The sequence below is a fragment of the Streptomyces sp. NPDC054842 genome, from assembly GCF_053611025.1.
The window spans coordinates 1-43,373 of record NZ_JBSGZN010000060.1 but is presented as its reverse complement, the minus strand read 5'-3'; the positions used below and the strand labels follow the sequence as shown (position 1 = coordinate 43,373).

Annotated in this window: 39 protein-coding genes; 8 read left to right on the top strand and 31 right to left on the bottom strand. The window is 73.0% G+C overall.

Features of this window, described 5'->3' with window-relative positions:
• Positions 1–29 precede the first annotated feature (29 nt).
• The 5 genes from der to aroH all read right to left on the bottom strand — a co-directional run bounded on the left by der (position 30) and on the right by aroH (position 4,559).
• Positions 30–1,505 (bottom strand): ribosome biogenesis GTPase Der, encoded by a 1,476-nt coding sequence (der, locus tag ACWGIS_RS32415; protein WP_453366066.1) that lies wholly within the window; start codon positions 1,503–1,505, stop codon positions 30–32.
• Between the two features lie 103 nt (positions 1,506–1,608).
• Positions 1,609–2,319, bottom strand: a complete 711-nt coding sequence (locus ACWGIS_RS32410) for a lysophospholipid acyltransferase family protein (RefSeq protein ID WP_453366065.1) — start codon at positions 2,317–2,319, stop codon at positions 1,609–1,611.
• Positions 2,277–2,972 carry a (d)CMP kinase gene (cmk, locus tag ACWGIS_RS32405; RefSeq protein WP_453366064.1) on the bottom strand — a complete coding sequence of 232 codons (696 nt, stop codon included), beginning with the start codon at positions 2,970–2,972 and terminating at the stop codon, positions 2,277–2,279. The genes ACWGIS_RS32410 and cmk overlap by 43 nt, the downstream gene beginning before the upstream one ends.
• Before the next feature lie 142 nt (positions 2,973–3,114).
• The gene (locus tag ACWGIS_RS32400) at positions 3,115–4,200 is read right to left on the bottom strand and encodes a prephenate dehydrogenase (RefSeq protein ID WP_453366063.1); all 1,086 of its coding nucleotides are present in this window, start codon (positions 4,198–4,200) and stop codon (positions 3,115–3,117) included.
• A complete protein-coding gene (gene aroH / locus ACWGIS_RS32395; protein ID WP_453366062.1) occupies positions 4,197–4,559 on the bottom strand; it encodes a chorismate mutase in 363 nt (120 codons plus the stop codon). Before aroH ends, ACWGIS_RS32400 begins: the two co-directional genes overlap by 4 nt.
• A 241-nt stretch (positions 4,560–4,800) precedes the next feature.
• Here aroH and ACWGIS_RS32390 point away from each other — a divergent pair, with 241 nt between their 5' ends.
• The 4 genes from ACWGIS_RS32390 to ACWGIS_RS32375 are packed head-to-tail and all read left to right on the top strand — an operon-like array spanning position 4,801 to position 7,288.
• The gene (locus tag ACWGIS_RS32390) at positions 4,801–5,460 is read left to right on the top strand and encodes a hypothetical protein (protein WP_453366061.1); all 660 of its coding nucleotides are present in this window, start codon (positions 4,801–4,803) and stop codon (positions 5,458–5,460) included.
• Positions 5,461–5,485: 25 nt separating this feature from the next.
• Positions 5,486–6,070: a DUF6529 family protein gene (locus tag ACWGIS_RS32385; RefSeq protein WP_453366060.1), complete on the top strand. Its 585-nt coding sequence runs from the start codon at positions 5,486–5,488 to the stop codon at positions 6,068–6,070.
• On the top strand, positions 6,067–6,501 hold the full coding sequence (locus tag ACWGIS_RS32380; RefSeq protein WP_453366059.1) for a Rieske (2Fe-2S) protein: 435 nt from the start codon (positions 6,067–6,069) through the stop codon (positions 6,499–6,501). Before ACWGIS_RS32385 ends, ACWGIS_RS32380 begins: the two co-directional genes overlap by 4 nt.
• A gap of 22 nt (positions 6,502–6,523) precedes the next feature.
• Positions 6,524–7,288 (top strand): nucleotidyltransferase domain-containing protein, encoded by a 765-nt coding sequence (locus tag ACWGIS_RS32375; RefSeq protein WP_453366058.1) that lies wholly within the window; start codon positions 6,524–6,526, stop codon positions 7,286–7,288.
• On the opposite strand, the gene ACWGIS_RS32370 is transcribed toward ACWGIS_RS32375, so the two are convergent.
• The 14 genes from ACWGIS_RS32370 to ACWGIS_RS32305 form a co-directional block, all read right to left on the bottom strand.
• Entirely contained in the window at positions 7,193–7,963 is a 771-nt protein-coding gene (locus tag ACWGIS_RS32370) for a nucleotidyltransferase domain-containing protein (protein ID WP_453366057.1), read from the bottom strand. The two genes, ACWGIS_RS32375 and ACWGIS_RS32370, sit on opposite strands and share 96 nt — an antisense overlap.
• A gap of 3 nt (positions 7,964–7,966) precedes the next feature.
• A complete protein-coding gene (locus tag ACWGIS_RS32365) occupies positions 7,967–8,989 on the bottom strand; it encodes an ADP-ribosylglycohydrolase family protein (protein ID WP_453366056.1) in 1,023 nt (340 codons plus the stop codon).
• Complete coding sequence (locus ACWGIS_RS32360) at positions 8,986–9,744, bottom strand: NUDIX hydrolase (protein ID WP_453366055.1); 759 nt, start codon at positions 9,742–9,744, stop codon at positions 8,986–8,988. The genes ACWGIS_RS32365 and ACWGIS_RS32360 overlap by 4 nt, the downstream gene beginning before the upstream one ends.
• A gap of 204 nt (positions 9,745–9,948) precedes the next feature.
• The gene (locus ACWGIS_RS32355) at positions 9,949–10,968 is read right to left on the bottom strand and encodes a maleylpyruvate isomerase family mycothiol-dependent enzyme (RefSeq protein WP_453366054.1); all 1,020 of its coding nucleotides are present in this window, start codon (positions 10,966–10,968) and stop codon (positions 9,949–9,951) included.
• The gene (locus ACWGIS_RS32350) at positions 10,965–11,096 is read right to left on the bottom strand and encodes a hypothetical protein (protein ID WP_453366053.1); all 132 of its coding nucleotides are present in this window, start codon (positions 11,094–11,096) and stop codon (positions 10,965–10,967) included. Before ACWGIS_RS32350 ends, ACWGIS_RS32355 begins: the two co-directional genes overlap by 4 nt.
• A 474-nt stretch (positions 11,097–11,570) precedes the next feature.
• Complete coding sequence (locus ACWGIS_RS32345; RefSeq protein WP_453366052.1) at positions 11,571–12,716, bottom strand: pseudouridine synthase; 1,146 nt, start codon at positions 12,714–12,716, stop codon at positions 11,571–11,573.
• Positions 12,716–13,372: an SMC-Scp complex subunit ScpB gene (gene scpB / locus ACWGIS_RS32340; RefSeq protein WP_453366051.1), complete on the bottom strand. Its 657-nt coding sequence runs from the start codon at positions 13,370–13,372 to the stop codon at positions 12,716–12,718. The genes ACWGIS_RS32345 and scpB overlap by 1 nt, the downstream gene beginning before the upstream one ends.
• Complete coding sequence (locus ACWGIS_RS32335) at positions 13,369–14,682, bottom strand: segregation/condensation protein A (RefSeq protein WP_453366050.1); 1,314 nt, start codon at positions 14,680–14,682, stop codon at positions 13,369–13,371. Before ACWGIS_RS32335 ends, scpB begins: the two co-directional genes overlap by 4 nt.
• Positions 14,683–14,700: 18 nt before the next feature.
• Positions 14,701–15,273, bottom strand: coding sequence for a hypothetical protein (locus ACWGIS_RS32330; protein WP_453366049.1), 573 nt, complete (start codon positions 15,271–15,273; stop codon positions 14,701–14,703).
• Complete coding sequence (locus ACWGIS_RS32325; protein ID WP_453366048.1) at positions 15,258–16,394, bottom strand: ParA family protein; 1,137 nt, start codon at positions 16,392–16,394, stop codon at positions 15,258–15,260. The genes ACWGIS_RS32330 and ACWGIS_RS32325 overlap by 16 nt, the downstream gene beginning before the upstream one ends.
• 434 nt (positions 16,395–16,828) lie before the next feature.
• A complete protein-coding gene (gene ald, locus ACWGIS_RS32320) occupies positions 16,829–17,944 on the bottom strand; it encodes an alanine dehydrogenase (RefSeq protein WP_453366070.1) in 1,116 nt (371 codons plus the stop codon).
• A gap of 173 nt (positions 17,945–18,117) precedes the next feature.
• On the bottom strand, positions 18,118–20,199 hold the full coding sequence (locus ACWGIS_RS32315; protein WP_453366047.1) for a tetratricopeptide repeat protein: 2,082 nt from the start codon (positions 20,197–20,199) through the stop codon (positions 18,118–18,120).
• Between the two features lie 247 nt (positions 20,200–20,446).
• A complete protein-coding gene (locus ACWGIS_RS32310) occupies positions 20,447–21,073 on the bottom strand; it encodes an NUDIX domain-containing protein (protein WP_453366046.1) in 627 nt (208 codons plus the stop codon).
• Between the two features lie 132 nt (positions 21,074–21,205).
• Entirely contained in the window at positions 21,206–22,873 is a 1,668-nt protein-coding gene (locus ACWGIS_RS32305) for a CTP synthase (RefSeq protein ID WP_453366069.1), read from the bottom strand.
• 500 nt (positions 22,874–23,373) lie between these two features.
• Here ACWGIS_RS32305 and ACWGIS_RS32300 point away from each other — a divergent pair, with 500 nt between their 5' ends.
• On the top strand, positions 23,374–25,176 hold the full coding sequence (locus ACWGIS_RS32300) for a glycoside hydrolase family 15 protein (protein ID WP_453366068.1): 1,803 nt from the start codon (positions 23,374–23,376) through the stop codon (positions 25,174–25,176).
• A 75-nt stretch (positions 25,177–25,251) separates the two neighbouring features.
• Here the strand turns inward: ACWGIS_RS32300 and ACWGIS_RS32295 are convergent, their stop codons facing one another.
• The gene (locus tag ACWGIS_RS32295) at positions 25,252–26,871 is read right to left on the bottom strand and encodes a flavin monoamine oxidase family protein (protein ID WP_453366045.1); all 1,620 of its coding nucleotides are present in this window, start codon (positions 26,869–26,871) and stop codon (positions 25,252–25,254) included.
• Between the two features lie 11 nt (positions 26,872–26,882).
• The gene (locus ACWGIS_RS32290; RefSeq protein ID WP_453366044.1) at positions 26,883–28,388 is read right to left on the bottom strand and encodes an APC family permease; all 1,506 of its coding nucleotides are present in this window, start codon (positions 28,386–28,388) and stop codon (positions 26,883–26,885) included.
• Between the two features lie 223 nt (positions 28,389–28,611).
• On the opposite strand from ACWGIS_RS32290, the gene ACWGIS_RS32285 reads away from it, so the two are divergent.
• On the top strand, positions 28,612–30,240 hold the full coding sequence (locus ACWGIS_RS32285; RefSeq protein ID WP_453366043.1) for a PucR family transcriptional regulator: 1,629 nt from the start codon (positions 28,612–28,614) through the stop codon (positions 30,238–30,240).
• Positions 30,241–30,274: 34 nt separating this feature from the next.
• Here the strand turns inward: ACWGIS_RS32285 and ACWGIS_RS32280 are convergent, their stop codons facing one another.
• The 6 genes from ACWGIS_RS32280 to ACWGIS_RS32255 form a co-directional block, all read right to left on the bottom strand.
• Positions 30,275–31,411: a glycosyltransferase family 4 protein gene (locus ACWGIS_RS32280; RefSeq protein ID WP_453366042.1), complete on the bottom strand. Its 1,137-nt coding sequence runs from the start codon at positions 31,409–31,411 to the stop codon at positions 30,275–30,277.
• A gap of 362 nt (positions 31,412–31,773) precedes the next feature.
• Positions 31,774–32,544 (bottom strand): hypothetical protein, encoded by a 771-nt coding sequence (locus ACWGIS_RS32275; protein ID WP_453366041.1) that lies wholly within the window; start codon positions 32,542–32,544, stop codon positions 31,774–31,776.
• Between the two features lie 584 nt (positions 32,545–33,128).
• Positions 33,129–34,847, bottom strand: coding sequence for a DNA repair protein RecN (recN, locus tag ACWGIS_RS32270; protein ID WP_453366067.1), 1,719 nt, complete (start codon positions 34,845–34,847; stop codon positions 33,129–33,131).
• Positions 34,848–35,226: 379 nt separating this feature from the next.
• Complete coding sequence (locus tag ACWGIS_RS32265; RefSeq protein ID WP_121403893.1) at positions 35,227–36,132, bottom strand: NAD kinase; 906 nt, start codon at positions 36,130–36,132, stop codon at positions 35,227–35,229.
• Positions 36,129–36,944, bottom strand: a complete 816-nt coding sequence (locus ACWGIS_RS32260; protein ID WP_453366040.1) for a TlyA family RNA methyltransferase — start codon at positions 36,942–36,944, stop codon at positions 36,129–36,131. The genes ACWGIS_RS32265 and ACWGIS_RS32260 overlap by 4 nt, the downstream gene beginning before the upstream one ends.
• Positions 36,945–36,951: 7 nt before the next feature.
• Positions 36,952–37,362 carry a hypothetical protein gene (locus ACWGIS_RS32255; protein WP_453366039.1) on the bottom strand — a complete coding sequence of 137 codons (411 nt, stop codon included), beginning with the start codon at positions 37,360–37,362 and terminating at the stop codon, positions 36,952–36,954.
• Positions 37,363–37,404: 42 nt separating this feature from the next.
• Here ACWGIS_RS32255 and ACWGIS_RS32250 point away from each other — a divergent pair, with 42 nt between their 5' ends.
• A complete protein-coding gene (locus ACWGIS_RS32250; RefSeq protein ID WP_453366038.1) occupies positions 37,405–37,752 on the top strand; it encodes an alkyl sulfatase C-terminal domain-containing protein in 348 nt (115 codons plus the stop codon).
• A 29-nt stretch (positions 37,753–37,781) separates the two neighbouring features.
• Here ACWGIS_RS32250 and ACWGIS_RS32245 read toward each other — a convergent pair whose 3' ends face one another.
• The 4 genes from ACWGIS_RS32245 to ACWGIS_RS32230 all read right to left on the bottom strand — a co-directional run bounded on the left by ACWGIS_RS32245 (position 37,782) and on the right by ACWGIS_RS32230 (position 41,979).
• A complete protein-coding gene (locus ACWGIS_RS32245; protein WP_453366037.1) occupies positions 37,782–38,672 on the bottom strand; it encodes an ABC transporter ATP-binding protein in 891 nt (296 codons plus the stop codon).
• The gene (locus ACWGIS_RS32240) at positions 38,669–39,712 is read right to left on the bottom strand and encodes a FecCD family ABC transporter permease (protein WP_453366036.1); all 1,044 of its coding nucleotides are present in this window, start codon (positions 39,710–39,712) and stop codon (positions 38,669–38,671) included. The genes ACWGIS_RS32245 and ACWGIS_RS32240 overlap by 4 nt, the downstream gene beginning before the upstream one ends.
• Positions 39,709–40,752, bottom strand: a complete 1,044-nt coding sequence (locus tag ACWGIS_RS32235) for a FecCD family ABC transporter permease (protein ID WP_453366035.1) — start codon at positions 40,750–40,752, stop codon at positions 39,709–39,711. Before ACWGIS_RS32235 ends, ACWGIS_RS32240 begins: the two co-directional genes overlap by 4 nt.
• Positions 40,753–40,950: 198 nt before the next feature.
• On the bottom strand, positions 40,951–41,979 hold the full coding sequence (locus ACWGIS_RS32230; RefSeq protein ID WP_453366034.1) for an HAD hydrolase-like protein: 1,029 nt from the start codon (positions 41,977–41,979) through the stop codon (positions 40,951–40,953).
• Positions 41,980–42,051: 72 nt separating this feature from the next.
• On the opposite strand from ACWGIS_RS32230, the gene ACWGIS_RS32225 reads away from it, so the two are divergent.
• Positions 42,052–43,344 (top strand): DUF1015 domain-containing protein, encoded by a 1,293-nt coding sequence (locus tag ACWGIS_RS32225; protein ID WP_453366033.1) that lies wholly within the window; start codon positions 42,052–42,054, stop codon positions 43,342–43,344.
• Positions 43,345–43,373: the final 29 nt, after the last annotated feature.

The following is a 43,373-nucleotide window of genomic DNA, read 5'->3' as shown; positions in this document are numbered from 1 at the left end:
CCTTCGCGGAGCCGCCCCTTTCCCGTGTGTCACTTCTTCTTGTTGCCGCGCTTCTCGCGCACGCGCACCGAGATGTGGATCGGCGTGCCGTCGAAGCCGAACTCCTCGCGCAGGCGGCGCTCGATGAAGCGCCGGTAGCCGTGCTCGATGAAGCCGGAGGCGAAGAGCACGAAGCGCGGCGGCTTGGTGCCCGCCTGGGTGCCGAAGAGGATGCGCGGCTGCTTGCCGCCCCGGATCGGGTGCGGGTGGGCGGCGACCAGTTCACCGAGGAAGGCGTTCAGCCGGCCCGTGGGGACGCGGGTCTCCCAGCCGGCCAGCGCCGTCTCGATCGCCGGGACCAGCTTCTCCATGTGGCGTCCGGTGCGCGCCGAGACGTTCACCCGGGGCGCCCAGGCCACCTGGAGCAGCTCGGTCTCGATCTCCCGCTCCAGGTAGTACCGGCGCTCCTCGTCGAGGGTGTCCCACTTGTTGAACGCCAGGACGATCGCGCGGCCCGCCTCGACGGCCATCGTGACGATGCGCTGGTCCTGCACGGAGATGGTCTCGGACGCGTCGATCAGGATGACGGCGACCTCGGCCTTCTCGACGGCGGCGGCCGTGCGCAGCGAGGCGTAGTAGTCGGCGCCCTGCTGGAGGTGGACGCGCTTGCGGATGCCCGCGGTGTCGACGAACTTCCATACGACGCCGCCGAGTTCGATGAGCTCGTCGACCGGGTCGCGGGTGGTGCCCGCGATCTCGTTGACGACCACGCGGTCCTCGTTCGCCACCTTGTTCAGCAGGGACGACTTGCCGACGTTCGGGCGGCCGATGAGGGCGATGCGGCGGGGGCCGCCGACGGCGGTGCCGAAGGTCTGGGCCGGCGCCTCGGGCAGCGCCTCCAGGACGGCGTCCAGCATGTCGCCGGTGCCGCGGCCGTGCAGCGCGGAGACGGGGTGCGGCTCGCCGAGGCCGAGGGCCCACAGGTAGGAGGCGTCGGCCTCGCCGCTCTGGCCGTCGACCTTGTTGGCGCACAGCACGACGGGCTTGCCGGCCTTGCGCAGCAGACGGACGACGGCCTCGTCGGTGTCGGTGGCGCCCACCTTGGCGTCGACGACGAAGACGACCGCGTCGGCCGCCTCGATCGCGTACTCGGCCTGCGCGGCCACGGAGGCGTCGATGCCGAGGACGTCCTGCTCCCAGCCGCCGGTGTCGACGACCTTGAAGCGGCGGCCCGCCCACTCGGCCTCGTAGGTGACGCGGTCGCGGGTGACGCCGGGCTTGTCCTCGACGACGGCCTCGCGGCGGCCGATGATGCGGTTCACCAGGGTCGACTTGCCGACATTGGGGCGGCCGACGACGGCGAGGACGGGCAGCGGGCCGTGGCCCGCCGCCTCCAGGGCGCCCTCGACGTCCTCGACGTCGAAGCCCTCTTCCGCGGCGAGCTCCATGAACTCCGCGTACTCGGCATCGCCAAGCGCCCCGTGCTCGTGCTCGGCCGAGCCCTCGGGCTGGATGTGGTCGTTCATGAAGTCCGTACCTCGTCGTTCATCGTGGTGATCGGTGGAAGCTCCCGGTGCCGGGTGATCCACTACTCAAGTGTCGCCCAGCGCTCACCGGGGCGCCCGGCGTTCATTCCGTCGGGCGTCCGGTGAGACGTCTGGCGTGGTCCAGGTGTGCGCTGAGCTGCTTCTGTATGAGCAGAGTCGCCTCGTCCAGCGCCCTGCGCGTACGTCGTCCGCTGCCGTCGCCCGCCGCGAAGGGGTCGCCGAAGACGACGTCCACGCGGCTGCGCAGCGGCGGCAGCGCCTTCGTCAACCGGCTGCTGCGGCCGGAACTTCCCAGCACCGCCACCGGGACGATCGGGGCGCCGCTGCGGAGGGCGAAGTAGGCGAGCCCGGCCCGCAGCGAGGCGAAGTCGCCCTCGCCGCGGGTGCCCTCCGGGAAGATGCCGAGGACGCCGCCGTCGCCGAGGACGCCCAGGGCCTGCGTGATGGCCGTGCGGTCGGTGGTGGTGCGGTCCACCTTCACCTGCCCGATGGCGAGCAGGAAGGGGTCGAGCGGGCCGATGAACGCTTCCTTCTTGATCAGGAAGTGCGTGGGCCGGGGCGCCACGCCCATGACCATCGGTCCGTCGATGTTGTGCGAGTGGTTCACGGCCAGGATGGCGGGCCCGGTCGCGGGCACCCTCCAGGCGCCGAGGACGCGCGGCTTCCACAGGCCGTACATCAGGCCGACGCCGATGCGGCGCCCGACCTCGGCACCGCGGACGGACGGCGCCTGCGCCGAAGGGGCTCCGCTCACTTCGCGGCCCGCTTCTCCTCGACGAGGGTGACGACGCACTCGATGACCTGCTGGAGCGTGAGGTCGGAGGTGTCCACCTCGACCGCGTCGTCCGCCTTGGCGAGCGGAGAGGTCTTGCGGCTGGAGTCGGCCGCGTCCCGCTTGATCAGGGCCTCGCGGGTGGCGTCGACGTCGGCGCCCTTGAGCTCGCCGCTGCGGCGGGCGGCACGCGCCTCCGGGGAGGCGGTGAGGAAGATCTTCAGGTCGGCGTCGGGCAGCACCGTGGTGCCGATGTCACGCCCCTCGACGACGATGCCGGTGTGCGCGGCGCCCGCGATGGAGCGCTGCAGCTCGGTGATCCGGGTGCGGACCTCGGGCACCGCGCTGACCGCGCTGACCTTGGAGGTGACCTCCTGGGTGCGGATCGGGCCCGCGACGTCGGTCCCGTCGACGGTGATGGTCGGCGCGGACGGGTCGGTCCCGGAGACGATCTCGGGCTTCCCGGCCACCGCGGCGATCGCCGTCGGGTCGGTGATGTCGATGCCGTTGTTCACCATCCACCAGGTGATCGCCCGGTACTGGGCACCGGTGTCCAGGTAGCTGAGCCCCAGCTGCGCGGCGACGGCCTTGGAGGTGCTCGACTTGCCCGTGCCGGAGGGGCCGTCGATGGCGACAATCACTGCCGGGGCGGTCCGGGCGGCGCCGTTTTCCACGGTGGAGACACCTTCCTGGTGCGTGGTGGAGGTCTGTGCGGGGCACGAGCGCGCCCCGCACAAGGTTACTGGCTCCGCGGACCCCGTATTACTGGCCCGTCCCCGCGCCCGTCACCGGCCGTCCCCGCACCCCGTGCCTGCGCTACTGCCGAAGGGCCCAGCCGCGCTCGCGCAGGGCCGCGCTCAGCACCGGCGCCGCCTTGGGCTCCACCATGAGCTGGACCAGGCCGGCCTGCTGCCCGGTGGCGTGCTCGATGCGTACGTCCTCGATGTTGACCCCGGCCATCCCCGCGTCGGCGAAGATGCGGGCCAGCTGGCCGGGCTGGTCGTCGATCAGGACGGCGACGACCTCGTACGCCCGCGGGGCGGAGCCGTGCTTGCCGGGCACCCGGACCTGGCCCGCGTTGCCGCGCCGCAGGACGTTCTCGACGCCGGAGGCGCCCTCGCGGCGCTTGGACTCGTCGGAGGACTGGAGGGCTCGCAGCGCCCGGACCGTCTCGTCCAGGTCGGTGGAGACCTCGGCGAGGAGGTCGGCCACCGGACCGGGGTTCGCGGACAGGATGTCGATCCACATCCGGGGGTCGGAGGCCGCGATGCGGGTCACGTCGCGGATGCCCTGGCCGCACAGCCGTACCGCCGCCTCCTCCGCGTGCTCCAGGCGCGCGGCGACCATGCTGGAGACGAGGTGGGGCATGTGGGAGACGAGCGCCACGGCGCGGTCGTGCGCGTCGGCGTCCATGACGACCGGTACGGCGCGGCAGTGCGACACCAGCTCCAGGGCCAGGTTCAGCACCTCGGTGTCCGTGTCCCGGGTGGGCGTCAGGACCCAGGGGCGGCCCTCGAAGAGGTCACCCGTGGCGGCCAGCGGGCCCGACTTCTCGCGGCCCGACATGGGGTGCGTCCCGATGTACGGGGAGAGGTCGAGGCCCAGCGCCTCCAGCTCGCGCCGGGGGCCGCCCTTGACGCTGGCCACGTCGAGGTAGCCGCGCGCCAGGCCGCGCCGCAGGGCGTCCGCGAGGGTGGCCGCCACATGCGCGGGCGGGGCCGCGACGATCGCGAGGTCGACGGGTCCGTCCGGCGCCTCGTCCGTGCCGGCGCCGAGCGCGGCGGCCGTACGCGCCTGCTCCGGGTCGGGGTCGACGAGGTGGACGAGGACGCCGCGGGCGGTCAGCGCGAGCGCGGCCGAGGTGCCGATGAGGCCCGTTCCGACGACGAGTGCGGTCCTCACTGGGCGATGTCCTTGCGCAGCGCGCCCGCGGCACCCAGGTACACGTGGACGATGTCGGCCCGGGGCCTGTCGGACTCGATGTGCGCGAGGAGCCGTACGACCCGGGGCATCGCGCCCTCGATGTCCAGTTCCTGCGCGCAGATCAGCGGCACGTCGACGATGCCGAGCTTGCGGGCCGCGGCCGCCGGGAAGTCGCTGTGCAGGTCGGGCGTCGCGGTGAACCAGATGCTGATCAGGTCGTCCGTGGTGAGGCCGTTCCGTTCGAGGACGGCGGTGAGCAGCTCGCTGACCTGCTCGTCCATGTGGCCGGCCTCGTCCCGTTCCAGTTGGACGGCGCCCCGGACCGCTCGTACCGCCACGGTGATGCTCCTCGCTGACTTGCCTGCACGTCTTGTCGCACCAGCGTAGTCAGCCCGCGACCGGCAGGAGTGCCGCGCCCGCCTGCCGAGACGCCCGCGGCACTCCCGGGACGGCCCGCCGCGGCGCCCGGAACACCCCCGTGCGCCTCTGGACGCCGGGGCGCGTGTCCGCTCTGATGGCAGGAGGCCGGTGGCCGCGGTCCACGATCCGCGGCGAAGGCCCGACTCGGGGGAGACACACATGAGGCGCTCCGGACCCCTCCTGACCCTGCTCGCCGGACTGCTGCTCGGTGTCTTCATGCTGTCGCTGAACGCGACGACCGGCACGCAGGGCTCCTCGTACGACAGCCGCGCCACGCCCAGCGCGTCCCCCGGGGCCTCGTCCCCCGCCGCTTCCGAGACGCCCCCGCCGCCCGCCCCTTCGAGGACCGCCCCGACCAACGCCGACTACGCGGGCCGCACCGACGACGACTCCTCGGCGATCGCGGTCTCCCTGCGCGACGGCCGGGCGATCGCGTACTTCTGCGACGGCCGCGACCAGGAGTCGTGGCTGAAGGGCGACGTCGAGGACGACGGCACGATGCGCCTCACCGGCAAGCACGGCGCGAAGCTCGACGGCAGGCTGGAGGACGGCCGGCGGATCCGCGGCACCGTCGACCTGGAGGGCGGGCGGCACGGCTTCACCGCGGACAGGGCGGTCAAGCCGTCGGGGCTGTACCGCGCGACGGCGACCGTGCGCGACGCGAAGATCGACGGCGGCTGGATCGTGCTGCCCGGCGGCAAGCAGGTCGGCGTCCTCACGCGCGACGGCGAGCCCGGGGCCGCTCCCCGGATCGACCCCGCGACCGGCGCCGTGACCGTCGACGGCGAGCGGCTCACCGCCCGGCCCGTCACCCCCTGACCGCCTCTTCCGCAGGGAGCAGCCGATGACCGTCGACCCGAACGCCGCCACCCGGAGCTTCCCCCCGGCCGGCCCGGCCCGCCACGGCCCGCGTCCGGCCGCCTACCTCGTCCCGTCCCTCGTCGCCGCCGCGGTCGCGGTGGGGCTCGGGGTGTACGGCAAGGTGCACGACCCCGCGGGAACCGCCTTCAACTTGGCCGGCTTCAGCAGCACGGGAGCGGTCAAGAGCTGGCTCGCGACGGCGGCCTTCGGGTTCGCGGTCGTCCAAGTCGCCTCGGCGCTCATGGTGTACGGCAGGCTGCCCGGCCCCCGCTGGTCACCGGCGCTGCACCGGTGGTCGGGCCGGATCGCGTTCCTGCTGGCCGTGCCGGTCGCCGTGCACTGCCTCTACGCCTTCGGCTACCAGTCGTACGAGCCGCGCGTGCTGTGGCACTCGCTCCTGGGTTGCTTCTTCTTCGGGGCATTCAGTGCCAAAATGCTCCTGCTCCGCTCGGAGCGACTGCCCGGCTGGCTGCTGCCGATCGTGGGAGGACTCGTCTTCACGGTCCTCACGGTCGTCTGGCTGACGTCGGCTCTCTGGTTCTTCCGCACCTTCGGAGTGACGACATGACGAACCCCTCGGCGCGGCGCACCGTTCTCGTGACGGGCGCGGCGGCGCTGCTCGCCGGCTGCACCAAGTACGGCGACGAGGGCGGCGACAGCACGCCGGAGTCGTCCTCCGCGGAGTCCTCGAAGGGCGGGGACGCGCCCGGGGGCGAGGAGTTGGCCAGGACGACCGACATCCCGGTCGGCGGCGGCAAGATCTTCAAGGAGCAGAAGATCGTGGTCACCCAGCCGGAGGAGGGTGACTTCAAGGCGTTCTCGGCGATCTGCACCCACTCCGGCTGCACGGTCGGCAGCGTCTCCGACGGCACCATCAACTGCCCGTGCCACGGAAGCAAGTTCCGCGTGGAGGACGCCTCGGTGGCCGACGGTCCGGCCCCGCGTCCGCTGCCCGCGGAGAAGATCACGGTGACCGGAGACTCGATTCGCCGCGGCTGAGACGGCACGTACGCTCCGGGGCATGCATCCCGAGGCCCTGGTACGCGACCACACGATCTACGCCTGCGTGATGGGCTCACGCGCCTTCGGACTGGCCACGGAGGGCAGCGACACCGACCGGCGGGGCGTGTTCCTCGCGCCGACTCCGCTGTTCTGGCGGTTCGACAAGCCGCCGACCCACGTCGAGGGCCCGGCCGAGGAGCAGTTCAGCTGGGAGCTGGAGCGCTTCTGCTCCCTCGCCCTGCGCGCCAACCCGAACGTCCTGGAGTGCCTCCACTCGCCGCTGGTGGAGCACGCCGACGACACCGGCCGCGAACTGCTCGCGCTGCGCGGGGCGTTCCTCTCCCGGCAGGTCCACGAGACGTTCGCCCGGTACGCCCTCGGCCAGCACCGCAAGCTGGAGGCCGACGTCCGCCGGCACGGCGCGCCCCGCTGGAAGCACGCCATGCACCTGCTGCGGCTGCTCATGTCCTCCCGCGACCTGCTGCGCACGGGGGCACTGACGATCGACGTCGGCGACCAGCGGGAGCCGCTGCTCGCCGTGAAGCGCGGCGAGATCTCCTGGTCGCGCTTCGAGACGTGGATGTCCCGCCTGTCCGGGGAGGCCGACGAGGCGGCCGGCCGCAGCCCGCTGCCCGCCGAGCCCGACCGGGCGCGCGTCGAGGACTTCCTCGTCCGCGCCCGCCGCGCCTCAGCCCTGAGCGCCCCCGCCGGGCCCCGTCAGCCGGACGCGGACCACGAATTCGTGCAGGGCGTCGCGCGCGGCCGGGGCGTCGGGCAGCGCTGAGGACCGCTGCGCCTCGTCCAGCACCGCGTGCAGCCGCTCCACGTCCGCACGGACCCTCGCCCCGTCGACTTCCGCGGGCCCGTGCTCGCGCTCCTCCTTCGCCGCGACCAGGTCCGGCAGGTACGCGGGGGCCTCCACCTGCCCGAGGAGCGAGGGCAGATGAGCCTGCACCTCCCCACTGCGCATCAGGTGGATGCCGGTGAGCAGCACCCGGAACGTGTAGAGCAGCGGCTTGAGTTCACCGGTCCGCTCGAAGAGCCGCCACTGCGTCGTCGCGAACCCCCGGTAGTGATGGGCGTGATGAGCGGTCAGGACGCCGGGCGCGAGCGCGGCCAGTTCGCGGTGCGCGTCGGTGGTGTGCACGACCAGCGGGGAGAGCAGCTGCTCCAGCACATAGCCGTTGCGCCGCAGCATCAGCCTGACGAACTTGCGCAGGTCGTGCGTGACCAGGTCCATCTCGACGCCGTCCCGGTCCCACATCCGGGACCGGGTCTCGTCCGGCTCGCGCAGCCCCACCAGGGCCTCCACCGGCAGCAGGTGGACACCCCGGAGATCGACGTCCGAGTCGCGCGAGGGGAAGCCGTAGAGGTGCGCTCCGGAGACGGTGGCGAAGAGCACCGGGTCGGGCTGCTCGCTCACCACGGGGCCGAGATCGAATTCCAGGACGTCGGTCATCCGTCAATCGTCCCAGAGCGCTCCCAGCGACATGAGGTCGCTCTGGTACTCGATCCGGTCGGCCCATTCGCGCGGCCAGGCGTCCGAGCCGTGGTGGGCGCCCGCGAAGGCGCCCGTCAGGCAGGCGATCGAGTCGGAGTCGCCCGAGGTGCAGGCGGCCCGGCGGAGCGCGGTGACCGGCTCGTCCACGAACAGCAGGAAGCACAACAGGCCGGTGGCCAGAGCCTCTTCGGCGATCCAGCCCTCTCCGGTGGCCAGGCACGGGTCGGTCTCCGGGGAGACGGTGTGCACGGCGTACCTGACGCGGTCCAGGGCGTCCAGGCACTCGTCCCAGCCGCGCGCCATGAAGTGCTGCGGCGAGGGGTCGTGGCCGCGGGTCCACAGGTCACCGAGCCACCTCTCGTGGTAGCGGCCCCGGTTCTCGTAGGCGTAGGAGCGCAGCAGCCCGATCAGCCCGGTCGGCTCGGCTCCCTGCGCGAGCAGCCGGATCGCGTGCGCGGTGAGGTCCGAGGCGGCGAGCGCCGTCGGGTGCCCGTGCGTGAGCGCGGCCTGCAACTGGGCGGCCCCGGCGCGCTGTTCGTCGCTCAGTCCCCGGATGAGCCCGAGCGGGGCGACGCGCATGTTGGCCCCGCAGCCCTTGGAGTGGATCTGGCTGGCGTCCTGCCAGAGGCGGCGCTCCTGCTTGAGCAGGTTGCAGGCGACGAGGCAGGTCCGCCCGGGTGCGCGATTGTTGTCGGGTGACTGGTACCAGCCCACGAACTCCTCGCGCACCGGCCGCTCCAGCCGCTTGGGCCCGAGCAGCCCGCGGTCCATCGCCGTCCGCAGTCCGCGCCCCAGGGCCAGTGTCATCTGGGTGTCGTCCGTGACGATGGCGGGCCGGGGCAGGTCCATCTCGCGCCACGGGCCGCACTTGGCGAGGATCGCGGGCACGTCGTTGAACTCCGTCGGGAAGCCCATCGCGTCGCCGAGGGCGAGACCGATCAGGGATCCGGTGGCAGCGCGTTTCGCGAGTGTCGTGGTGGTCATGGGGTCCGTCCTTCCGAGGCGGGGCGCAGCAGGGGCGGGTGCAGGGCGGTGGCGCCGCCCGCGCGGTAGAGCGCGGCCGGCTTGCCCCGGCCGCCGGTCAGGCGTGCGGCGCCGGGGACCGGTTCGACGAAACCCGGCGTGGCGAGCACCTTGCGCCGGAAGTTGGGCCGGTCGAGGGCGGTGCCCCACACGGTCTCGTAGACCTGCTGCAGCTCACCGAGGGTGAACTCGGGCGGGCAGAAGGACGTGGCGAGACAGGTGTACTCGAGCTTGGCGCCGACGCGTTCGTGGGCGTCGGCGAGGATCCGGTCGTGGTCGAAGGCGAGCGGGCCGAGCGCGTTGAACCGCAGCCACTGGGCCTGGGCCGCGTCGCCGCCGCCGCGTGGCCGGGGAGGGTCGGGGAGCAGCGCGGCGAAGGCGATGGAGACGACCCGCATCCTCGGGTCGCGCCCGGGTTCGCTGTAGGTCCGCAACTGCTCCAGGTGGAGGCCCGAGATGTCCGACAGGCCGGTCTCCTCGGCGAGTTCACGCCGGGCGGCGGTCTCCGCGGACTCGTCCGGGAGCACGAACCCCCCGGGCAGGGCCCAGCAGCCCTCGTACGGCTCCTGTCCCCGTTCGACCAGCAGTACCTGGAGCGCGCCCGCGCGGACGGTGAGGACGGCCAGGTCGACGGTGACGGCGAAGGGCTCGAAGGCGTACTTGTCGTAGCCCTCGGGCGCCTTGCCGCCGGGTGCCCGGCCCTCATGCGTGCGCACGTCCGCCCCTTTATGGTCAGGATGACTAATAGTCACTCAGACTATAAAGAAGGCGGGCGGCCCCCACAAGCCCTGGGGGTGTGGGGATTTGGGCCCGCGGTGCGCCTGACGGCACCGACACCGGTGCGGGCGGGCGATCCCGGTGCGGGCGGGTGACCCGGGGCCGGCCGACGGCCCGGCGGCGGGCTCACCCGCCGCCCGTCCTCACGCGCGGGACGGCGCGAACGCCGCCGCCACACTCCGGCCGCCGCCCCCGCCGACACCCTCAGCGCCGACCCGTACCCGTCCACGAACGTGGGACAGGCTCGCCCCGAAGCCGGCCCGCAGAGCGGGCAGCGCGGTCGCGACGACCACGACGTCGAGCGAGCACAGCAGTGCGCCGAGCCCGGCCGGCGCGACGGTATAGCCACGCCGTGGGGGCGAGGTGGCGTCCCGGTCCGGACGGACGCCGGCACGGCAGCGTGGCAGCCATGACGGTTCCCTTCGTGAGATCACGGGATCACTCACGGAAGGCAGACCGGCCCGGAGTCCGGAAAGGAGTCGCCTCGACCCCCGCCGTACGGTGTTCCGCCGCGACCCCCGCCGTATGGGTGTTCCGCCGCGATCCCCGCCGTACGGTGATCCGCCGCGCGCCGTCCGCGCGGGGCCGCCGGGCAGGCCGCCGCGCCGGGCGTCCCGGCCGAGAAAGGCCAGCAGCCGCTCGTCCGGCCCCGCCCCCGCCGCGACCCCGACCGGCGCGGCGAAGCGCGGCCCCCGGTCCGCGTCCCCGACGACGCACCGCGCGAGGGGCAGCAGCGCGGCCGCCGGCGCCGCCGGAACCGGCCGCCGCCGTCCGCAGGCCCGCCCCACGTCCCAGCCGTGCGCCGTGCCCTCCACCGCGCCCACGACGGCCACCACGCCCAGCTCCAGCGCGGCGTCGGCCACCGCCACCGGGCGCGCCGACGGCACCTCCCCGGACGCGACCGCCCAGGCCCCCAGCACCGCGCACGCCCGCTCCCGGAACGCGCACACCGGGTCGGCGGCGGCCGGGGCGGGACACAGGCCCACCCGTCCTCCGCTCACCGCCTCGTGCAGGGCGTCCACCGAGTCGTCGAGGTGCCGGAGCAGCTCGCCCAGGTCCCATCCGGCACAGGGCGTCGGCCCGCCCAGGCTTCCCGGCGTCACCAGCGCGACACTGCCCAGCGCGTACGCCAGGGACCGCTCCAGCAGCTCCCCCGGGTTCACGACAGCACCCGCGGCATCCCGAAGCGCGCGAACAGGACGTCCCGCAGGATGAGCACGGCCCGCTGCCGGGCGGGCAGGTGCTGCTGCGCGGCCACCGGCGCGAGCCGCAGGGTCCCGCGCGCCGCCACGACAGCCGCCGGGTCCACGAGCGCGTCGGGCGGCGGCCGGAGCCAGTGGGCGTCCGTGGCAGGGGCCCTCAGGGGCTCCTGGGGCGTCTCTCCCGGCCCGCCGGGCCCGGAGGGCCGGGGACGGCGTACCAGCCCCTCCAGAGCCGTCAGGCACGTGAGAACGGCGATCCGGTGCGGCCGGGTGCGCAGCGACGCCCGGCCCTCGTGGCCGCCGTAGGCCCGCCAGGACCGCGGATACGTCTCAGGGACGAGGCCCTCGGCGTCGTCGGCCCGGCATCCGGTGGCAGTGCGCGAGCAGCTCCCGGCGGTACGGATCGGTCAGCCGGACGAACTCGTCGCGGTCGGACGTCGGCGCTCCCATGGCGGCACTTTCGCTCGCTCTCGGGAGTACGGACCGCCCGCGGGGCGAAAACGCGTCGGCCGGCCCCGGAGAAACTCCCGGAACCGGCCGACGCGTGCGGAGAACGGCGGACCCTAGAGGTCGACCTCCTGCATCAGCATGCCGACCTCGGTGTTCGACAGGCGGCGCAGCCAGCCGGACTTCTGGTCCCCGAGGGTGATCGGGCCGAAGGCGACGCGGACCAGCTTGTCGACCGGGAAGCCGGCCTCGGCGAGCATGCGGCGCACGATGTGCTTGCGGCCCTCGTGCAGGGTCACCTCGACCAGGTAGTTCTTGCCGGTCTGCTCCACGACCCGGAAGTGGTCCGCCTTGGCGTACCCGTCCTCCAGCTGGATGCCGTCCTTGAGCTGCTTGCCGAGGTCCCGCGGGATCGGGCCCACGATGTGCGCCAGGTAGACCTTCTTCACGCCGTACTTGGGGTGCGTGAGGCGGTGCGCCAGCTCACCGTGGTTGGTGAGCAGGATGACGCCCTCGGTCTCGGTGTCGAGACGCCCGACGTGGAACAGGCGGGTCTCCCGGTTGGTGACGTAGTCACCGAGGCACTGCCGGCCCTCCGGGTCCTCCATGCTCGACACGACGCCCGCGGGCTTGTTCAGCGCGAAGAACTGGTACGACTGCGTGGCGACCGTCAGACCGTCGACCTTGATCTCGTCGTGCTCGGGGTCCACGCGCAGCCCCTGCTCGACGACGATCTCGCCGTTGACCTCGACGCGCGACTGCTCGATGAGCTCCTCGCAGGAACGCCGGGAACCGTAGCCCGCGCGCGCGAGCACCTTCTGCAGGCGCTCGCCCTCCTGCTCGGCGCCGGGGAACGTCTTCGGCGGCTTCACGTCCGGCTTGCCGGCGTACCGCTCGCGGTTGCGCTCCTCGGCCCGCGCCTCGTACTCGCGCGAGCGCGCCGGAGCCGTACGGCCGCCGCGCTGCTGGCTCTGCTTGGGGCCGCCCTTGGCGCCGCCGCGCGCGCCGTTGCCGCGCCCGGACTTCGGGCCCTCGTGGGTGGCGCCGGGGCCTACGTCGTAGCGGCGCTCCTCGGGACGGGGCTTGCCCGCGCGCTTCGGCTTGTCGTCGCGCCCTCCCCCGCTCCTGGGCTGGGAACCGCCCCCGCCGGCCCCGCGGGGCTTGCCGCCTCCGCCGGTGCCCCGGGGGTTGCCGCCGCCACCGGTCCCCCGGGGGTTGCCGCGCCCGCTGTTCCTGCCACTGCCGCTGCCACTGCTTCGCATCAAAGTTCCGTCGTCGTCGTGTCGTCTGCGTCTGCGTCCGGTGCATCCGGATCGAACGACGGAACCCCTTCCAGCGTCTCTGCCTCGATCGCGTCCGCCTCCGGAAGGAAGGGCGCGAGCTCCGGGAGCTCGTCCAGACCGCGCAGGCCCATTCGCTCCAGGAAGTAGTTCGTCGTCCTGTACAGGATCGCACCTGTTTCGGGTTCCGCGCCCGCCTCCTCCACCAGACCGCGCTGGAGGAGGGTGCGCATCACGCCGTCGCAGTTGACTCCGCGGACCGCCGAGACCCGGGAACGGCTGACGGGCTGGCGGTACGCGACGACCGCCAGCGTCTCCAGAGCCGCCTGGGTGAGCCGCGCCTGCTGCCCGTCCAGGACGAAGCGCTCGACGGCCGCCGCGTACGCGGGCCGGGTGTAGAACCGCCAGCCGCCCGCGATGAGCCGCAGCTCGAAACCGCGGCCCTGGACGGTGTACTCGTCGGCCAGCGCCCGCAGCGCGTCCGCGATCTGCCGCCGGGGCCGCTCCAGGATCTTCGCGAGGTGCTCCTCGGTCGCGGGCTCGTCCACGACCATGAGGACGGCCTCCAGGGCGGGCCTGAGGTCGAGGTCGGAGACGGCGCCCGGCGCCGCCGGTGTCTCGCTGGTCTGCTCGCTCACGCCTTCTTCTCCTCCTTGGCGTCCTCGGGGGGCCGGTCGAACTCGTCCGTGACCCTCGGCTGCTCCTCGCCGTCCCCGCCGGTCCAGCGCACGAGCAGTTCCCCGAGCGCCTCCTCCTGGTCGAGCGCCACGGCCTTCTCGCGGTACAGCTCCAGCAGGGCGAGGAAGCGGGCGACGACGGTCAGGGTGTCGTCGGTGTCCTCGACGAGGACGCGGAAACTGACCTCGCCGCGCTCCCGCAGCCGCGCCACCACGATCCCGGCCTGCTCACGCACGCTGACCAGCGGCGCGTGGATGTGGTCGACGTACACCTGCGGCTTGGGCTTCGGCTGCATCGCCTTCACGGCGAGCCTGGCGAATCCTTCCGCCCCGATGCTGATGACCACCTCGGGGAGCAGCTCGGCGTGGTGCGCTTCCAGGCCGACGGTACGGGGGTAGCGGCGGCCCTCCTCCAGGAGGCGGGCGTTGAAGATGTCGGCGATCTGCTTGTAGGCGCGGTACTGGAGCAGCCGCGCGAACAGCAGGTCCCGCGCCTCCAGGAGCGCCAGGTCCGCCTCGTCCTCGACCTCGGCGGTGGGCAGCAGCCGGGCGGCCTTGAGGTCGAGCAGGGTGGCGGCGACGACGAGGAACTCGGTCGTCTGGTCGAGGTCCCAGTCCGGGCCCATCGCCCGGATGTGCGCCATGAACTCGTCGGTCACACGGGACAGCGCCACTTCCGTGACGTCCATCTTGTGCCGGGAGATCAGCTGGAGCAGCAGGTCGAAGGGGCCCTCGAAGTTCGCGAGCCGCACCGTGAAGACCCCGTCACCGGCCTCGGCTCCGGCCGCGGGCCCTGGCTCGGCTCCGGCGACGGACCCGGACTCCGGGAGGATCTCGGGTGCGGGCTCAGGGAGGGTTTCGGGCTGGGATTTTGGGAGTGACTCGGACCCGGATTCCGTGAATTCCGCTGGCCCGGACTCCGTGAGGATTCCGGGCCTGGACTCCGCGAGCGCTTCGGGTGCCCGCTCCGGAGGGGCTTCGGGTGCGACCGGGGCCTCGGCGTCCGCGCGGGCGGCCGGGGCCCGTTCCGCTGCGGGCGGAGGTCCGGGCTGCTCCGGGGCGGGGGGCGCGGCCTCGACCGGAGGCTCAGGTGCCGCCGTGGAGGGCGCCGGCCCGACGGGCGGTGCGGGTTCCACGACCGGCGACCCGGACCCGTTCCCGGGCTCCGCCCCCGTCCGGGGCGGCGCCGGCACGGCCCCGGGACCGCGTCCGAGCGCGCGCCGTCGTCCGGCGGGGCCGCCGGCGGAGGCGGGGGCGTCGTTCGAGGTCATAGCCCTCGCAGGCTACCGCTACCGCCCGCGAAGTCGTCGTACGAGGATGCTCGCGTCCCCGCGGGACTCGAGATCGGCCAGCACCACCGCGACCGCCTCACGGACGATCCGGCCGCGGTCGACCGCGAGCCCGTGCTCACCCCGGAGCACCAGGCGGGCGTGTTCGAGGTCCATGAGTTCCTCGGCGGACACGTACACCGTGATCTTCTCGTCGTGCCGCTCACGGCCGCTGGGCCGCCGGTTCGCGGCGCGGCCGCGCTTGCGGGACGACTGGCTCCCGGCAGAACCTTCCTGCGCCGTCTGGCGCCGCCCGGAGCCGGGGCGCTCGCCACCAGAGCCCCGGCTGCGGGACTCCCCGGAGTCGGACTCGGCGTCGGCCGCCACATGCTCGTCGCCCTCGCCGTCGCCGCCCTGCGCGGGCACCGACTGCGGCGCGTCGTCCGCGGCGGCCGCCGCGTCGCTCTCGCCCGCCGGGGCCGGAACCCTGGCCTCGCCGTTGGTCCGGCGCGAGGGCGAGGACGCCTGGAGCGCCATTCCCCCGGTCGTACGGAACAGTTCGTCGGCCCCCGGCAGACTCACTCGGCGTGACACCGGGCGAGCACCTCCCTGGCGAGCTGGCGGTAGGCGGCGGCGCCGACGGAGTTGGAGGCGTACGTGGTGATCGGCTCACCGGCGACCGTGGTCTCCGGGAAGCGGACCGTGCGCCCGATGACCGTGTGGTACACGTGGTCGTCGAAGGCCTCGACGACCCGGGCGAGCACCTCGCGGCTGTGCACCGTGCGCGAGTCGTACATCGTGGCGAGGATGCCGTCGAGCTCCAGCTCGGGGTTGAGCCGCTCCTGGACCTTCTCGATGGTCTCGGTGAGCAGCGCGACCCCGCGCAGCGCGAAGAACTCGCACTCGAGCGGCACGATCACCTTGTGGGCCGCCGTCAGGGCGTTCACGGTGAGCAGGCCGAGCGAGGGCTGGCAGTCGATCACGATGTAGTCGTAGTCGGCCATCAGCGGCTTGAGCGCGCGCTGGAGCGTGGACTCGCGCGCGACCTCGGACACCAGCTGCACCTCGGCGGCGGACAGGTCGATGTTGCTGGGCAGCAGGTCCATGTTCGGGACCGCCGTCTTCAGGAGCACCTCGTCGGCCGCCATGCCCCGCTCCATGAGCAGGTTGTAGACGGTGAGGTCGAGCTCCATCGGGTTGACGCCGAGGCCGACCGAGAGCGCGCCCTGCGGGTCGAAGTCGACGAGCAGGACCCGGCGTCCGTACTCCGCGAGCGCGGCACCCAGGTTGATGGTCGACGTCGTCTTGCCGACGCCGCCCTTCTGGTTGCACATCGCGATGATCTTCGCGGGCCCGTGGTCGGTCAGCGGCCCCGGGATCGGGAAGTACGGGAGCGGGCGCCCGGTCGGGCCGATGCGCTCACGGCGCTGGCGGGCCGCGTCGGGCGCGAGCGTGGCCGCGTACTCGGGATCCGGCTCGTACTCGGCGTCGGGGTCGTAGAAGTGCCCCTCGGGCAGTTCGTCGTAGTCGGCGAAGTGGGTGTGGTTCTCGCCACTTCCGTTGCCGGCCATGGCGTTCACGTGATGGCCATCCATGCTCTGGTGTGCTGGCTGGGTCAGCCCTGTTCTGGAGGGACTCTGGTGGGCTGCGAAGGTGCGGACAGCGACGGAGCCGACAGCCTCGAGCCCCGTAGGGCCCTGGCCCCGCGTCGGCATTCCTGGTTGACCACCCCCGGGAGTAAATGTCGACTCATTCACAAGTCGTCTTACCTCCTTGGTGACCAGGAAACTTCTAGATAGGTCAGCGTGACACCATGCCGACGATTGGCGACTCTATGGCGTGTCACCGCTCCGCAGCAACACAATCCGCCGGACCCGACCCGATGTGTCGGCGACCGAACATCCCTCTGTCAAGGGCGTAAGGCCGTCGCACAGCAGGTTTCACCGGTGTACGAATCGGTTGAAGGGTTACGTTCGCGGCGAGTTGAACGAGTGTCGCAAAGTGACCCGACACACATCCGGCCGGACCTTGTCTCGCAAGGTCCGGCCGGGTGTGCGGTGTTGACGACCTCTGTTGACGTATCGCCTTTTGCCGACGGGCAATCGGTCGGTGATCAGCCGAAAAGTCGACTAGTGGAGCCGGCGACCTGTCAGCCGAGCAGCGCGTCCAGCTCGACGTGCTCCAGGCCGTGCGCTTCGGCGACCTCGCGGTAAACGACCTTGCCGTCATGGGTGTTGAGACCCTTGGCGAGCGCGGCGTCGCGGCGCAGCGCCTCCACCCAGCCGCGGTTCGCCAGCTCGACGATGTACGGCAGCGTGGCGTTGGTCAGCGCGTAGGTCGACGTGTTGGGCACCGCGCCGGGCATGTTGGCGACGCAGTAGAAGACCGAGTTGTGCACCGGGAAGGTCGGCTCGGCGTGCGTGGTCGGACGCGAGTCCTCGAAGCAGCCGCCCTGGTCGATCGCGATGTCGACAAGGACACTTCCGGGCTTCATCCGGGAGACCAGCTCGTTGGTGACCAGCTTCGGGGCCTTGGCGCCCGGGATGAGCACCGCGCCGATGACGAGGTCGGCCTCCAGGACGGCCTTCTCCAGCTCGAAGGAGTTGGACATGATCGCCCGCACCTTGGTGCCGAAGACCTTGTCGGCCTCGCGGAGCTTGTTGATGTCGCGGTCGAGCAGCGTGACGTGGAAGCCCATGCCGACGGCGATCTGGGTGGCGTTCCAGCCGGAGACCCCGCCGCCGATGACGACGGCCTTCGCGGGCTGGGTGCCGGGGACGCCGCCCGGGAGCACGCCGCGGCCGCCGGCCGAGCGCATCAGGTGGTAGGCGCCGACCTGCGGGGCCAGACGGCCCGCGACCTCGGACATCGGGGCGAGCAGCGGCAGGGCGCGGCTCGGGAGCTCGACGGTCTCGTAGGCGATCGCGGTGGTGCCGGACTCGATGAGCGCGTCCGTGCACTCCTTGGAGGCGGCCAGGTGCAGGTAGGTGAAGAGCGTCTGGTCCTTGCGGAGGCGGTGGTACTCCTCGGCGATGGGCTCCTTGACCTTCAGCAGCAGGTCGGCGGTGGCCCACACCTCGTCGGCGGTGGGGAGGATGGCGGCGCCCGCGGCGACGTACTCCTCGTCCGGGATCGACGAGCCGACACCGGCGCCCTGCTCGATGACGACCTGGTGGCCGTTGCGCACCAGCTCGTGCACGCCGGCGGGGGTGATGGCCACCCGGAACTCGTTGTTCTTGACCTCGCGGGGGATGCCGACCTTCACGTCGATCACGGTCCTTGGCTCAGAGGGTTCTGGGGCTGCGCATGCCAGGGCGATGCACATGAGGGCAATGCCCGTCATACCCGGCGTAACGGGGGCACACCGGGAGACACCACGAAACAACGCGGCGGAGCCAGTCTAATGAAGGGATTCTCTCTGTCTAGCCTTTCAAAGCATCAATCTTCGCTGGATGCACTACGGATTTCGCAGGTGTCAGAGCCTTGTTTCATGCCGGAGGCCTCCTCCGGCAGCTCATCTCCCAGCATGCGCTCGGCCTGACTGCGGTGCAGCCCGGCGGCGACGGGGTCGCCGAGCCGGTCGAGGGTGTCCGCCAGCCGCAGCTGGAGAGCGGCCTGCAACCGCACGTCCTCGGCCCGGCGGGCCCACTCCACCGCCTCGTGGCAGGTGTACAGCGACTCCTCCGGCCGCCCGGCGTACTCCTGGACCCGGGCCAGCTCGCTCAACGCCCTTGCCTGCGCGGCGACATCACCGTTCCTGCGGTGACCGGTGACGGCCGAGCGCCAGTTGCGCAGCGCCTCCCCGTAGCGGCCCGCGTAGGTGTGCACGGTGGCGATGCGGCCGTGGAGCCGGGCGGCGTCCACCCGCTCGTCGCGGGCCAGTCGCTGCGCCAGCGCCCTGCCGTACCAGTCGGCGGCCCGCTCGTAGTCCCCGAGCTCCTGGTGGGCACCGCCTACGGATTCCATCGCGCGCCCGGTCGCATACGGGTCGTCCGCCTCGCGTCCGGCGTCCAGCGCGGCCCGGTAACGGACGAGCGCCTCCGCCGTGCGGCCGGTCTGCGCGTCGAGGTCGGCCAGGTTCAGCAGGGCCGCGGCCTTCTCCCGGGGCAGGTCACGCCGCTCGGCGACGTCCAGCACGAGCCGGTGGATGCCGTACAGGTCGGGTGCCGCCGCCTGCGTACCGATGTGGGCGACCATGGCCCGGACCAGGGCCGCCATCAGCCGGCGGGCCAGCGTGTCCAGCTCGCCGTCGGCCACCGCGGCGCGGGCGGAGGCGAGCAGGGCGGGCCGCCGGATGCGCAGCCAGTCGGCGGCGGCCCGGGGGTGCGGGAAGCGCAGCGAGCGGGGCATGCCGGCGAGCTTCTCGCGGGCCGGCGAGCTGTCCGTCTCGGTGATCGCGCGGCAGGAAACCAGCAGCCGGACGGTCCGCTCAAGCATCCGGGCGCGGGCCAGCTGGAGCTCGGAGGGCCGGTCCTGGGTCTCGGTGAGGGCGCGCAGCAGGGGCAGCAGGCAGCCGGGCACCTCGAACTGCGGCAGGGGCGAGTCCACCGGCCGCAGCAGGCCGAGCCCGGCGAAGTCGTCCAGGGTGGTGCGGGCCGCGTGGATCGAGCAGCCCGCCAATGCGGACGCGGTGTGCGGGTCGACCATGCCGGCGGGAGCCAGGGAGAGCAGTCGCAGTATCCGGGCGGCGGCACTGGGCAGTGAGGCGTACACGAGCCGGAAGACGCGGGTCAGCGGCGGGCCCTCCTCCCCCTCGGTGCGCAGGTGCTTGGCAAGGTCCGCGACGGCGGCCTGCGGCCGGGCGGCGAGCCAGCCGCCCGCCAGCACCAGGGCGGCGGGCTGGCCCGCGCACTCCTCGACCAGCTCCTCCGCGGCGCGCGGGTCGACGGTGATGCGCACCGAGCCGGTGTGCCGGGCGAGCAGGTCCAGGGCGGACTTGGTGTCCAGGCCGCCCAGCGTGCAGGGGCGGACGTCGGCGATGCCGGTCAGGGGGCCCTGGGAGACGGCGACGACCAGGCAGTCGGGGCTGTCCGGGAGCAGCGAGTCGACCTGTCCGGCGGTCGCCGCGTCGTCCAGCAGGAGTACGGCGCGGCGGTCGGCGAGGGCGCCGCGCAGCGCCTCGGTGAGGTCGTCCTCGGCGGCGCCGGGCGGGGTGGCCACGTCCAGGGCCGTGAGCAGTTCCCGCGCCGTGCGCTCGGTGGGGACGGCGGTGCCGTCGGGCTCGGTGAGCCGGGCGCGCAGCACGCCGTCGGGGTAGTCCCCCGCCACCTGTCCGACGAGTTCCTCGGCGAGCGCCGTACGGCCGAATCCGGGCCGGCCGGCGATGAGCAGCACCCGGGCGCGGGGGGCCTTGCGGCCGGAGAGGGTGTCGAGTCCGGCCCGTTCGATGTCGGCCCGCAGCTCCTTCAACTCGCGTGACCGGCCCAGGAACCGACCCGCCGCAGGAGCGGACTCGGCAGCCGCCGGCTGCTCCTGTGCCGACACGTCCGTGCCGTCGGTGTCCACCGCCTGATCCGTCACGGGCCACACTCCCGTCCCACTGCGCGCGCAAACCCGCCGGGACTCCGGACGGGGCGTTTTCCGAGCCTAGGGCCCTTTCCAGGGCCCTGCCGACGGATCTCCGCGGCCTCACAAGGACCCGACACGAGGACCCTAGTTCACGCTCTGCGACGAACCGGGTGGAGCACGGCGGCAGGGTCCCTCGATCGGATCAGCCGATCGTCACACCGGACGCTCGGGACGCTCGAGTGCGGACGCGCGCGACAGCTCAGGACTCGAACGGACGGGCGGGCCAAGGGGCCTCCGCCGGGCGCAGCGCGTCGAGCCCGTCGCCGTTCCTCGCGGCGACCAGGGAGAGGACGCCGACGACGAGGCAGTTGTTGTGCAGTTCCCCGGCGAGCACCCCGCGGACGAGCTCGTCGACGGACAGGCGCGCCAGCTCCATGTCGGCCTCCTCCTCCGCGACCTCGAAACGCACGCCCTCGGCCTCGGACAGATCGCGGGCGAGGAAGATCCGCACCGCCTCGTCGCAGCCGCCGGGTGTCGTGTAGACGTCCGTCAGCACGCGCCAGTCCTCGGCCTTGACGTGCGCCTCCTCGTACAGCTCGCGCTGGGCCGCGTGCAGCGGGTTCTCACCGGGGATGTCGAGCAGTCCGGCCGGGATCTCCCAGAGCTTGTGGCGCACGGGGTGGCGGTACTGGCGGATGACCAGCACGCGGTCCTGGTCGTCGAGGGCGAGGACGGCCACGGAGCCCGGGTGCACCTGGTAGTCGCGGCGGACGACCGATCCGTCGGGCATGACCACGTCGTCCGTGCGGACGGAGGTCTTGTTCCCGACGAAGGGGGTCTCGCTCGCGCGGACCTCCCACTCCTCGGCGGTGTCCTTGATCGTCATGCCCTGTGTCCTCCCACACGTCCGTGAAGACGCCGGTCACGGCCGACGGGAATCGGCCACGGTGCACCGGCGACAGAAACCGGGGCACGCGCCTCGAAAGACGCGTACCCCGGCAACCGTACAACCCTCGTGTCACTTACCCGTCTTGCGCTCCACGGCCGCCTTCACCAGGCCCGCGAAGAGCGGGTGCGGCCGGGTCGGGCGCGAGCGCAGCTCGGGGTGCGCCTGCGTCGCCACCAGGTAGGGGTGCACCTCACGGGGGTACTCGACGTACTCCACGAGCTTGCCGTCCGGGGAGGTGCCGGAGAACTGGAGGCCCGCCTTCTTCTCCAGCTCGGCGCGGTAGGCGTTGTTCACCTCGTAGCGGTGACGGTGGCGCTCCTCGACGTACTCCTTGTCGTCGTACACCTCGCGCACGATCGAGCCCTCGGCCAGCTTGGCCGGATACATGCCCAGCCGCATCGTGCCGCCCATGTCGCCCTCGCCGGCCACGATGTCCAGCTGCTCGGCCATCGTGGAGATGACCGGGTGGCCGGTGGCGGAGTCGAACTCGGTGGAGTTGGCGTCGGGGATGTCGGCCAGGTTCCGCGCGGCCTCGATCACGATGCACTGCAGGCCCAGGCACAGGCCGAGCAGCGGGATCCTGTTCTCACGGGCGTACTGGATGGCGCCGACCTTGCCGGAGACGCCGCGGTCGCCGAAGCCGCCGGGGATGCAGATCGCGTCCACGTCGCCGAGTTGCTTGGCGGCGCCCGCCGGGGTCTTGCAGTCGTCCGAGGTGACCCACTTGATCTTGACGCGGGCCTTGTTGGCGAAACCGCCCGCGCGCAGCGCCTCGGTGACCGAGAGGTAGGCGTCGGGCAGGTCGATGTACTTGCCGACCAGCGCGAGGTTGATCTCGTGCAGCGGGTTGTGGACCCGGTCGAGCAGGTCGTCCCAGGTCGTCCAGTCCACGTCGCGGAACGGCAGGTCCAGCTTGCGGACGACGTAGGCGTCCAGGCCCTCGGTGTGCAGCACCTTCGGGATGTCGTAGATCGACTTGGCGTCGATCGCCGCCACCACGGCGGCCTCGTCGACGTCGCACATCAGCGAGATCTTGCGCTTGATGGCGGTCGGCACGTCCCGGTCGGCGCGCAGCACGATGGCGTCCGGCTGGATACCGATGTTGCGCAGCGCCGCGACCGAGTGCTGCGTCGGCTTCGTCTTCAGCTCACCGGACGGGCCGATGTAGGGAAGGAGGGAGATGTGCACCACGAACACGTTGTCGCGGCCGACCTCGTGACGGACCTGGCGGACCGTCTCCAGGAACGGCAGCGACTCGATGTCGCCGACCGTGCCGCCGACCTCCGTGATGACGACGTCGACGTCGTCGGTGGCCATCCGGCGGATGCGGTGCTTGATCTCGTTGGTGATGTGCGGGATGACCTGCACGGTGTCGCCCAGGTACTCGCCGCGCCGCTCCTTGGCGATGACCGTCGAGTACACCTGCCCGGTGGTGACGTTGGCGCTGCCGTCGAGGTCGACGTCGAGGAAGCGCTCGTAGTGCCCGATGTCCAGGTCGGTCTCGGCGCCGTCGTTGGTGACGAACACCTCACCGTGCTGGAAGGGGTTCATCGTGCCCGGGTCGACGTTCAGGTACGGGTCGAGCTTCTGCATCGTGACCCGCAGACCCCGCGCCTTGAGCAGCGCGCCCAGGCTGGAGGCCGTCAGTCCCTTGCCGAGGGAGGAGGCGACACCCCCGGTGACGAAGATGTGCTTGGTCGTCGTGGCGTTGCTGTTTCGAAAAGCAGCGGGCGGCATGGCCAAGAGGGGGCTCCCGTGGTCGCGGTCTGGGGTGCGTACCGGCGGTCCGACCCGGAAGTACCGGATTTACGGGGGCGCCGTCGCTGCGGTTCGGGGGTTTCTCGCCCTCCGGTCCACGGGCTACCAGGGTATCAGCGCCAGAACCGGAGTGCTTCCGGCCACGCTCCGCGCACACACCGACACGGACCCCGCACACACCCGCTCACGGCTTCCGCACCCCTCACCCTCTGCTCACTCGTCCGGCCGAGTCCGGTTGCCGGGAGGGGCACGCGGATCATCGAGGTGCGTCGTATCCTGCTCGGACACTCACTGCCGAGACCGGCCGGTAGACGGCACCACCCACGTCCGCATCCCGGAACACGAGAGCTCGTCAGTTCGTTTCGCAACGACATTCGCATAAGCCTTCCGTCGTTTCGCGACGACGCTTAACACAGACCCCTTGACCGCAAGAGCGACCGCCCCTCGGGGGCGACGTGGCCGTTCGACTGGAGATGCACGTGGCCGGGCGCATCGAGGACTACGCACTCATCGGAGACATGCAGACAGCGGCGCTGGTCTGCCGGGACGGCACAGTCGACTGGCTGTGCCTGCCCCGCTTCGACTCGCATGCCATCTTCGCCGGGCTGCTGGGCACCGAGGAGCACGGCTTCTGGAGGCTCGGACCGGCGCACGCGGCCGACGCCGAGCCGCCCACCGCGGCCCGGCGCAGGTACCGCGGCGACTCGCTGATCCTCGAATCCGAGTGGGACACCCCACGCGGCACGGTTCGAGTGATCGATTTCATGCCCCCGCGTGACGGCGCGCCGCAGCTGATCCGGATCGTCGAGGGCGTCACCGGCCGGGTGCCGATGCGCTCCGCCCTGCGGATGCGGTTCTCGTACGGCCGCGTGGTGCCCTGGGTGCACAAGCACGAGGGCCGGACGGTGGCCGTCGCGGGTCCCGACTCCGTGTGGTTCGACACAGCGTGCGAGACCTACGGCAAGGCGCTCACCACGTACGCCGACTTCACGGTGGCGCCGGGTGAGCGGATCGCGTTCACCATCTCCTGGGAGCCCTCGCACAAGCAGCCGCCCGCGCTGCCCGAGCCCGAGCAGTCCCTGGAGGCGACGGAGGAGTTCTGGCGCGACTGGGTGGACCAGTGCACGTACCACGGCCCCTACCGGGAGGCCGTCGTCCGCTCCCTGATCACGCTGAAGGCCCTGACGTACGCCCCGACGGGCGGCATCGTCGCCGCGCCCACGACCTCCCTGCCCGAGGAGATCGGCGGCGTCCGCAACTGGGACTACCGCTACACCTGGCTGCGCGACGCGGCGATCACCCTGTCCTCACTGCTGCGCACCGGCTACCGCGAGGAGGCCCGCGCCTGGCGCGAGTGGCTGCTGCGCGCGGTCGCCGGCGACCCCGAGAACCTGCAGATCATGTACGGCATCGCGGGCGAGCGGGAGCTCGGCGAGGCGGAGCTGGACTGGCTGCCCGGGTACGAGAAGTCGGCGCCGGTGCGCGTGGGCAACGGCGCCGCCCACCAGCTCCAGCTGGACGTGTACGGCGAGGTCACCGAGGCCCTGCACCTGGCGCACATGACGGGCCTGTCCCGCAACGACTACGCCTCGCTGCTCCAGCTCAAGCTGATCCGCTACCTGGAGGACCACTGGGACCAGCCGGACGAGGGCATCTGGGAGGTGCGCGGTCCGCGCCGGCACTTCGTGCACTCCAAGGTGATGGCCTGGGTCGCCGTCGACCGCACCATCAAGCTCATCGAGTCGGGCGACGCGGACGGCCCGCTGGAGAAGTGGCGCGAGCTGCGCGACGACATCCACCGGGACGTGTGCGAGAAGGGCTACGACAAGGAGCGCAACACGTTCACGCAGTCGTACGGCTCCCAGGAGCTGGACGCCTCGCTGCTGCTGATCCCGCAGATGGGCTTCCTGCCGCCGGACGACAAGCGCGTGATCGGCACGATCGAGGCGATCCAGCGCGAGCTGTCCACCGAGGACGGCTTCATCCTGCGCTACCCGACGTCCGGTGAGCACGCGGGCGTGGACGGTCTGGAGGGCGACGAGGGCGCGTTCCTCGCCTGCTCGTTCTGGATGGCGGACGACCTCGCGATGATCGGCCGGGTCGACGAGGCCCGCAAGCTGTTCGAGAAGCTGCTCGCCCTGCGCAACGACCTCGGTCTGCTCGCCGAGGAGTGGGACCCGCGGCTCCAGCGCCAGGTCGGCAACTTCCCGCAGGCGTTCAGCCACGTGCCGCTGATCGACACGGCTCTGCGGCTGACGGCGAGCGGGGCCTACGGCGGCTGACCCGCGGTTCCGAGCGGCGGCCCCGCTCCCTGCCGGTACGTCCGGGCGGGAGCGGGGCCGCCGTCCGTGCGGGGATCACATGACGGCGGAGATCACCTCCCGGGCCGCCCGCTCGCCCTCGGTCGCGCCGCCCTCCATGAACCCCTGGAAGTCGTACGAACAGTGCTCGCCGCCGATGTGGACGTTGCCCTGGGCGACGCCCTCGTAGCCCGCGTACCGGTGGAGGTAGCCCACCGGCCAGTACGAATAGGCGCCCAGGGCGTACGGGTTGAGGTGCCAGGCGGACAGCTGGGCCTTCCCGGTCCAGGCCGCCGACGTACCGGGGAAGAAGGCGTCGATGCCCTTGAGGTGCTTCTTCGCCAGGGCGGTGACGTAGGGGTCGCTCTCCTTGGAGAACGGGCCGGCTGGGGTGAGGGATCCGGCGAGGCCGCCGCCGCCGTACTGGAGGAGGATGCCGCCGGTGCCGGGCTGCACCTTGGTGGTGTCCCAGGTCTGCTGGACGTCGGTGTCGGTGAAGCAGTCGCCCGCGGAGACGCCGGGCCAGGCGCCGGTGCCGCGCCAGGGCCGGCCGGAGAACTGCATGTTGAGCTTGGTGCAGTGCCCCATGCGGGCGTCGCGCAGCAGGTCGCGCATGCGCGGGTCGAAGCCGGACCTGGTCAGGTCCAGTGTCTGCAGGACCGGCAGCGGGACGCACAGCACGGTGTGGTCCGCGGTGACGGTGCGCGTGGCGCCGGCCTCCGTGAACGTCAGGGTCTGCGTCCCGTCGGCGTTGGCCCTGAGCGCGGTCAGCGACCAGCCGTGGCGGATGGTCCCGTCGGGCAGGTAGTCGGCGATGGCCTGCGGGAGCCGGTCGTTGCCTCCGGTGATGTGGTAGCGCTCGTTGGACAGCCCCCAGACGTTGAAGTTGCCCGGATTGGTCTGGTAGCCCATCAGCAGGACCAGGGCGAGCGAGGACTGGTCGACGGTGTCGGCGCCGTACTCGACGGTGTACGCGACGTCGAAGAACCGGCCGAGCGGCGAGTCGTGGCCGCCCGGCACCCGGGACTCGATCCAGTCGTACAGGGACATGTCGTCCAGGGCGGTGCCGGTGGGCGTGGTCTGGTTCCACAGCACCTCCCCCGCCTCCGACAGATCACGGCGCAGGGCCTGGTAGACGCCCTTGAAGTCCTCGTCGGCCTGCTCGCGCGGGTAGTACGCGCCTCCGAACCAGAGCACCTCCTCCGCTCCGTTGGGGCCGCCGCCGAGGAAGTCCTCCGTGGGGAGCCCGAAGCGGCGGCACAGTTCCAGCATCTTCTTGTGGCTGGTGTCGATCAGCTCCCCGCCGATCTCGGAGGTCTGGCCCCACGCCCAGTGGTCGCGCTGTGTGTACATCCGGCCGCCCACGCGGTCCGGGTTGGCCTCGTAGAGCGTGCAGGCCAGGCCCGCGTCGCGCAGGGTGAGGGCGGCGGTGAGCCCGGCGATGCCGGCGCCCACGACCGCGATGCGGGGTGCCGTCGCGGTGGCGGCGACCGCGGGCGCGACGGCGGGGCCGGTGGCGGCGGCGGTGGCGAGACCCGCCGCCGCGGCGCCCTTCAGGACGGTCCGGCGGCTCACGCGCCGGCCGCGCGCCTCCGCCACGGGGATGCCGAGCCGGTGGGCGGCGGCGTGGTCGGCGGCGAGGGTTCGCAGGACGTGCATGGGGTGCGTACGGGACACGGCAGAGCTCCTCAGACGGTGGCGGAGGGTTCCTTGACGTCGTGCGTGCGCTCGGCCGCGTCCTCCAGGACGATGCGGCCGATGATCTCGTAGCGCTCCGGGTGCCGGGCCTTCAGGTACCAGCCGAGGCCGAGGCCGCCGAAGAAGACGAGGCCGACGATCCACGGGATGGCCTCGAAGAAGAGCGAGCCCGCCGCCGTGCCGGCCGCGGTGTCCAGGTTCAGCACCAGCAGCACCACCACGGCGATCATGCCGATCCCGCCGATCAGGGGCGCCGTGAAGGTCCTGAACCAGTGCCGGTCCTCGGGATGGTTGCGGCGGAAGTAGCCGATGACCGCGAAGGAGCACAGGGTCTGCACGATGAGGATCGCCATCGTGCCGAGGATCGCGAGCAGCGTGTAGAGGTGGATGTACGGGTCCTGCCCGGTCAGCCAGAACGCGGCGACGAGCGCCACGGCGATGACGGACTGCACGAAGGAGGCGAGGTACGGGGAGCCGTGCTTCGGGTGCGTGCGCCCGAGGGCCGGATGCAGGAAGCCCTCCCGTCCGATGGCGTACAGGTAGCGCGACGCGCACTGGTGGAAGGCCATCCCGCAGGCGAACGAGCCGGTGATCAGCAGCCATTGGAAGGCGTCGACGGCCCAGGCCCCGATGAAGGCGTGCGCCGGGTCGAAGAAGAGGTCGAGCGGGCTGGTCCCGGAGGAGACCTCGACCGAGCCCTTCAGGCCGTTGCCGGCGATCGTCATCCAGGAGACGTAGATGTAGAAGATGCCGACGCCGACCACCGAGATGATCGTGGCGCGCGGGATGACGCGCTTCGGGTCGCGGGACTCCTCGCCGTACATCGCGGTGGACTCGAAGCCGACCCACGACCAGAACGCGAAGAACAGCCCGAGTCCGGCGGAGGTGCCGGTGAACGCGTTCTTCGGATTGATCGGCTCGACCGGGATGCCGTCCGGGCCGCCGCCCTGGAGCAGCACGGCCGTGGCCACCGCGAAGAGCACGGCGATCTCGGCGATCAGCATCACGCCGAGGGCTTTCGCGGTGAGGTTGATGTCGAAGAACGACAGCACGGCGGTGACCGCGAGCATCGCGGCCGCGTACACGATCCAGGGCAGGTCGGCGCCGAGCTGGTCGTGCACGGTGGTCTTCGCGAAGTACGAGAAGACGCCGACGATCGACGCCTCGAAGACGACGTAGGCGAGGACGGCGAGCATTCCGGAGGCCATGCCGGCGATCCGGCCCAGGCCGTGCGAGATGTAGCCGTAGAAGGCGCCCGCCGCCGTGATCCGCTTGGCCATGGCGACGTAGCCGACCGAGAAGACCGTCAGCACGACGGTGGCGAAGAGGTAACCGGCGGGCGCTCCCGTGCCGTTGCCGAAGCCGACCGCGATGGGCAGGTTGCCGGTCATCGCGGTGATCGGCGCCGCGGTGGCGACCGCCATGAAGACGACGCCGACCAGCCCTACGGAATTCGCTTTGAGCCGGTGTACCTCTCGCGTGGGTTTCTCAGTCATTCCCGCCCCTCTCTGCGCGCCGACGCGACGGAATCCGAAGATCCGGCCGCGGTTGTGCAACGGATGCGACAGTGTGTCGGCGGCGTGACGCACGCCACAACAGACAGCAGGTCGTGCAATTGCCGTGCAGGGGCGACGCATTGTCGTGTCCTGGCGGCCACTGATCGTTCCCGTAACGGGTCGGAGATGTTCCCGGAACCCGCACGCCGGTAGCGTCCGCTGCATGGACAGCCGTTACGACACCGAGGGTGCCGGGATCACCGTGCAGCGCGCGCTGGAGCTGCCCGGACTGCGCAGCGGGCTGCCCGAGATCCTGGCGGGGGCGGACCGGCTGAGCCGCACGGTGCGCTGGGTCCACGCGGGTGAGGTCCCGAACATCGCCTCGCTCCTCAAGGGCGGCGAACTGCTCCTCACCACGGGGTACGGCCTCGGCACCCGCCCCGCCGAGCAGCGCGCCTTCGTGCGCACCCTGGCCGAGCGCGGGATCGCCGCGCTGGTCGTGGAGCTCGGGCCGCGCTTCTCCCGGCTGCCCGCGGCGCTGGTGGAGACGGCCCGCGCGGCCGGTCTCCCGCTGGTCCAGCTGCACCGCGAGGTGCCCTTCGTGACGGTCACGGAGGAGGTCCACACCGAGATCGTCAACGGCCACTACGCGCTGCTCCAGCGGGCCGAGGAGGTGCACCGGCGCTGTACGGAGGCGCTGCTCGGCGGCGGCGGGATCCCGCAGGTGCTCGGCATCCTCGCGGACTTCGCCGGCAACCCGGTCTTCCTGGAGACCGCGGACGGACGGCTGCTGTACGCGGCCGGCGCCGGACCCGCGGGCGCCGACCCGCTCCAGGTGTGGGAGGGGCTGCGCGGCCAGCACAAGGACGAACCGCCCGCGGGCACGACCGTCGTGGACGTGCCCGGCGGCGGCCCCGGCACCGGCTCCGTCCGCGCCCGGCTGGTGCTGACGCCGGTGAGCGCCCCGACGGCGCCCGTGCACCGGATGGCGGCCGAGCGGGCGGCGGGCATCCTGGCGGTCGTCCTGATGCAGGCCCGCCAGGAGGAGGAGCTGGCGGCGCGCGGACGCGGCGACTTCCTCACCGACCTCGCCGAGGGCCGTATCCAGGCGGAGGACGCGCCCGCGCAGGCCCGCGTCCTGGGCTTCAAGCCGGGCAGCAGTCCGCTGCTGCCGGTCGTGATGCGCCTGGCGGACGGGCTCTCGCCGGGCGGCGGCTGGGCGGTGCTCGCCCGCGCCGTCGCCGAGGAACTGGCCTCCGTGGGGGTGCCGGTGCTCCTCGGCGTACGTCCCGTCGAGGGCCGCGTGCCCCTGCTGCTCGGCCTGCGCTCGGAGTCGGAGCGCGCGGCCGTCGCGGACCGGGTCGCCGCGGCGCTGCGGGCCGGGGTGGAGCGCGCGGGCATGCAACGGCCGGGCGCGCAGCCGCCGGTGGTGGTGGTCGGCGTCGCGGGCGGCTGGGCGGCGGCCTCGGCGGGCCTGCGGCACGCGGCCGAGACGGCGACGGCCGCGCAGGGCCTGTCGGACCGCCCCTGGTACGACGCCCGGCGCCTGGACATCGACCTGCTGCTGTGGCGGCTGCGCGACCATCCGGACCTGGCGGCCTTCGTGGACCGCGCGATCGGTCCGCTCCGCGAGCACGACCAGCGGTCGAAGCCGCCCCTTCTGCCCACGCTCCAGACGTACTTGGCGCATGCCGGACGCAAGGCGGAGACGGCCCGCGAACTGCACCTCAACCGGCAGACGCTGTACAACCGCCTCGCGCGGATAGGGGAGTTGCTCGGCACCGACCTGGACGACCCGCAGACGGTACTGGCGTTGAGCCTGGCGCTGCGGGCCCGCCGGCACGTGCCGTAGCCGTCACCGGCGAGGGCGTGGGCGCGCGGACCGGTCAGGGCAGCGGGCGCGGCTGGGTCAACTCGTCGTAGACGCTGAGGATCTGGGCGACCGTGTCGTCCTCGGTGGGCCAGGTGGCCGCCTGCCGGACGCCTCGGTCCTTGAGGAGTTCTCGGCGCCCGGGGTCCTCCAGGAGCCGCACGACGGCCGCGGCCAGGGCGTCCGCGTTCCCGTACGGGACGAGTTCGGCCGCGTCGCCGACCAGTTCGGGGATGCCTCCGACCTCGGTCGCGACCAGCGGCACGCGTGCGTGCAGGGCTTCCTGGGCGAGGACGGAGCGCGATTCCCAACTGCTGGGCAGCAGCGCCAGATCGGCGCCCGCGAGCAGCTCCGCGATGTCGTCGCGGCGTCCGACCAGCCGCACCGGCAGGCCCTCGTCCTCGATGCGGTGCTGGAGTTCCGCCCGCAGCGGTCCCTCGCCCGCGATGACGAGCAGGGGCGCGGGCGTGAGGTGGCGCCAGGCGCGCGCGGCGCTCAGCAGGGTGCCGTAGCCGCGATGCCGGTCGAGGGAGCCGACGGCGACGAGCAACGGGCGGCCGGTGGCGCCGAGTTCCGCCCGCGCCTTGTGCCGCGACCGGTCCTGCTCGTCGTACTCGGCGGGCTTGCGCGGCGCCGGAAGCGCGACCGCGGCCAGCCGCGCGTCCCGGGCTCCCCTCCTGCGGGCCCGGTCCACCAGGTCGGAGGAGGTGCCGAGGACGACGGTCGCGGCCCGGGCGACGCGCCGCTCCAGCAGCCGCAAGAGCCGGGCCCGCGCGCCTTCCGCCCGGTCCCGGGTGTGCCAGGTGACCACGAGCGGGACCTGCCGGCCGCTGAGCGCGAGCGCCGACCGCAGCGCCGCGTGCAGACCGTGCGCGTGCACCAGGTCCGCCTCGGCGCAGGCGGCGCGCAGCGCGGCCACGGAGGCGGGGTCGCCACTGCGGGGCACGGCCGCGTGCTGGGCGCCCACCGCGGTGAAGCCGTAGGCGTGTTCGGCCTCGGCGGGGGCGCACACGGTGACCCGCACGCCCCGGGCGACGAGCCCCGACGCCAGGGACCGCACATGCGCGCTGCTGCCCGCGCTGCCGCCGCCGAGCACCTGCACGGTGCGCAGCGGCGACTGTCCGTGCGGTGCGTGGCTGCTCACGAGGCTCACGTGGCCGGGGCTCCTGGTTCGGCGTCGGACGGTCACGAAGAAACGTACAGAAGGCCGTGCGGAGGGGGTGTGCCGCACGTCGTGCTTCGCGTACTGCGTCAAGGATGCCAGGACACCCGCCCGTTCCGGCACCACCGGGCGGCCGCTGCCGCGCCGCGGTGGGCAACTCTACGGGCGTGGTCACTCACATGAGTGAGGGATGCGGCCTTTCGTCCCGGGGTTCGAGAGCCGAAAACGAGTGGCGCGGTCCGCCCCGCGTACGGGAGCGCCCCGGCGGGCGGGCCGGCCCGTTGCCCGGCCCCCGTCCAGGGGCGCGCGAGGTCCGGCGCGCGCCGGTCGCCGCGCCGGTCGCGCCGTCGTCCTCAGCGCCGCCCGCGCCAGGGCGTGCGCGCCAGCGCGCTCACTCGCTCGCCGAGAGCCGCCGCGGCCACCAGCACCGCCGCGTGGGCGACCAGACCGGTCCTGCCGTTGCCGGCCGCGACGGCTGAGCCCAGGGCGGCGCCGAGGGCGTGGGCGCCGGTGTCGCCGATCATCGCGCGCTCGCCGAGGTCGTCGGGGAGGACGGCGACGGCCGCCCCCACGGCGGCGGCGGACAGCCCGGCCGCCGCGCCCTTCCGCAGCAGCCCCGGCGCCCCGAGGACGAGCACCGCTCCGGCGGCCCTTCCGGGGCGTACGTCCACGAGGTTGACGAGGTGCGCGGTCCCGGCGATCACCACTCCCGCCAGCACCTTGTCCACGGGACGGTCCTTGAGCAGTGCCCCCGCGAGCAGGCCCGCGGCCGAGACGCCGAGCAACTTGACGGCGCCGCTGGTCACTTCGCCGTGGCGGAGGGCACCGAGGTGCGCCCGGAATCCTCGCCTCGAGTCGCCCAGGCCGGCGATGTCGTCGTAGGCCCCGCAAGCACCCGCGGCGAGTACGGCGAACCCGGCGGCACGGTCGGCGCGCCCGGCGGCCAGCGCCGCTCCGAGGGCCACGGCGGGGCCCGCGTACAGCTCCACGGTCCGCCCGGCGTAGTTCGTCCGCTCCCAACGCCCGCGCCCACCGGGCGCCGTGACGCGCAGCAGGGCGATCCCCGCGCGCGTGACACCGGCGGCGAGCCCGAGGGCGGTGCGGACGGTCGTACGTGTGGCCATGGCCGCCACCCTACGAACCGGCGGACGCCCCGGACCCGCCGGGGCGGGGACACCCACCCCGTGTGCCCTCACTCGTCGCACCGCCGGCGAGGACACGATCGGGCGGATGCACAGGCCACGTTGGCCGTGAGGTTCCTTGAGACGCGGCCTGCGGCTTCGACGGCGCCCCCTGGGCTGCCGATGTCCGTCAGCCACAGGCCCTGAGCCGCCGATGGCCGCGTAGGTGGCGTGCGCCCGTCCGCCGGAGCCGCGCAGGCCCGAGCGGTCGTGCACCGCCAGGGCCGTGCCCCTCGGCCCCGGGACTGCCACGGGCTCCAGCCGCCCGGCGCCCCGGGGCTTGCGTCGGCCGCAGTCGCCCGAGCGGAGCCCAGCCGCGGAAGCCGGCGCGACCTCGTGCCGAGCCCCGGCCGCGGGGAGCGGACGGGCCCCCTGGCCTGAGCCCCGGCCACAGCCACGAGCGCGACCCGAGCCCTGCACGAGCCGCAGGACGCTTAGGCCCCTGCCGAGCCCCGGCTCACGGAGACAAGGCGGCCCCATGGCAGTGGCACCAGGGAGCGAGCAGGTGTGCCCGGCCTCTCCGGGGGTTATCCGTCCGCCCTGGCCGTCGCCAGGAGCTCCTCCGCGTGGGCGCGGGCCGTCTCCGAGTCCTCCTGGCCCGCGAGCATGCGGGACAGCTCGCGGATGCGGTCCTCGCCCTCCAGGACCTTCACCCCGGACCGGGTCACCGAACCGTCGTTCGTCTTCTCCACCAGGAGCTGACGGTCGGCGAACGCGGCCACCTGCGGCAGATGCGTGACCACGACGACCTGCGCGGACTTGGCCAGCTTGGCGAGCCGCCTGCCGATCTCGACCGCGGCCTTGCCGCCGACGCCCGCGTCGACCTCGTCGAAGAGGTACGTCGGCACGGGGTCGGTCCCGGCGAAGACGACCTCGACCGCGAGCATCACCCGCGACAGCTCACCGCCCGAGGCGCCCTTGGCGATGGGCCTCGGCGGGGCCCCGGGGTGCGGGGCGAGCAACAGCTCGACCTCGTCGACACCGGCCGGCCCGTACGCGACCGTGCGCCCGCCGACCTCCACGCCCCCCGGGTCCTCGGTCTGCCGGAGGTCGAACGACACGCGCGCGTGCGGCATGGCGAGCGAGGCCAGCTCGGCGGTCACGGCGGCGGCGAAGCGCTCGGCGGCCTCCGTGCGGGCGTCCGTCAGCGCCTGCGCCAGCCCGCCCAGTTCGGCCCGGAGCGCGTCCCGCTCCGCGGTCAGTTCCCCGAGCCGCTCGTCGTCGCCGTCCAGCTCGGTCAGCCGCGCGGCGCTCCGCTCGGCCCAGGCGAGTACGGCGTCGATGTCCTCGCCGTACTTGCGGGTCAGCTGGGTGAGGGCGGCGCGCCGCTCCTCGACCGCCGCGAGCCGCAGCGGGTCGGCGTCGAGGTCGTCGGCGTACCCGGCCAGCTCCCCGGCGACGTCGCCCAGCAGGATGCCGATCTCGCCGATCCGCCCGGCCAGCGCGCCCAGCGCGGAGTCGTGGGACCTGACCGCCTCCAGCGCCCGGTGCGCGCCCGCGACGAGGGTCGTGGCGTCGATGCCCTCCGGGTCCTCGGGATTGCCCGCGAGCGCGGCATGCGCGACGGTGGCGGCCGAGGCCAGTGCCTCCGCGTGCCCCAGCCGCCCGGCCTCGGCGGCCAGCTCCACGTCCTCGCCCGGCCGCGGTTCGACGGCGGCGATCTCGTCGAGCCCGAACCGCAGCAGGTCGGCCTCCTGAGCGCGTTCCCGCGCGCGCGTGGTGATCTCGTCCAGCTCGGCCGAGATCGCGCGCAGCCTGCGGTAGGCGCCGGTGTACTTGGCGAGCGGCACGGCCACCGCGTCACCGGCGTACCGGTCGAGGGCCTGCCGCTGCCGGGACAGCTTGAGCAGCCCCTGCTGGTCTGTCTGCCCGTGCACGGCGACCAGCTCGTCGGCCAGCTCCGCCAGCACGCCGACGGGGACCGAGCGGCCGCCCAGGTGCGCCCGGGAGCGCCCCTCGGCCGAAACGGTACGGCTGATGAGCAACGCGCCGTCGTCGAGTTCGGCTCCCGCCTCCTCGGCCCGCACGATCGCCGTCCCGCCCGCGGGTACGGAGATCCTCCCCTCGACGACCGCGTTCTTCGCGCCGATCCGCACGAGGGCCGGGTCCGCGCGCCCGCCGAGCAGCAGGCCGAGGCTCGTGACCACCATCGTCTTGCCCGCGCCGGTCTCGCCGGTCACGGCGGTGAAGCCTGGTGACAGCTCGACGACCGCGTCGTCGATGACTCCGAGCGACCGTATCCGCATCTCCTCCAACACGGACACGACCTTACGAGGTCCGGGACCCGATGTGCGACGGGCCCTGCCCCGCTCCCGCGAAGGCGCAGGTGACGGACGCCCGGGAAAGGGCCTTGTCACCCGCGGGAGTGGGCTTCCCGCCCGCGATCCCCGGGACGCCGCCGGAGTCCGGGAGGCGAGCCGCCGCCGGGGACCGACGGTCACCGGCTCCCGGGCCCCGGCACCGGCCCGGAGGGGGTGCCACGGCGTCCGGACGGACCGGGACCGCCCTCTCCCCCTCGGGAGCCCCGGGCGGGCTCCTGGCCCGCCTCCCGGCCCCTGGGGACCCCGGCCCGGGGAGTGCGAGGGGCCCGCCGCGTCACGGGCCGCCCCGCACCTCACCCCGCTGTCAGTGCGGTGCGCCCCGCCAGCCCGACACGGGCAGCGCGAACTTGGCGACGAGCCGGTCGGTGAACGAGGCGTGATGCAGCCGCGCGAGCCGCACCGGGACGGCTCCCCGGCGCACCTCGACCCGTGCCCCGGGCGGCAGCTCGACCGTGCGCCGGCCGTCGCACCACAGGACGCCGGGCGGGATGTGCGGCAGCACCTCCACGGCGAGCACGGAGTCCGGCGAGGTCACGAGCGGCTTGGCGAACAGGGCGTGCGCGCTGATCGGCACCATGAGCAGCGCCTCGACCTCCGGCCACACCACGGGCCCGCCCGCGGAGAAGGCGTACGCCGTGGAGCCGGTAGGGGTCGCGCAGACGATGCCGTCGCAGCCGAACCCGGTCACCGGGCGGCCGTCGATCTCCAGCACCACTTCGAGGAGCTTCTCCGCCGAGACCTTCTGCACGGCGGCCTCGTTCAGCGCCCAGTCGGTGTGCACGATGTCGCCGTTGCGGTGCACGACGACGTCGACGGTCATCCGCTCCTCGACCTCGTACGCCTTCGTCACCACCCGGTCGACGACCTTGTCGAGGTCGTCGCGTTCGGCCTCGGCGAGGAAGCCGACCCGGCCGAGGTTGACGCCGAGCATGGGGACGCCGGAGGCGCGGGCGAACTCGGCGCCGCGCAGCAGGGTGCCGTCACCGCCGAGCACGATCAGCAGTTCGCACCCGTCGAGGCACTGCGGGGTGGCCTCCTTGACCAGTTCCACCGTCGCCGGGAGCGGCAGGTCGGCCGCCTCCGCCTCCAGGACGCGCACGCCGATCCCGGAGCGCAGCAGCCCCTCGACGACCAGCTCGGCGCTGCGGATGGCCGCGGGCCGCCCCGTGTGGGCCAGCAGGAAAACAGTACGAGCTCGGGTCTGAGTCAACGGGGCCCCTCCGCCACTGCTCGGTCGACGTCGGCCGGGTCCGGTGCGGGCGCCCCGGCACGCAGCCACAGAAAGTACTCGACATTGCCCGAGGGTCCGGGCAGCGGGCTGGCCGTGACGCCGCGCACGCCGAGTCCCAGTTCCCAGGCGCGCGCGGCCACACCGCGCACCGCCTCGGCCCTCAGCTCCGGGCTGCGGACGACACCGCCGCTGCCCAGCCGTTCCCTGCCCACCTCGAACTGCGGCTTCACCATCATCACCAGATCGGCGTCCGGCGCCGCGCACCGCGCGAGGGCGGGCAGCACCAGTCCGAGCGGGATGAAGGACAGATCCCCCACCACAAGATCCACGGGCTCCCCATCGATCGCCTCCAACGTCAACTCGCGTACGTTCGTACGGTCCTTGACGGTGACGCGTTCATCGCTCTGCAAAGACCAGGCGAGTTGTCCGTAGCCGACGTCGACGGCGACGACGTGGGCGGCGCCCGCGCGCAGCAGTACGTCGGTGAAGCCGCCCGTGGACGCTCCGGCGTCCAGCGCCCTGCGTCCCTCGATCTTCAGGCCCAGCGGCACGAACGCCTCGAAGGCACCGGCCAGTTTGTGCCCGCCGCGCGAGACGTAGTCGGGGTCGCTGTCGTCCTGGGTCACCACGATCGCGGCGGCGGTCTCCACCTGTGTGGCGGACTTGGTCGCGAGGGTCTTGCCCACGGTGACCCGCCCCGCGGCGATCAGCTGGCCGGCGTGCTCGCGCGAGCGGGCGAGCTTGCGGCGGACCAGCTCGGCATCGAGGCGGCGTCGTGCCACTCCTGCCACGTTCGGTTCAGCTCCTGTGGTCGTACGAAGAGAAGGGAGCCGTCGGGGGCGACGGCACCGGGGGCCCTTGGCGTGCGTCGAGCGCGGTCAGCTCGTCGCGCAGGCTCCTGTGTACATCCTCGTACACCTCCGCATGGCCGTCCGTGGCGAGGTGGTCCGCGTCGGCCAGCCGGTCGAGCAGGGCGTCGACGGCGGTGTGGCCGGTGGGGGTGCGGGGGACGCCCAGCGGCGCCGGCGCGGAGGGGTCGTGTCCGGGACCGGCGGGGCCGGGCTCCGTGCCGTGTTCCTGCCCGGGTGACACGACGGGCGCCGGGGCGGCCGGCACCGCGGGCTGCCCGGGTCCCTGGTCCGCGGGGACGCCGGACCGCGGCCCGGCCGTCTCCTGCGGGCCCTCGGCCCGGGGCACTGAGTCGCTCATGCCCCGACGCTACCCCGAAGCGCTGCGGTACCGTCGATCACGATGGCGACGATCGAGGAGTGCCGCGCGGCACTCGACAAACTCTCGGACAACCTGGCGGGCGCGGACGGGGACGTGCGCGGCGCCGCGGCCCTGGACCGCTCGCTGAGCTGCCGTGTCACCGACCTCGACACCACCTTCGTCGGCCGGCTCACGGACGGCCGGATCGAGGTGCTCGACACGATCCCGGGTCCGCCCCGCGAGAAGGCGCAGATCCGGCTCACCATGACCGGCGACGACCTGGTCTCGCTGGTCGCGGGTGAGCTGAACTTCGCGAAGGCCTGGGGTTCGGGCAGGGTGAAGCTGGAGGCGGGCCTGCGCGACCTGCTGCGCCTGCGGAGCCTGCTCTAGGGTTTGTCGGCGCCTGCTCCAGGGCCGCCTCAGCCCTCGGCGCTGAGCGCCGCCGCGCCGACCGCGTGAGCGGCCGTGGCGCCCCGTGCCTTCCGCGCCGCCGGGACCACCAGCGGCGTCCCGGTCTCCGGGTCGGAGATGACCTGGCAGCGGAGCCCGAAGACCTCCTCGACCAGCTCGGCCGTGACGATGTCGTTCGGCGCCCCCTCGGCGACGACCGCGCCCTCGCGCAGGGCGATGAGATGGGTCGCGTACCGGGCCGCGTGGTTGAGGTCGTGCAGCACGGCGACCAGGGTGCGGCCCTGCTCCTCGTGCAGCTCGGCACACAGGTCGAGCACGTCGATCTGGTGCTGGATGTCGAGGTACGTCGTCGGCTCGTCGAGCAGCAGCAGCGGGGTCTGCTGGGCGAGGGCCATGGCGATCCAGACCCGCTGGCGCTGTCCGCCGGAGAGCTCGTCGACGTAGCGGTCGGCGAGTTCGGCGACGCCGGTCGAGGCCATCGAGTCCCGGACGACCCGCTCGTCCTCGGACGACCACTGGCGCAGCAGGCCCTGGTGGGGGTAGCGGCCCCGGCCCACCAGGTCGCCGACGGTGATCCCGTCCGGCGCGATGGACGACTGCGGCAGCAGCCCGAGCGTCCGGGCGACCTTCTTGGCGGGCATCGAGTGGATGACCTGGCCGTCGAGGAGCACCCGCCCCTCGGCGGGCCTCAGCATCCGCGAAAGGGCGCGCAGCAGCGTCGACTTGCCGCAGGCGTTCGGGCCGACGATGACGGTGAAGGAGTTGTCGGGGATCTCCACCGACAGCTTCTCCGCGATGACGCGCTGGTCGTAGCGGAGGGTCACGTTGTCGGCGGACAGGCGGTTCACAGTGCTGGTGCTCCTCTTGGTGGTCGTGTGCGGCCCGCTCCGAGTGCTCATATCCGGCCCGCCCTTCGCTCGGTGACGAGCAGCCACAGCAGGTAGAGGCCGCCGACGACTCCGGTCACGACGCCGACGGGCAGCTGGTCGGCGCCGAAGGCCCGCTGCGAGGCCCAGTCCGCGACGATCAGGAGGGTCGCCCCCATGCACATCGAGGGCACCAGGTTCGGCCCCGGCGAGCGGGTCAGCCGCCGGGCGAGCTGCGGCGCGGTGAGCGCCACGAAGCCGACGGGGCCGGCGGCGGCGGTGGCGCCCGCGGTGAGCAGGACGGCGGACACCATCAGGACGAGCCGGGTCCGCTCGACCCGCACCCCGAGGGCGTACGAGACGTCGTCGCCCATCTCCATCATCCGCAGGCCCCGCGCGTTGCCGAGGACCAGCGGCACGAGGACGGCGCACATGGCGAGCAGCGGCCAGACCTGCGACCAGTCGCGCCCGTTGAGGGAGCCGGTCATCCAGACGACCGCGCGCGTCGCGTCGACCAGGTCGGCCTTGGTGAGCAGGTAGCCGTTCACCGCCGTGACGACGGCGGAGACGCCGATGCCGACCAGGACCAGGCGGTAGCCGTGCACGCCCTGCTTCCAGGCGAGGACGTAGATGGCGAACCCGGTCACCAGGCCGCCGACGAGCGCCCCGAGGGTGACCTCGGCCGCGCTGCCCGAGAACAGCACGATCATGGTCAACGCGCCGGCCGTGGAACCGTGTCCGAGGCCGAGCACGTCCGGACTGCCCAGCGGGTTGCGGGAGATGGACTGGAAGAGCGCGCCGCCGAGTCCGAGCGAGGCGCCCACCAGGATGCCCACCAGGACCCGGGGCAGCCGCAGTTCGTTGACGATGAACTCCTGGCCGGCGTCCCCGCCGCCGGCCAGCGTCCTGAGGACGTCGGCCGCGGGGATCGGGAAGTCGCCGGTGCCGATGAGGACGACGCTCGAGGCGAGCACGACCAGGAGCAGCAGCACGACGACGACGCAGGCGCGCACGTCGAGCCGTACCGAGAGTCCGCCCCTGGTGCGGACGGCGGGGTTGCGTGTGGCCTTCACAGCTGTGCCGTCCTCCGCCGTCGTACGAGGTAGATGAAGACCGGGCCGCCGAGAATCGCGGTGACGATGCCGACCTGGATCTCCGCGGGACGCGCCACCAGCCGGCCCAGCACGTCGGCGCCCAGCAGCAGCACGGGCGACAGGACGGCGGCGTACGGCAGGATCCAGCGCATGTCGGGTCCGGTGAAGGAGCGCACGACGTGCGGGACCATCAGTCCGACGAACACGATCGGGCCGCAGGCCGCGGTGGCCGCGCCGCAGAGCACGGTGGCCGCGGCCATGGACAGCGCCCGGGTGCGGTTGAGGTCGGCGCCGAGGGCGCGGGCGGTGTCGTCGCCCATCGCCATGGCGTTGAGCGGTTTGGCCAGGGCGAGCGCGACGACCGTGCCGACCGCGAGGAACGGCAGCACCTGCTTGATCATCCCGTCGGTGGCCGAGGACAGCGAACCGACCGTCCAGAAGCGCATCTTGCCGAGCGCCGCGTTGTCCATGATCATCACGGCCTGGAGGTAGCCGTAGAGCGCCGCGCTGATCGCGGTGCCCGCGAGCGCCAGCCGCACGGGGGTCGCTCCCCTGCTGCCGCCGAGGAACCAGACCAGGACGCCGACGGCGGCGGCGCCGAAGAAGGCGAACCACACGTAGCCGCTCAGCGAGGTGACGCCGAAGTAGGTGATGGCGGTGACGACGGCGGCTGACGCGCCCGCGTTGATGCCGAGCAGTCCGGGGTCGGCCAGCGGGTTGCGGGTGAGCGCCTGGAGCACCGCGCCGGACAGTCCCAGCGCGGCGCCGGCGAGCAGTCCGAGGACGGTGCGCGAGACGCGTTCGCCGACCACGACGTCGCCATAGGTGCCCGAGTCGTGGAACAGGCCGTGCCACACCTGGTCCATGGGCAGCGCTTTCGCGCCGATCGCAATGCTCGCCAGCGCGACGAGCACCAGCAGGAGCACGGAGGCGAGAAGCCCGAAGGACCGTATCGCCCGACGGTTCGGGGGCGCGGGAGCCGTCTCCGCGCGCTGTTCTGGAGGACTGTCGACCAACACGCAGTTAGGTTAGCCTACCCTCGCATGCTGGCACGATGCCCGTTCCGGACCCGGCTCGGCAACCGCCTCACGGAACACGCCAGAACGCTCTCTCGCCGCCCCACTCACCGCGCACTCCTCCCCCGTCGCCGCCGTGTCACGCCACTCGGCTGGAGCCCAATTTCGCCAGCGCTTTCGCGCCGCCCAGGGCGCAGAGCCCTAAAGGCCCAGCTTCGCCAGCGCCTTCGCACCGTCCAGGGCGCAGGTCCCGTCCCCGGCCGCCGTCCAGGCCGCGGCGCACAGGGCCCGCAGCCCGTCGAGGGGCTCGCCCTCGCCGTCCAGCTCCAGCCGCTCGCTCCCGGCGGTGGCCGTCCAGCCGCCGCACCGGAAACCGTCGCCCGCCTCGGCGACCTCCGGCTGCCCGGCGAGCAGACCGCGCAGGTCGGCGTCGACGAAGGTGGGCCGGTGCCGCGGCGGAGCGGCGAGGAGCTGCGCGCCGTCGGTGACGCCGGTCAGTACGAGCAGCGAGTCCACCTCGCCGTTGAACGCGCCCTCGATGTCCGTGTCCAGCCGGTCGCCGACGACCAGCGGCCGCTTCGCGCCGGTCCGCAGGACCGTCTCCCGGTGCATGGGCGGCAGCGGCTTGCCCGCCACCTGGGGCTCGGCGCCGGTGGCGATGCGGACGACCTCGACCGCCGCGCCGTTGCCCGGCGCGATCCCGCGCGCGCTCGGGATGGTCAGGTCGGTGTTCGACGCGAACCACGGCACCCCGCGCGCGATGGCGTAGCACGCCTCCGCGAAGCGCCCCCACGGCAACTCGGGCCCGCCGTACCCCTGCACGACCGCCACCGGCTCGTCCTCGGCCGACTCGACCGGTTCGAGCCCGCGCTCGCGCAGCGCGACCCGCAGCCCCTCACCCCCGATGACCAGCACGCGGGCACCCTCGGGCACCTGCTCGCTGATCAGCCGGGCGACCGCCTGCGCCGAGGTGATGACGTCCGACGCCTCGGCCGGGACCCCCAGTTCGGTGAGGTGCGCGGCCACGGCGTCCGGAGTCCGCAGGGCGTTGTTCGTCACGTACGCGAGGTGCATCCCGCCCGAGCGGGCCGTGCCGAGCGACTCCACGGCGTGCGCGATGGCGCTCCCGCCCGCGTACACCACTCCGTCCAGGTCGAGCAGCGCCGTGTCGTACGCCTCGTTCAGGGCCTGCCGACTGGCGTCGGGCCGCGTCCTGACGGTCTGGCTCATTGCGCATCGCTCCTCGTTCGATCCCTTTCCCCCGATCATCGCGCATGCCACGGACACACTTACGATGCCTCAATGAACTATGCGGGTCCCGGGGACGAAACAGCGGCGTGCGAGGGACTCGAACTGGTCCCGTTCCAGGGTCTGCGCTACGACCCGGAGCGGGTCGGCAGCCTGGCGGCCGTGACCTCCCCGCCGTACGACGTCGTGGTCCGGCCCGACGGGCTCCTCCACCTCGAATCGGCGGACCCGCACAACATCGTCCGGCTGATCCTCCCGCAGGACACCACGCCGGCCGTCCGCAACGAGCAGGCGGCGGACACCCTGCGGCAGTGGCTGTCCGAGGGCGTCCTCACCACCGACTCCGAGCCGGCCCTGTACGTCTACGAGCAGCGCGACGGCGGCCTGCTCCAGCGCGGTGTCATCGGTGCGCTCCGCCTCTCGGAGCCCGCGGACGGCGTGGTCCTCCCCCACGAGGACGTCATGCCGCACGTGGTCGCCGACCGCGCGGCCCTGATGCGGGCCACCTCCGCCAATCTCGAACCCCTGCTGCTGACCTACCGCGGCGACGGCTCGGTGACCGGCACGGCCGCGGTGGTCGAGCGCACCGCCCAGCGGGACCCGCTGCTCTCCACGACCACGGAGGACGGCTTCAGCCACCGGCTGTGGGCGGTCACCGACCCCGCCGAGCTGTCGGAGATCCGCCAGGACCTCCGCCGTCATCAGGCCCTCATCGCGGACGGCCACCACCGCTGGGCGACCTATCTGCGGCTGCGCGCCGAGCACCCCTCCCCGGGCCCGTGGGACTACGGCCTGGTGCTGTTGGTGGACACCGCCCGGCACCCGCTGCGCGTCCGCGCGATCCACCGTCTGCTGCATGGACTGCCGGTGAGCGAGGCCCTGGCCGCGGTCGCGCCCCACTTCCGGGTACGGCGCCTGGAGGTTCCCCTCGCCGACGCCCTGACGGCGCTCGCGGCGGCGGCCGCCGAGGGCAACGCCTTCCTGCTGGCCGGCGACGGCGCCTTCCACCTGATCGACCGCCCGTCCCCGGACCTGCTGGCCCGTACGGTCCCGGCGGACCGCCCCGAGGCCTGGCGCACCCTGGACGCGACGGTCCTGCACGCCGCGCTCCTCGAACACGTCTGGCACATCCCCGAGGACTCCCCGGCGCACATCGCGTACATCCACGACACGGCGGCCACCGTCGAGAAGGCGGAACGCGACGGCGGTACGGCGGTCCTGATGCACCCGGTCCGCGAGGAGGTCGTACGCGACCTCGCCCGCCAGGGCGTGACGATGCCCCGCAAGTCGACGTCGTTCGGCCCGAAACCCGCGTCGGGTCTGGTGCTGCGGGCACTGAGGTCCTGAAACGCGGACGGGCGGGACCCCTTCCGGAG

What these genes read in the sequence shown, in the direction of transcription:
- der (WP_453366066.1), bottom strand. Translation starts at nt 1,505, where the DNA reads ATGAACGACCACATCCAGCCCGAGGGCTCGGCCGAGCACGAGCACGGG.
- ACWGIS_RS32390 (WP_453366061.1), top strand. Translation starts at nt 4,801, where the DNA reads ATGAGGCGCTCCGGACCCCTCCTGACCCTGCTCGCCGGACTGCTGCTC.
- ACWGIS_RS32385 (WP_453366060.1), top strand. Translation starts at nt 5,486, where the DNA reads ATGACCGTCGACCCGAACGCCGCCACCCGGAGCTTCCCCCCGGCCGGC.
- ACWGIS_RS32380 (WP_453366059.1), top strand. Translation starts at nt 6,067, where the DNA reads ATGACGAACCCCTCGGCGCGGCGCACCGTTCTCGTGACGGGCGCGGCG.
- ACWGIS_RS32375 (WP_453366058.1), top strand. Translation starts at nt 6,524, where the DNA reads ATGCATCCCGAGGCCCTGGTACGCGACCACACGATCTACGCCTGCGTG.
- ACWGIS_RS32370 (WP_453366057.1), bottom strand. Translation starts at nt 7,963, where the DNA reads ATGACCGACGTCCTGGAATTCGATCTCGGCCCCGTGGTGAGCGAGCAG.
- ACWGIS_RS32365 (WP_453366056.1), bottom strand. Translation starts at nt 8,989, where the DNA reads ATGACCACCACGACACTCGCGAAACGCGCTGCCACCGGATCCCTGATC.
- ACWGIS_RS32345 (WP_453366052.1), bottom strand. Translation starts at nt 12,716, where the DNA reads ATGCGAAGCAGTGGCAGCGGCAGTGGCAGGAACAGCGGGCGCGGCAAC.
- ACWGIS_RS32335 (WP_453366050.1), bottom strand. Translation starts at nt 14,682, where the DNA reads ATGACCTCGAACGACGCCCCCGCCTCCGCCGGCGGCCCCGCCGGACGA.
- ACWGIS_RS32325 (WP_453366048.1), bottom strand. Translation starts at nt 16,394, where the DNA reads ATGCCGACGCGGGGCCAGGGCCCTACGGGGCTCGAGGCTGTCGGCTCC.
- ACWGIS_RS32310 (WP_453366046.1), bottom strand. Translation starts at nt 21,073, where the DNA reads ATGACGATCAAGGACACCGCCGAGGAGTGGGAGGTCCGCGCGAGCGAG.
- ACWGIS_RS32305 (WP_453366069.1), bottom strand. Translation starts at nt 22,873, where the DNA reads ATGCCGCCCGCTGCTTTTCGAAACAGCAACGCCACGACGACCAAGCAC.
- ACWGIS_RS32290 (WP_453366044.1), bottom strand. Translation starts at nt 28,388, where the DNA reads ATGACTGAGAAACCCACGCGAGAGGTACACCGGCTCAAAGCGAATTCC.
- ACWGIS_RS32285 (WP_453366043.1), top strand. Translation starts at nt 28,612, where the DNA reads ATGGACAGCCGTTACGACACCGAGGGTGCCGGGATCACCGTGCAGCGC.
- ACWGIS_RS32275 (WP_453366041.1), bottom strand. Translation starts at nt 32,544, where the DNA reads ATGGCCACACGTACGACCGTCCGCACCGCCCTCGGGCTCGCCGCCGGT.
- recN (WP_453366067.1), bottom strand. Translation starts at nt 34,847, where the DNA reads ATGCGGATACGGTCGCTCGGAGTCATCGACGACGCGGTCGTCGAGCTG.
- ACWGIS_RS32255 (WP_453366039.1), bottom strand. Translation starts at nt 37,362, where the DNA reads ATGAGCGACTCAGTGCCCCGGGCCGAGGGCCCGCAGGAGACGGCCGGG.
- ACWGIS_RS32250 (WP_453366038.1), top strand. Translation starts at nt 37,405, where the DNA reads ATGGCGACGATCGAGGAGTGCCGCGCGGCACTCGACAAACTCTCGGAC.
- ACWGIS_RS32245 (WP_453366037.1), bottom strand. Translation starts at nt 38,672, where the DNA reads ATGAGCACTCGGAGCGGGCCGCACACGACCACCAAGAGGAGCACCAGC.
- ACWGIS_RS32230 (WP_453366034.1), bottom strand. Translation starts at nt 41,979, where the DNA reads ATGAGCCAGACCGTCAGGACGCGGCCCGACGCCAGTCGGCAGGCCCTG.
- ACWGIS_RS32225 (WP_453366033.1), top strand. Translation starts at nt 42,052, where the DNA reads ATGAACTATGCGGGTCCCGGGGACGAAACAGCGGCGTGCGAGGGACTC.